Raw genomic sequence first — 56,303 nt, 5'->3', positions numbered from 1 at the left:
GGCCGCGGCGGCGGCCGGCTACCTGGCCACGCTCTGGCGCTGGCGCGCGGTCCTGTCGCTGCGCGAGCTGCCGCTGGTGCGCCGCCTGGAGCGGTGGGGACGGGCCCGCGGCTGAGGCGGCGCTGCGGCCGCCCGTGCGGCCAAACACCGGACACCCGGCCCCGAGCATGGCAATATGACCTTGTGTGATCGTGTGACTACACACAGCTGCGGCCTTGTCGCTCCACGCGAACCGCCGGTCCGGGCTCCGGCCGCCCGGACCGGCCCGCCGGGCACCCGCACCCGCGCGCCGCCGACGCCACGCCACCGAAAGGCCCCCGATGCCCGTCCACGCCCTGTTCGTCGCCTCCAGCGGCGGGCACCTCAGCCAGCTGCTCGCCCTGCGCCCCTGGTGGCGGGCGCGGCGACGCACCTGGGTGACCTTCCGGACCGCCGACGCGGTCTCCGCGCTGGCCGGCGAGACGGTGGTCTGGGCACACCACCCCACCACCCGCGACCTGCCCAACCTGCTCCGCAACACCGCCCTGGCCTGGCGCACCCTGCGCCGCGAGCGGCCCGACGTGGTGGTGACCACCGGCGCGGCCGTCGCCTTCCCGTTCTTCGTGCTGGCCCGGCTGCTGGGCGTCCCGACCGTCTACATCGAGGTCTACGACCGGATCGACGCGCCCACCCTCACCACCCGGCTGTGCGCCCCGTTCACCTCCCTGCACCTGGTGCAGTGGCCCGGCCAGCTCGACTTCCTGCCGCGCGCCGTCCACGTCGGGCCGCTGCTGTGAGCCCGCGCCCCCTGGTGCTGGTCACCGTCGGCACCGACTTCCACCCCTTCCGCCGGCTGGCCGCCTGGGCCGACCGGATCGCCGAGCGGCACCCCGGGATCGACGTCCTGGTGCAGCACGGCTCCGCGCCGCCGCCCCGGCACGCCCGGGGCCGCGCCTACCTCGACCACGCCGAGCTGCGCGCCGCCATGGAGCAGGCCGCCGCGGTGGTCTGCCACGGCGGGCCCGCCACCATCACCGAGGCGCGCCGGGCCGGGCGGCTGCCCATCGTCGTCCCCCGCGACCCCCGCCGCGGCGAGCACGTCGACGACCACCAGCTGCGCTTCGTCGCCCGGATGTCCGCCGAGGGCCTGGTGCACGCCTGCGACGGCGAGGAGGAGCTGCGGGCCGCCGTCGACAAGGCGCTCACCTCCCCCGCCGACTTCCGCGCCGAGCCGCCCGCGGCGGGCGCCGGGCCGCGGGACGCCGCCGAGCGCGCCGGACGGCTGATCGACACGCTGGTCGCCACCCGCAGGCCCGCGCCCCCGCCGGCAACCGCACCCGCCCCCGCCGCGCCGGCCGGGCGCCGGCCCGACGTGACCGTGGTGATCCCGACCCGCGACCGCCCCCGGCTGCTGCGCGACGCGCTGGACTCCGTCTGGGCGCAGGACTACCCCGGCGGGGTGCACTGCCTGGTCGTGCACGACCAGTGCGCCCCCGACCCCTCGCTGGCCGCACGCGGGGGATCGCCGCCGCGCAGCACCTCCGTGCTGGTCAACGCCAGGACACCCGGCCTGGCCGGGGCGCGCAACACCGGTCTGCTGGCCGCCGCCACCGAGCTGGTCGCCTTCTGCGACGACGACGACCTGTGGCTGCCCGGCAAACTGCGCCGCCAGGTCGGCGTACTGGCCGCCGACCCCGACGCGCAGCTGGTGTGCTGCGGGATCAGGATCCGCTACGGCGACACGACGGCCGAGCGCAGCCTGGACACCGCCCAGGTCACCCTGGCCGAGCTGCTGCGCTCCCGGCTCACCGAACTGCACCCCTCCACCTTCCTGCTGCGCACCTCGGCGGTGCGCGGCGGCGTCGGGCTGGTGGCCGAGGACATCCCGGGCAGCTACGCGGAGGACTACGAGTTCCTGCTGCGCGCCGCGCGGCAGGCCCCCGTGCGCAACGTGCCCGAGATCGGCGTGCAGGTGCGCTGGCACGCCCGCTCCTACTTCTCCGGACGCTGGGAGACCGTCTCCGGCGCGCTGCGCTGGCTGCTCGACCGCCATCCGGAGCTCCGGCTCCAGCGGCGCGGCCTGGCCCGCGTCACCGGGCAGATCGCCTTCGCCGAGGCGGCGCGCGGCGAGCGCCGCGAAGCGCTGCGCTGGGTCGGCCGCACCCTGCGCACCCGCCCGGCCGAGGCCCGCGCCCACCTCGCCCTGGCCGTGCTGTGCGGCCTCAGCCCCGACGCGGTGCTGCGCGCGCTGCACCGCCGCGGGCGGGGGGTGTAGCCGTGGACGGGCCCGCCGGATCCGCGCCGCCGCCGCTGGTGCTGTACGTGGGCGGCCTCGGCCGCAGCGGCAGCACCCTGCTGGAACGGCTGCTGGGCGAACTCCCCGGCTGCACACCGCTGGGCGAGCTCGTGCACATGTGGCGGCGCGCCCTGATCGACGACGAGCCCTGCGGCTGCGGCGACGCCTTCTCGGCCTGCCCGTTCTGGACCAAGGTCGGCGAGCTGGCCTTCGGCGGCTGGCACCGCCTGGACGCCGACGCCGTGCTCGACCTCAAGGACGAGGTCGACCGCACCCGCCGGCTGCCCGGCCTGCTGCGCGCCCGCCCCCCGGCGGCCCGCGCCGCCCGGCTGCGCGCCTACACCGACCTCTACCGGCGCCTGTACCTGGCCGCCGCCGAGGTCAGCGGCGCCGACCTGCTCATCGACTCCAGCAAGCACGCCTCCCTCGCCGCCTGCCTTCGGCTGGACCCCGGCATCCGGCTCCGCGTCCTGCACGTGGTGCGCGACCCGCGCGCCGCCGCGCACGCCTGGGGCAAGTCGGTGCGGCGGCCCGACGCCCGCCCGAGCAGCCCCGAGCAGTTCATGGCCCGCCGCTCCCCGGCCGCCACCGCGCTGCACTGGTGCGTGCAGAACCTCGCCTTCGAGTGCCTGGCCGCCTCCGGACGCCTCCCCGTCCCGGTGCTGCGGATCCGCTACGAGGACTTCGCCGCCGCCCCCGCCGACACCCTGGCACGGGTGGCCGCATGGGTCGGATATCGTGGCCAGCCGGATCTGTTCGAGGGGAAGTCCCGCGACAGCGCCTGCCTGTCCAGCACCCATACCGTGTCCGGCAACCCGCTGCGGTTCACCGCGGGCCGGGTGGACGTGCGCCCGGACGCCGAATGGCGCCACCGCCTCGATCCGGGCGACCGCGTGACGGTGTCCGCACTCACCTTCGCCCTGCGCCGGTACTACGGCTACGGGCGTTAGGACGGCCGCGCAGCGGGAAAGCTTAACGAGGTCCCGCCCGCCGGGACGGTCAGCCGAAGAGAGAATCATGCGACTCCCGCAGCACACCCTGGTGTTCGTGGGCGGACTGCACCACAGCGGCGCCTGCCAGCTGTCCGATGCGCTCGCCGCCCACCCCGACGTCAGCGTCCTGGCCGGCACCCCCGACGCCGAGGACTCCACCGAGCACCGCCAGAGCGTCTACCCGCCCGACACCGTCTACGGCGGCGCCGGCCGGTTCTGCTTCGACGCCGAGGCGCACCTCACCGAGTCCAGCCCGCTGGTCAGGCGGTCCGCCGCGCAGCGCCTCCTGCACGACTGGGGCCGCTACTGGGACCTGTCCAAGCGGGTGCTGGTGGAGACCGCCCCGCCCAACCTGGTGATGACCCGCTTCCTCCAGCGGCTCTACCCCGACGCCGTGTTCGTGCTGATGGTCCGGCACCCCGTCGCCGTCTCCGTCGAGACCCGGCACAGCCGCTGGACCGCGTCGATGCAGTCGCTGCTGGAGCACTGGCTGACCGCCCACGAGCTGTTCCTGTCCGACGCCCCGCACGTGCGGCGCTATGAGGTGGTCCGCTACGAGGACCTGCTCGCCGAACCCGAGCGGGTCCTCAGCGGGCTGTGCGCCCGGCTGCGGCTCGGCGGGCACCCCCTCGGCGGCGCCGCGCGCCGCATCGTGCCCTCCGGCCCCGACGCGGGCGCGCTGGAGCGGCGCTGGCCGGTGAGCGGCCGCACCATGGACCGGCTGCGGGAGCGCTTCGACGCCACCGCCGGCGCCTTCGGCTACCGGATCGACTCCGCCGAACTGGCCGAGCCGCGCACCACTATGTCACAATCCGTCACCTCCATGGCCTCCTGACCGGAACGGCCGCACCGCGGCCGCCGCGACCCGCCAGCAGCATGCAGGTGCAGCGCACAAGGGCGGTTAGCGCCGAAACTGGACGCAGGTACCCACACATCCCGAGACCGCCTCGGGACCGGAGGTGACTCTGCGTCATGGTTCGGGACGGACACCGACTCGGCAGGAGCGCCCGGGACCGCGTGCGCCGCCGGTACCGGCGGCTGCTCGCCTGCGGCGGCGCCCTGTCGATCGCGCTCGCCACCGCCTGCGGGGAGACCGGGCCGGACGCCCCGCCGCCGGCCCCGCCCGTCCCGGCGGAGCCCTCCGCCGCCCCGCCGACCGGCACCGCGGCCGCGCCCGCCGCCGCGCCCAGCCCCTCCCCGCACACCGAGTGCGCCGTCAACGACATCCTCGAACCGTCCTGCGGCGCCTGGTGGGGCGCGAGCCCCTACCGCGACGACGTCGGGCCGCTGGAGGAGGCGATGGGCCGCCGGCTGGACATCGTCTACTACTGGCACGGCGTGGACCAGGCCGCGCTGCCCGCCGAGCACGAGCGGCAGGCGGCCCTCGACGGCCGCATCATCCACCTCAACATCGAGGCGCGCCGCTTCCGCCAGTCCGGCCACCCGGCGGTGCGCTACCGGCAGATCATCGACGGCGAGTTCGACGAGTCGCTGCGCGCGCAGGCCCGCAACTTCGCCGACCTCGGCCTGCCCGCCTTCGTCACCTTCGACCACGAGGCCGACGCCGACCAGCGCTACAACCGGCGCGGCACCCCCCGCGAGTTCACCCTCGCCTGGCGGCACATCGTGGACCTGTACCGGGAGGAGGGCGCCGACGAGGTCGTGTGGGTGTGGAACGTGACGGGCTGGCCGGACAACTTCGACCGGCTGCCCCGCCTGTGGCCCGGCAACGGCTACGTGGACTGGCTGAGCTGGGAGGGCTACAACATGACCGGCTGCGACCAGCAGCCCCAGTGGGACCACGTGCAGAGCTTCGCCGACTCCGTGCTGCCGCTGTACGAGTGGATGCACGCCCACGGCGAGCGGCACGGGATCGACGCCGGGAAGCCGATCATGATCGGCGAGATGGGCACCACCCCGCTGCCGGGCGGACCGGAGGCGACCGCCGACTGGTACCGCGCGATCCCGTCCGTGCTGGAGCGCTATCCGCAGTTCAAGGCGGTCAAGCTCTGGGAGAACGAACTGGGCCGCGGCTGCGACTTCCGCGTGCTCAACGACGAGCGCGTCACCCGCGGCTTCGTCGAGGCCGCCCGCGCGCCGCACGTCAACCTGCCCCGGGTGGAACTGCTGCTGGACCACCTCGGCTTCGTCGACCTGGCGGAGGCCGAGGGGGCGCGGGACTGAGCGCGCGGCCGTCCGGACCGCCTGTGATATAGGGCGGAGAGCACCAAAGATCAACAAAATAGGGCACCGGCAGCGGAACGCACCGGGGCCGGTCCGCGTCGATAATGTCACCGCAAGCCGGAAAGGCGTAGGTGATCATGGCGGCGTCCCTCCCCCGCGGGCTGCGGCTGGCCCGAGTCCTGCTCTTCGTGTTCGCCGGTCTCACCTTCCTGATGTCGTTCGGCGCGCTGCTGGCCGACTTCAGCGGGGAGACCCTCGGCTACCTGCTGTGGGTGATGCTGCCCGGGGTCCTCGCGCTCGTCTTCGGCCTCCGGCTCGCCGCCGGAGGCCGCACCCTGTTCTGGCTGATCATCGGCTGGTCGGCCTGGCAGCTGCTCACCGCGCTGAGCACCCTCGACGAGGGTGAGGGGCAGGCCGTCACCCAGCTGCTGCTGCCGGGCCTCGTCCTGGTACTGGTGCTGCTGCGCCGCTCCCGTGCCCACCTGTCGGGGCGCGCCCGCCCGGTGCGGCGCCGCCCCGGCCTGCTCCAGCGGCTGCACGACCCCCAGCGCGGCGCCAGCGTCATCGAGTACGCCGCCGTGATCGTGCTGGCGGGCGCGCTGATCGTCGGGCTCGCCGCCGCGTTCCCCGTCGTCCAGCCCCAGGTCACCGAGGCCGTGGACCAGCTGTTCAACGGCGGGGAGGAGGGCGGCGACCTCGCGAACGCCCCCGATGGGGGCCAGGATTCCGACGACCCGGGCGGGGACGGAGAAGGCGACGGGGACGGCGGAGACGGTGACGGCGGGGACGACGGCGGCGGGGACGACGGCGGCAACTGGTTCACCGACGGACTCGACCAGGTCGGCGGCTTCTTCGGCGGCCTGGGCGGCGCCATCGCCGACGAGGCCGTCGGCCTGTGGGAGACCGGCGAGCAGATCATCACCGACCCCGGCGGCTTCGTCGAGGACACCGTCGGCGGCATCGTCGACCTCGGCGAGGCGCTGTGGAACGACCCCGTCGGCACCCTGACCACGATGGTCTGGGACGAGGAGTCCGCGGAAGCCTGGGCCAACGGCGACTACGGCGAGGCCATCGGCCGCACCGTGTGGAACGTCGGCTCCTGGTTCATCCCGGGCACCCAGGCCACCAAGATCCCGCGCGTCCTCAACAACCTGCCCGATGGCAATAACCGCAACGACTCCGACTCGGACCAGGACGACGACCAGGACCAGGACCAGGAGGAGGAGCCCGACGACAGCCTCGCCTGCCCGCTCCCCAACAGCTTCCTGCCCGGCACCCCCGTCCTGCTCGCCGACGGCACCCACGCCCCCATCGAGGACATCGCGGTAGGCGACCTCGTCTGGGCCGCCGACCCCCTCACCGGCCAGGAGGGCGCCCGCCAGGTCACCGACCTCATCACCGGCACCGGCGAGAAGGACCTCGTCACCGTCACCGTCCAGACCGACGACGGCGCCGACACCCTCACCGCCACGGCGGGCCACCCCTTCTGGCTCCCCGGGGCCGCCGAGTGGACCGACGCCGCCGACCTGCGGCCCGGCGCCCGGCTCCAGACCTCGTCCGGCACCTGGGCCCAGATCACCGCCGTCGACCACTGGACCGCCGACCGGACCGTCCACAACCTCACCGTCGCCGACCTGCACACCTACCATGTCGGCACCGGCGCGGACGCCCTGCTGGTGCACAACACCAACGCCGACGGCGACGACTGCTACCGGCCCCCGGCGCCCGGCACGCCCGAGTACGAGCAGCGGATCCAGGAGCTGATGGAAGACCCGGCGGGCGGCGACACCCGCCGGACCCCGCGGGTCGAGGCCGCGGCCCGTAGGGAGGCCGAGGTCGCCCTCGCCGCCGAGAACCAGGGCGTGGCCCCGGGGCCGCTCGAGCGGGCCGAACTGGACAACTCCGATCCCGCGTTCCAGCGTGACCAGGGTGACTTCGTCGACGCGAACGGGCAGCCATGGGACGTGAAGGGGCCCCGGGACCTGTTCCCGACCGACGCTCCGCGCGTCGGCGGGCAGCCGATGCCGCCGAACCAGCGGGGCCGGTACGATCGCGAGACCTTCATGAACGAGGTCAACGACGAACTCGCCAACGGCGAGAACGTGATGATCGACCCGCGCGGCCTGTCTCCGGAGGCCCGCCAGGACGTCGAGGAGTTGCTGAGCGAGAACCCGGACTGGGAGGGAAGGGTCGTGATCGTGGATGTCTGAGCCCGGAGCGGCCGCCGTGGTCGAGCCGCGGCGCTGGCCGGCCGACGCGGACGGCGCCGACGCGCTCCGCGCGCACCTGGAATGGCGGACGAGCGGCGGCCGCACGGGTCGCGAACTCGTCGGCCATCCTGAGCTGGTGCTCCGCGACGCCGACCTCAGCGGTATGGACCTGGCCTGGCTGCGCCTGTGGCACACCGACCTCACCGGCGTCCGGATGGCCCACACCGACCTCACCAAGACGGAGCTGACCGGAGCACTGCTCGACGGAGCGGACCTCACCGGGGCGCGGCTGGTCAAGACCGAGGCGCGGGACTGCTCGGCCCGGTCCGCCGTGTTCGCCCGGGCCGACCTCCTGGGCGCGCGGATGGGCGGCTCCGACCTCCGCGGCGCCGACCTGCGCCGCGCACGGCTCAACGGGGCGCACCTGTCCCGCTGCGACCTGCGCGGCGCCGACCTGCGCGACGCCGGCTTCGGTCCTCCGGGCGGCGGCGGCCGAACCGTCCTGTCCCGCGCCCGGCTGGCCGGATCCCGCCTCGACGGAGCCCGGGGCCACATCCTCGGCCCGGTCGACATCGGCGAGAACGACGAGGACGGCCCGCAACTCCTGGAGGGCGACCGGCTGGCGGACTGGTTCCGCGACCGGGGCGCCCCAGAGGTGCACGTCGAGCGGTGACCGCCGGACAGAACCGGCGAAGCGGTCGACGGGTCGAATCCACGGCAGGGTCCCGGACTCCACATGAGGATGCCCCATGAGCACGAGCAGCACCGCGGTCGACGAGCTGATGGACGTGCTGGTCGCGGGAGGCCTGATCAGCGCCGAGGGAGTACGCGGCTGCACGGGTGATGAGGTGGCTCGGATGCTCGCCACCAATCCGTCCGTCGATCCGCCCCAGGAGTACATCGACTTCCTGCGGCGGCCTGGACGCGGGGCCGGACGCGTCTTGCGCGGCACGAGCATCTTCTATCCGGAGTCTCTGGAAGCACATGACGGCGCGATCGAACTCGCCGAGGTGGACGTTCCGGACTTCCGGGTGCGCGACCGCTTCTTCATCGGCCACCACCAGGGCGACATCCACCACTTCTTCGAGAAGGACGATCCCCGCCCTTGGGCCTATGTGGAGGGCAAGGACCGGTCCGTGGTCGAGTCGGACTCCATGAGCGGCCTGCTGCGGATGGACGTGGAGTCCCTCCGGGAGAGGGAACGCGCGGCCCGGGATCGCCGGCGGTCATAGCACGTGGGTTTCGCCATCGCGCTGCGGCCGCCGTCCCAGTGGCCCGAGCCGCCGACGGTCGTGCCACCGGAGGACGCCGATTTCGCCACAGCCGTGATGCGGTACTGCGAACTGCTGGCGGAGACCGACTGCGCTTTCCACGTCGGCGGCTTCGGGGAACCGCACTGGCCGGTCGATGTGGCCTACGACTTGTCGGCCGTGATCGAGCAGCTTCCCGATCTGCTCTCGTCCTTGCGCGAGCGACGTGCCGGCTCGCTCGACTTCTACGGCCAGGGCATCGAGCGCACGCTGGAGTTCACACCGAACGGTGACACGACCCTGATCCGCTGCGGGTCGAGGACGGCGTGGCGGCCCGACCCCGAGGTCGAGACCGCTCACGGCAGCGAGCTGGAGGACATGCTCACCGCGCTCGCCCACGACTTCGCCGTCTCCGCCGCCCGGCTCCACCCTCCGGCCGCGCTCGTGCCGCAACTCGCCGACTGGCTGGGCCGGAGCGGTCGCATACAACCGGAATGACGCTGTGGGTACGGGACGACCACCGCATCCGGCCGGTAACGGCGACGAAGGCATGGGGCGCGCGACATCCTGGCGAAGCGTGACCACCGCTCGGCGGCGGGAACCGGCGGAAGGGCCGACGGGTCCCAACCACGGCAGAAGTGTCCGGATCTCCCAGTGAGGACGACCCGCATGGGCGGCAGCGGTACCGAGATCGACGCGCTCTTCGACGCGCTGATCGGCGAGGGCCTGATCAAGGCCGAGGGCGTGCGCGGCTGCACGGACGACGAGGTGGCGGCGGTGCTCGCCACCGAGCCCTCGGTCAGCCCGCCCCCGGACTACGCCGACTTCCTGCGGCGGGCCGGGCGCGGCGCCGACCGGGTCTTCCGCGGATCGGACCTGTTCTACCCGGTCTGCCTGGAGGCCCAGGAGGCGGCGCGGGAGGCGGCCGAGACCGACATGCCGGAACTCAGGACCGAGGGCCGCTTCTTCATCGGCCACCACCAGGGCTACGTCTTCTACTTCTTCGAGGCCGGCGACCCCCGCGTGTGGATCCACACCGAGGGCGACCCGGCGCCCGTCGCCGACGCCGCCACAATGGCCGACCTGCTCCGACGTGACGCCGAGGTGCTACGCGAACTCGACCGCCGCGCCCGCGCCCGCCGGGGCGGCTGAGCGCCGGGCCCCGCCCGGCCGCGGACGGGGCCCGGGCCCGCCGCTAGCCGGTGCGGGTGATCATCCCCGCGCCGACGGTGGCGTGCGTCGCCTCGTCGATGAGGATGAAGCCGCCGGTGAGCCGGTTGCGCTTGTACTCGTCGGCGAAGAGGGGCTGGGTGACGCGCAGGGTGACGCGGCCGATCTCGTTCAGGCCGAGGCGGTCGGCGGCCTCGTCGCGGTGCAGGGTGTTGACGTCGATGCGGTAGTGCAGCTCGCGGACCATCGCCTTGGCGGTGCGGGTGGTGTGCTTGACCAGCAGACGGCTGCGGGGGGTGAGCGGGCGGGCGTCGGTCATCCAGCACACCATCGCGTCGAGGTCCTGGGTGGTGGCCGGCTGGTTGTTGGGACGGCAGATCATGTCGCCGCGGGAGATGTCGATCTCGTCCTCCAGCAGCAGGGTGACCGACATCGGCGGGAAGGCCTGCGCCACCGGGCCGTCGGCGGTCAGCACCTTCGCGATCCGGGTGGTCAGCCCGGACGGCAGGTGCAGGACCTCGTCGCCCGGCTTGAGCACGCCGCCGGCCACCTGCCCGGCGTAGCCGCGGTAGTCGTGGAACTCCGGGTCGGTCGCCCGCTGCGGCCGGATGACGTACTGGACCGGGAAGCGCACGTCGATCAGGTTGCGGTCGGAGGCGATGTGCACGTTCTCCAGGTGGTGCAGCAGCGACGCGCCCTCGTACCAGGGCATGTTCACCGAGCGCTCCACGACGTTGTCGCCGTGCAGCGCCGAGATCGGCACGAACGCGAGGTCGCGGGTGTCGAGCTTGGCGGCGAAGGCGGCGAACTCCGCCTTGATCCGCTCGAACACGGCCGGGTCGTAGTCGACCAGGTCCATCTTGTTCACCGCGAGCACCAGGTGCGGCACCTGCAGCAGGGTCGTCAGGAAGGCGTGCCGCAGGCTCTGCTCCTGCAGCCCCTTGCGCGCGTCCACCAGGATGATCGCCAGGTCGGCGGTGGAGGCGCCGGTGACCATGTTCCGGGTGTACTGGATGTGGCCGGGGGTGTCGGCGATGATGAACTTGCGCTTGGGGGTGGCGAAGTAGCGGTACGCCACGTCGATGGTGATGCCCTGCTCCCGCTCGGCGCGCAGGCCGTCGGTGAGCAGCGCCAGGTTCGTCTCCTCGCCCCGGTCCCTGCTGGTGCGCTCCACCGCCTCCAACTGGTCCTCGAAGATCGACTTGGAGTCGTAGAGCAGCCGCCCGATCAGGGTGCTCTTGCCGTCGTCCACCGAACCCGCGGTGGCGAAGCGCAGGATGTCCATGCCGTCGCCCACCACGGAGCCGAATCGTTCGCTGTCCACTGCTAGAAGTACCCCTCGCGCTTGCGGTCCTCCATGGCGGCCTCGCTGGCCCGGTCGTCGGCACGGGTCTGCCCGCGCTCGGTGATCCGGGTCGCGGCGATCTCCGCCATCACCTCGTCGATCGTGACCGCCGCCGACTTCACCGCGCCGGTGCAGCTCATATCGCCGACCGTGCGGTAGCGCACCGTGGCGGCGAACAGCGCCTCGTCGTCGTCGCGGTGCACGAACGGGCTGTCGGCCAGCAGGATGCCGTCCCGCTCGAACACGGTGCGCTCGTGCGCGAAGTAGATGGACGGGATCTCCAGGCCCTCGCGCCGGATGTAGTCCCACACGTCCAGCTCGGTCCAGTTCGACAGCGGGAAGACCCGGATGTGCTCGCCCCGCCCGATCCTGGTGTTGTACAGGTTCCACAGCTCGGGCCGCTGGTTCTTGGGGTCCCACTGGCCGAACTCGTCGCGGAAGGAGAACATCCGCTCCTTCGCCCGCGCCTTCTCCTCGTCGCGCCGCGCACCGCCGAAGGCCGCGTCGAAGCGGTGCTCCTCGATCGCGTCCAGCAGCGCGGGCGTCTGGATCTGGTTGCGGCTGGCCCAGCGGCCCGTCGGCTCGGTGACGCGCCCGGCGTCGATCTGCTCCTGCACCGACGCCACCACCAGCCGCACCCCCAGCTCGGCGACGCGGCGGTCGCGGAACTCGATCACCTCGGGGAAGTTGTGGCCGGTGTCGACGTGCATCACCGGGAAGGGGATGCGGGCCGGCCAGAAGGCCTTCTCGGCCAGCCGCAGCATCACGATGGAGTCCTTGCCGCCGGAGAACAGCAGGACGGGCCGCTCGAACTCCGCGGCCACCTCGCGCATGACGTGGATCGCCTCGCTCTCCAGCACGTCGAGCTGGGAGAGCTGGTAGTCACTTCGGATCATCGGATCGCGTCCCGGGTCTCGGTCGGACGGGGGGCAGGGGCGCCGGCGACCGCCTGAAGCAGCGGACCGGCGAGCTCCGGCCGACACACCAGGATATCGGGCAGCCGCACATCGGCCTGGTTGTAGGTCAGCTCGGAGCCGTCGATCCGCGAGCAGTGCAGCCCCGCGGCCCGCGCGACGGCGACCGGCGCGGCGCTGTCCCACTCGTACTGCCCGCCCGCGTGCAGGTAGGCGTCCACACTGCCACGCACCACCGCGGCGATCTTGGCTCCGGCCGAGCCGATCGGCACCGCGACCGCGCCCAGCTCCCGGCAGACGGCGTCCACCAGCGCCGGCGGCCGGCTGCGGCTCACCGCGATCCGGACCGGTGCCCCCGCAGGGCCCGACGGAGGCGGCGGGGCGCCGGCGGTGAGGGTCACGCCCTGCGCGGGCAGCGCCACCGCGCCCGCCGACAGCGCGCCGCGCTCCCACAGCGCCACGTGCACCGCCCAGTCCTCGCGCCCCTCCTCCCCGTACTCGCGGGTGCCGTCCAGCGGGTCCACGATCCAGACCCGCTCGGCCCGCAGCCGGGCGGGGTCGTCGGTCCCCTCCTCCGACAGCACCGCGTCGCCGGGGCGCAGCCGCGCCAGCTCCCCGGTGATGAACAGGTGCGAGCGCCGGTCGCCCGCGTCGCGCAGCGCCGCCGCGTCGCCGTGGCCCAGCTCGGCGCGCAGCGCCAGCAGCAGCTCTCCCGCCCGCTCGGCCAGCTCCCCGGCCACCCGGTCGTCCGAGGGCCCTCCGTCGACACCGGCCGCCGGGGCGACCGCGCCCTCCGCGCCTTCCGCCATCCGTGCTCCATCCCAAGCGCCGAGGCGCCGCATCGTGTCGGTGCGGACCGGACGGGCCGGCGCCGCGGTCAGTAGGCGCCCGAGCCGCGGGCCACCGCCGACCAGGTCTTCCACAGGATCTGCAGATCGAGGGTGAGGGACCAGTTCTCGACGTAACGCAGGTCCAGCCGCACCGATTCCTCCCACGACAGGTCCGAGCGGCCGCTCACCTGCCACAGCCCGGTCAGCCCCGGCTTCACCACCAACCTGCGCCGCACGTCGTCGCCGTAGCGGGCCACCTCCTCCGGCAGCGGCGGACGCGGGCCGACCAGCGACATGTGGCCGAGTGCGACATTGCACAGCTGAGGAAGCTCGTCCAGCGAGTAGCGGCGCAGCCAGCCGCCGACCGGGGTGATCCGCGGGTCCCGCCTGATCTTGAAGAGCACGCCGTCGTGCTCGTTGCGCTGAGCCAGCTCGGCTTTGAGCGTCTCCGCGCCGACCACCATCGTACGGAACTTCACCAGTGTGAAAAGTCGGCCGTCCTTGCCCACCCGCACCTGCCGGAAGAACGCCGGCCCCGGACTCCCGGCCCGCACCAGCACCGCGATCACCGCGAACAGCGGCGCCAGCAGCGCCAGCGCCGCCACCGCGGCGATCCGGTCCACCACCTCCTTGACCAGCTTGCGCGCCCCCGCCAACTCCGGATGCTCCACGTGCAGCAGCGGCAGCCCCGCCACCGGGCGGATCGTGGTGCGCGGCCCGGCCACCTCCATCAGCGCCGGAGCCACGCACAGCTCGGTACCCGTCCGCTCCAGCCGCCAGGTGAGCCGGCGCAGCGCGGTCCCGTCCAGCTCCGGGCAGGCCAGCACCGCGACGGTGTCGGCACCGGCCCGGCGCACCGCCTCCGTCACCATGCCGAAATCACCCAGCACCGGGCAGCCGTCGATATCGCCGACCTCCGGATTGGCCTGCCCGGCCGGCAGGCAGGCCGCCACCACCTGCATGCCGTGGTGGCGCTCGCGCCGGAACTGCCGCAGCAGCGCCCGCACCGCGTCGCGGTGCCCCACCGCCACCACCCGCCGCATGCAGCGGCCCGACCGGCGCAGCCGGTGCAGCCGCTTGCGCAGCGCGAACCGGGCCGCCAGCGTCAGCAGCGTCATCCCCGGCAGCGCCACGGCGACGTACCCGCGCGCCAGATCCGTCTTGGTGGCATAGGCGAGGATCGCCACCGCCGTCGTCAGCAGCAGCCCCGCGCTGAACACCCGCCGGAACTCCTCCGAGCCCAGCCCGAGGAAGCGCGGCTCGTAGCAGCGCGCCAGCGCGGCCGCCGACACCCACACGAAGGGCAGCGCCACCGTGATCAGCAGATACGGCAGCACGAACGGCGCCAGCAGGTCCGCAAAGCGCAGATCCAGCGCGAACACCCCGGCCACCGCGCCGCAGCAGAAGTCCGCGGCCACCAGCCGGCGGACGTACCCGCGCATCCAGTCGCGGCGCGGCCCCGGCGGCGCCGGTGCGCCGGCACGGCGCTGCTCGATGACGGCCACGGCTCTCCCGGTCGGTCGGCTCCCCGGCCCGGCGGCCGCTGCCGCCGGGCGGTCTCCGCGGCCGGCGCCCTCCGGATCCGGGCACGGACCAGCGGGCTCCCCGCGCGTAGGCGCGGAGAACCGGGATCCGGCGACGAAGAATGGGAGGCGGCGGGACCGGCCGCTCGACAGGCCCGATCCTAACCGAGGAATCCGGACGGTAGCGAGAGAATCACCGTCAGCGACCAAACGATCCGGGTGGCGGCCGCCGCCCGCACACGGCGGCCCCACCCCGCGGCCACCGGCTCAGCCCTTGCGGCGCTCCCGCACCGCCTCGGCCAGCCCCGACAGCACCCCGACGGTCGTCTCCCAGCTCATGCACGCGTCCGTCACACTCTGCCCGTAGGTCAGCGAAGCCGGATCCGACAGCTCCTGGCGGCCCGCCTCGATGAAGCTCTCCAGCATCACCCCGACGATGCCCGCCTGCCCCGCCGCCACCTGCGCGCCGATCTCACCCGCCACCACCGCCTGCCGCACATGGTCCTTGCCGCTGTTGCCGTGGCTCGCGTCGATCATCACCCGCCGCGGCAGCCCGCCCCGCTCGATCGCGCCCAGCGCCGCCGCCACATGCTCCGCACCGTAGTTCGGACCCGGACGGCCCCCCCGCAGGATCACATGGCAGTCCGCATTGCCCTCCGTGGTGACCACCGCGGCGCGGCCGTCCCCCGTCACACCGAAGAAGGTGTGGCTGGCCGCCGCCGCGTGGCAGGCGTCCACCGCCACCTCCACCCCGCCGTCGGTACCGTTCTTGAAACCCACCGGCATCGACAGACCGCTGGTCAGCTGGCGGTGCACCTGGCTCTCGGTGGTACGCGCGCCGATCGCCCCCCACGCCACCGTGTCCGAGATGTACTGCGGCGTGATCGGGTCCAGGAACTCGCAGCCCACCGGCAGGCCCAGCGCCGTGATGTCCAGCAGCAGCTTGCGCGCCGTGCGCAGCCCCCGGTGCACGTCATGGCTACCGTCCAGGCCCGGATCGTTGATCAGGCCCTTCCAGCCCACCCGGGTGCGCGGCTTCTCGAAGTACACCCGCATCACGACCGCCAGATCGCCGCTCAGCTCCGGCACCAGCCCCGCCAGCCGCTGCGCGTACTCCAGCCCCGCCTCCGGATCGTGCACCGAGCACGGCCCCACCACCACCAGCAGGCGGTCGTCGGAACCGTCCAGCACCCCGAGCACCTCGGCGCGCGCCCGGCGCACCGTCTCGGCCTCCCGCGTATCGAGCGGCAGCTCGGCGAGGAGCGCGTCCGGCGCCACCAGCGGCTGGTAGCCCCGCACCCGCAGATTGTTCGTCGACCTGTCCGTGGACTCCGGCATGCCAATCCTTCCTTCGGCAGGCCGTCCCCACGAGGCGGGCCCGCCCGTCGCACAACAAAAAGACAGAGGCGGGTCGCCTCTGTCCGGCCTGGCCCTGGGGGAGTCGTCGTTACACGCGCACGCGACGGGCTCCACCCAGAGCCCGGCTAAAGCGCGTATAGCAACGAATCATGACGCGATTGTACCGTGCACCCGCACGGCGCACGGCCCGTACAGCCACCTACGGGCGCGAGACGCGGCTCAAGCCGCGTGGTAGAGGTTCTGCGCGGCCTCCAGGCCCTTCGCGATGATCGTCTCCACCGCGTCGGCGGCCCGCTCCACGTGCACGCCCAACTCCTTGCGCTCCACCGACGAGAAATCGGTCAGCACGAAATCCGCGGCGTCCTGCCGCCCCGGCGGCCGGCCGATCCCGAAGCGCACCCGCACGTACTCCGGCGTGCCCAGCGAGGCCGACACCGACCGCAGCCCGTTGTGCCCGCCCGCACCGCCGCCCCGCTTGCAGCGCAGCACCCCGAACGGGATGTCCAGCTCGTCGTGGACCACCACGATCCGCGCCGGATCCACCTTGAAGTAGTTCGCCACACCCGCCACCGGTCCACCCGACAGGTTCATGTACGAACGCGGCTTGACCAGCGCCACCGGAGTGCCCACCAGCCGCCCCTCGGCCAGCTCCGCCCGCGAGCGGTGCGAGGAGAAACGCGCGCCCATCCGGGCCGCCAGCGACTCCACCACCATGAACCCGGCATTGTGCCGGTTCCCCGCGTACTTCGGACCGGGATTGCCCAGCCCCACCACCAGCCAGCGGTCCGCCCCGCTCATCGCGCCTCCGTCAGGGATCGTCTCGGGCACCGGCGCACGACGGCCCCCCAACCGCCCCAGCAGGCGGGACAGGGGGCCGTCGGCCGGCACGGCGCGGCGGGCCCTACTCGGCGTCCCGCTCGGCGGGAGCCTCGGCCTCGGCGGCCGGAGCGGGCTCGGACGGCTGCGCCTCCGACTCCAGCGCGGCCTCCAGCTGCTCAGCGGTCTTCTCGGCGGTCACCTGCAGCACCAGCGCCTCGCCATCGGTCACCAGCTCGGTGCCGGCCGGCAGCCTCAGCTCACCGGCGGTGACCTGGGTACCGACCGCCATGCCCTCGACGTCGACCTCGACCGACTCCGGGATCCGGGTGGCCTCGGCCTCCACCGACACCTGCACCAGCGGCTGCTCCAGCACACCGCCGGGCGCGATCTCACCGGTGGTGACCACGGCGATGTCGACGGAGACCTTCTCGCCCCGCCGCACCAGCAGCAGGTCGACATGCTCAAGGAAGCCCTTGATCGGGTCGCGCTGGACGCTCTTGGGGATCGCCAGCTCCGAGCCGCCCTCGACACCGTCGACGCGCAGCAGCACGTTCGGGGTCTTCAGGGCCAGCATCAGATCGTGGCCGGGCAGGTTGATGTGGCGCGGGTCGGTGCCGTGGCCGTAGAGGACAGCCGGCACCTTACCCGCGCGACGGGTGCGGCGCGCCGCACCCTTACCGAACTCGGTGCGCGGTTCGGCGGCGATGCGTACCTCAGACACGGCAATACTCCTCGTGCAGCTTGCTTGTCGCAGATTCGGCGTTCGGGGCGACGATCAGGCGTGACCCCGGGATGCGGGATGCGTTGGGGGGACGGGCCGGGAACACACCCGCGGCCCAACCGTACGTCGCCGGTTTCCGGGTACGCGCAACGCGATTCACGTGCCCGTAGCTATCGCAGTCTAGCGGACTCCGCGCCCCCCGATGACAGCGCGTTCGCCCCGCCCGCCCCGCCGGCCACGGCATCCCCGCGGCGCGTCCCCGGGCTAGCTGTCGCCCTCGAACAGGCTCGTCACCGAGCCGTCGGTGAACACCTCCGACACCGCCCGCGCGATCAGCGGCGCGATCGACAGCACCGTCAGCTTGTCGAACCGCCGCTCCTCCGGAATCGGCAGCGTGTTCGTCAGGATCACCTCGGAGATCCGCGAGTTCTTCAAGCGGTCCACCGCCGGACCCGACAGCACACCGTGCGTCGCCGTCGCCAGCACCCGCGACGCCCCCTGCTCGAACAGCGCCTCCGCCGCCTTCACGATCGTGCCACCGGTGTCGATCATGTCGTCGACCAGCACGCACGTGCGGCCCCTGACATGCCCCACCACCTCGAACACCTTCACCTGGTTGGCCACCTCAGGATCGCGGCGCTTGTGGATGATCGCCAGCGGAGCGCCCAGCCGGTCCGTCCACCGCTCCGCCGTACGCACCCGCCCCGCGTCCGGCGCCACCACCGTGACCTCCGACAGATCCAGCTTCCGCGCCACGTACTCCGCCAGGATCGGCAGCGCGAACAGATGGTCCACCGGCCCGTCGAAGAAACCCTGGATCTGCGCCGTGTGCAGATCCACCGCCATCAAGCGGTCCGCCCCCGCCGTACGGAACAGATCCGCCATCAGCCGCGCCGAGATCGGCTCTCTCCCCCGGTGCTTCTTGTCCTGGCGCGCGTAGCCGAAGAACGGGGCTACCACCGTGATCCGCTTCGCGGACGCGCGCTTCAGCGCGTCCACCATGATCAACTGCTCCATGATCTGGTCGTTCACCGGCGCCGTGTGGCTCTGCAGCACGAACGCGTCGCTCCCGCGCACCGACTCCAGGTAGCGCACGAAGATCTCGCCGTTCGCGAAGTCGTACAGCGCCGCCGGAGTCGTCTCGATGTCCAGGCAGTCGGCCACCTCGGTGGCCAGCTCCGGATAGCCCCGCCCCGAGAAGAGCATCAGCTTCTTCTCGCCCGTCGCCTTGATACCGGTCACCTTGGCTGATCCCCCTACCAGATCGGGACTACTCGGGTTTGTTCGACATCTCGGGCAGCTCGGCCGCCGCGTCCTCACGCGCCGCCCGCGCCGCCTCCGCCGCCGCGGTACCGGGCCGCTTGCGCTCCACCCAGCCCTCGATGACACGCTGCCCGCCCGCGGACACCGCCAGCGAACCCGGCGGCACGTTCTCACGCACAACGGTGCCCGCACCCGTGTAAGCGCCGTCGCCCACCTCCACCGGCGCCACGAAAGTGTTGTCGCTGCCGGTGCGGACGTGGTCGCCGATCGTGGTGCGGTGCTTGCCCACACCGTCGTAGTTCACGAACACCGAAGAAGCACCGATATTGGAGCCGCGACCGATCTCCGCGTCGCCCACATAGGTCAGATGCGGCACCTTCGAGCCCTCGCCCACCACGGCGTTCTTCATCTCCACGAAGGTGCCCGCCTTCGCCCGGTCGCCCAGCACCGTGCCCGGCCGCAGATAGCTGAACGGGCCCACCAGCGCGCCCGCGCCGATCCGCGCACCATGCGCCACCGTGTTGCTCACCACCGCGCCCGCGCCCACCACCGTGTCGCGCAGCACCGTGCCCGGCCCCACATGGGCGTCCTCCCCCACCGAAGTGGCGCCCTGCAACTGGGTCTGCGGCTCGATCACCGCGTCGCGACCGATCGACACGCCCGCGTCCAGCCAGGTCGTCGCCGGATCCACGATCGTCGCGCCCGCGCGCATCGCGTCCTCCAGCAGCCGGTCGTTCAGCAGCCGGCGCGCCTGCGCCAGCTGCACCCGGTCGTTCACACCCTGGATTTCCACCCAGTCGCGCGCCAGCGCCGCGCCCACCCGGTGGCCGTCGCCCCGCAGGATCGCCACCGCGTCGGTGATGTATTCCTCGCCCTTGGCGTTGTCGGTCGACAGCCGGTGCACCACCTCCGACAGCAGCGCGCCGTCGAAGGCGTACATACCGGAGTTGATCTCGTCGACCGCCAACTGCTCGGGGGCGGCGTCGGCGTGCTCCACGATCCCGGTGAAGGCGCCCTCGGCATCGCGCACGATCCGGCCGTAGCCGTGCGGATCGGGCACCCGCGCCGACAGCACCGTGACGGCGTTGCCCGCCTCCTCGTGCCCGGCCACCAGATCGGTGAGGGTGCGCCCGCGCAGCAGCGGGGTGTCGCCGTAGACCAGCACCACCGTGCCCGAGACCGGGCCCAGCTGCTCGATCACCATGCGCACGGCGTGGCCGGTGCCCTTCTGCTCGGCCTGCACCGCCGTCTCGGCCTTGGGCGCCGCCTCGGCCAGATGCGCGCCGACCTGCTCGCGGCCGTGGCCGACCACCACCACCACCCGCTGCGGCGCCACCTCCTCGGCGGCGGCCAGCACGTGGCCGAGCATGCTCCGGCCGCACATCTCGTGCAGCACCTTGGGGAGACGGGACTTCATTCGGGTGCCCTCGCCAGCCGCGAGGACGATTACGGCGGCCGGACGGCTCACGCTCACGGGCGGAGACTCCTCGCACATATCGTTTGGTGGAAGGCTGCGCAGGGCCGCCAGCCGACGGCGGCGGCCTCGCGCTGGCACCGTACCCGTCGATCGCTCACATAGCCCCGGTCGGGCCCCGCGCCACGCGGATCACCACGCTGACCAGCCGCTTCGCGCACCGGCCCACACGCCCGACACCGGCAGGATACCGCCCGGCAACCTGGGGGCGGGACAGCGGGTGTTACCGAAGCCGGGCACATGAAAAAGCTGCTTGAGGGCGCGCATTCGCTCGATCCGCAGCAAGCAGCTATTTCCTATATTTCCTAGCTCCGGGGCAGGGATTCGAACCCTGACTAATAACCGACTTCAAAGGACGGCGTGCTGCCTGTTACACTACCCCGGATCTCGCCCCCCGTCAAGGGGTATCGCGGAACTTTCTTGTCTACTGCGCGTCCATAGTAGTAGGCGCACGGGACTCAGAGCCAACAGGTTCTACAGTCTCGTCCACTGGCACAAGGCCGCCGACCGGTGCTGATGCGCCCCTCGACGCCTGCATGACTCCACGCGCCCACCCCTCGATCCGCCGGTACAGGGCGGCTCCTCGGCGTACGCGGAGGAACAGGCATCCGTGGTAACCGGGTCCGCCTCCACTCCAATCGGTCCGGGGCGCATGCCGCTTGATCGCGGCCTTCTGGAAGGACGAGCGCGGCAAGCCGGTGATCTCCGCCCAGAACTTCTCCGCCGCTGGAACGTCCGCGCTCTCGTGGATCGAGATACAGACGACTATCTGATCCCTGTCGATTCCGCACATCTCCAAGAAACGCAGGAAGAAGATGATCATATCGGGATCGCTGTTTGCGAATACCATCTGGTGGCTCCGTCGCCATGGCTTGCTCTTCGCCCCCTCACACCAATAGGCGATCGCACCGGCGATGCGGATCTCGCGCTCATTCAGATCACCGATCGACCGGGCTGCGGCAAGCCGCTGCCTGCGCCGCGCCAACAGCCGGGCGGCCCGACCGTACCACCACCCCTTCACGTCGGCACGGTCGGGATAGAGCAGGTCAGACTCATGTCGCCATTCATCTGGGATCGCCCCCATGACTCCTTTGGCCGAGCCCTCGATCTTCCGATAGAGCTCGCTACTGCGCAGAACGCGCACGGACATGCATCCGGTGTAGCCGGTGCCAACATTCTTGCGCCGGGTCTCGGGATTTCCGGTCTTGAACGTGGTCGGCAGAAAGTCGGCATGCGAAACACCGACGGCGTCGCTCCAGAACGAGTACGCGCGTTCGAGTTGGGCGTCCTTGTGGATCTGCAACCGGAATCCGATGCGATCCGCAGATATATCACACACGCTCAGGAACCGCAGGAAAAGCGCGATCAGGCCAGGGTCGTTATTGCTGAAATGAACCGTGACCGAGTTCTTCGGCCGCGCCTTCGCCCCCTCGCACCAGTAGGCGATCGCTCCGGCGATCAGGATCTCCCGGTCGCTCAGCGGTCCGATCTCGGCGGCGGCGTCCTCGATCTCCTGGTCGAGCGGTACACGCTTCTTCCGGAAGGTCTCGCGTCGCCCGGCCTGCTGCCGCTCGGCCGCCCTGGCGCGACGCGGGGCGACCTTGTCCGGGTCGAGCGCTTCGGTGGGCAGGTCCCGCAGCCACAGCGACAGGGTCGACTTCGACACCTGGACGTGCTCGCGGATCTCGTTGTAGGAGGCGCCCTGGAGCCGGAGTGCGCGTGCGGTCTCCCTGGCGGCGTCCTTGGCCTGGGTGCGCAGGGACTCGATGGGTTTCTCGCGGTCGAAGAGCTTGGTGAGCTGCCAGGCGGTGAGGCCGAGGGCGCGCTGGATGGCCGGGCGGCTCATGCCCTCGTCGCGCAGCCGTCGGGCCTGGGCGGCGAGGTCGTCGGGAACGGTCGGGGTGCCTGTCTCCCGGGCACCGCGGGTGTCCGAACTCATGCTCGAATCATTCACTACCCACCGTGATCACTCAACCGATTTCCGTAACCAGACCGACCCGATAGCCGCAATCCGCCATGACGCAGATCACACCGACTGCGTCGACACCTCTTCACCTGCGGATCAGGCATACCTAAGCAGTCCGGAGACGGAACCCGAGCGACCTGCGGCGATCCGCGTGTGGCCTCTCAACCTACGATGGCGTAGGTTACGGTTACGTAGGTGAAAGTTAGCGCCCGAAGCGAAGGTGATGAGACATGACCCCACCGGACACGGCCGTACTGGCCCCGCCCACCGAGCCCGTCAGGCGCGGGCCCGAGCCCGACCTCGACCCTGAGGGCAACAGCCTGAGCGACCGCATCGTGGTGATGACGTTCGTGATCGGGCCGTTCCTCGCTCTGGTGCTGCTGGCGGTGCCGATGGCGCTGTCCGGCTGGCTGAGCTGGCGCGATCTCGTGATCGCGGTGCCGTTCTACCTGGTGGCGGGGCTGGGCATCACGGTCGGCTTCCACCGGCACTTCACCCACGGCTCGTTCAAGGCCGCGCGCCCGCTGCGGGTGGCGCTCGCGATCGCCGGGAGCATGGCGATCGAGGGTCCGATCATCAAGTGGGTGGCCGACCACCGCCGGCACCACAAGTACGCCGACGCCGAGGGCGACCCGCACTCGCCGTGGCGCTTCGGCACCGGTTTCTGGGCGATCACCAAGGGCTTCGTCTGGGCGCACATGGGCTGGATGGGCGGCCAGGAGAAGACGAACGTGCGCCGCTTCGCCCCCGACCTGATCCGCGACCGCGACATCCACCGGGTCGACCGCCTGTTCGTGCCGATCGTCGTCGCCTCGCTGCTGGCGCCGGCGCTGATCGGCGGCCTGTGGACGATGTCGTGGCAGGGCGCGCTGACCGCGTTCTTCTGGGGCAGCATCGTGCGCACCGCCCTGCTGCACCAGGTGACCTGGTCGATCAATTCGGTGTGCCACATGATCGGCGACGAGAAGTTCGAGGTGCGCGACAAGTCGCGCAACGTGTGGTGGCTGGCGATCCCGTCCTTCGGCGAGTCCTGGCACAACCTGCACCACGCCGACCCGACCTGCGCCCGGCACGGTGTGCTCAAGGGGCAGATCGACATCAGCGCGCGGATCATCTGGTTCTTCGAGAAGTGGGGCTGGGCGAGCAATGTCCGGTGGCCGAACGAGGAACGCCTTGCTGCGAAGCGGGTGAGCTGACGGCCATCATGGGAGCCGTGAGCGAGCAGTCACCCCGGTCCCGCCGAAAGCGCATGACCGGACAGGAACGCCGGGAGCAGCTTCTGGACATCGGCCGGAGGCTGTTCGCCGAGCGGGGCTTCGACGGCGCGTCGGTCGAGGAGATCGCCTCCCGGGCGGGTGTGTCCAAGCCGGTCGTGTACGAGCACTTCGGCGGGAAGGAGGGCATCTACGCGGTCGTGGTGGACCGCGAGATGCAGCGGCTGCTGGACATGGTCGCCGAGTCGCTGGTCGACGACCATCCCCGGGTGAAGCTGGAGCGTGCGGCGCTGGCGCTGCTGCGCTACATCGAGGAGAGCAGCGAGGGTTTCCACATCCTGGCGCGCGACTCCCACGCCGCCTCGGGCACCGGGAGTTTCGCGAGTCTGATCAGCGATATCGCCACTCAGGTGGAGCACATCCTGGCGGAGGAGTTCACCGTCCGGGGCTATGACCCCAAGCTGGCGCCGATGTACGCGCAGTCGCTGGTGGGGATGGTGGCGCTGACCGGCCAGTGGTGGCTGGAGGTGCGCCGGCCGAAGCGGGAGGTGGTGGCGGCGCATCTGGTGAACCTGGCGTGGAACGGTCTGGGCAGTATGGATCCGAAGCCGGGGCTGGTCTCGGTGGAGTTGGACCGTGAGCGCTCGCGGGCGGAGCGCGCCCGTGAGAAGGAGCAGCAGCGCGAGGCCAGGGAGCAGCAGAAGGCGCAGCGCCAGGCCGAGCGGCAGGCGGTTCGGGCCGAGCGTGCGGGGGCCGCCCGGCCTGAGCCGCGGATCGGTTCGGAGGGTGAGGCGCCGTCGCCTGGCTGAGGCCGTTCGCCCCCGGGGCCGGTGTCCGCGGTCTCCCGGGGGTTCGCCTGTCCGGGCTCGGGCGCGCCGGTGCGGGGCGGGGGGCTTGGCTAGGCTGGCGGGGTCCTCGGCGCCCCCTCGTTTTATCTCGATGTCAAGAGATATACTTCCGCCATGCGGGATGAGGTGGACCGGCTGGTCGACGCGTGGCGGGGCGAGCGCCCCGACCTCGACGTCGCGCCGCTGCACGTCCTCAGCCGCGTGTCGCGGCTGGCCCGGCACCTCGACCGCGCCCGCAGGGCCGCGTTCAGCCGGCACGACCTGGAGAACTGGGAGTTCGACGTCCTGACGGCGCTGCGCCGCGCGGGCGCCCCCTACCGGCTGACTCCGGGCCGGCTGCTGCGGGCCACTCTGGTCACCTCGGGCACCATGACCAACCGCATCGACCGGCTGGCCGGCCGCGGCCTGGTGCGGCGGCTGCCCGATCCGGCCGACCGCAGGGGCGTGCTGGTGGAGCTGACCCCGGAGGGGCGGGCGAGGGTGGACGCCGCCTTCGTCGACCTGCTGCGCCGCGAGCGCGAGCTGCTGGCCGGGCTGTCAGGCGGCGACCAGCGCGAACTCGCCCGCTTGCTGCGCACGATCCTCGGTCCGATGGACGAGGCCGCGCCCTGAGGCGGGCGGCCCCCGTGGTCGCGGGGCGCGCCGGGAACTAGCATGGGCCGCCACAAGGAGGTGCCCCCGTGCCCGTGCGCCCGCCGTCCGGCCGTCCGACGCTCCCCTCCGGCGCGCGGTGGCGCGCCCTGGCCGCCGCGACGGCGGCGGCCGCGCTGCTGGCGGGCTGCTCGGGCGGCCCGCCGGAGCCGGAGGTGCGCCACATCCTGGCGCTCGGCGACTCCCTCGCGGTGGGGGTGCAGCCCGACGAGAACGGCACCCCGGAGGAGACCCCGCGCGGCTACGCCGACGTGATCCACCGGGAGCTGTACGACACCGACTCCACGCTGCGGCTGGTGAAGCTGGGCTGCGGCGGCGAGGACACCGGCACGATGCTGGACGGCGGCCGCTGCGACTACGTGGAAGAGCACGGCGCGGACTCCCAGATCGCCGCGGCCGAGGCCTTCCTGGCGGAGAACGCCGGCGCGGTGGAGCTGGTGGTGCTCGACATCGGCGCCAACAACCTGGTGCCGTGCGCGGTGCGCGACGGCGAGCTGGTGGCCGAGCTGGACTCCGAGTGCGTGGACGAGGGCCTGGCGGTGGCGGCGGACGACGTCGAGGAGATCGCCGGGCGGCTGCGGGAGGCGGCCGGGCCCGATGTGCGGATCGTCGGGATGACCTACTACAACCCGTTCCTGGCGGGCTGGCTGCTGGGCGGCGAGGAGCGGGAGCTGGCCGAGGAGTCGGCCGAGCTGCTGCCGGAGCTGAACGAGGCGCTGGTGGCGGCGTACCAGCGGCACGGCGTCGAGGTGGCGGACGTGGCCGCCGCCTTCGACAGCGAGGACTTCGAGCCCGCTCCGGCGGCGGACGCCGAGGGCGTCGCGGCGGCGGCCGAGGGCACTCCGCGCAATGTGGCGCGGATCTGCTCGTGGACGTGGATGTGCGCGGCCGCGCCGCAGGGCCCCGACATCCACGCCAATGACGAGGGCTACCGGCGGATCGCGGACGTGTTCCTGGAGGTCATCGGCTGAGGGCGCGGGCGGCCCGCTCGCGGCGGCGGGCGGTGCGCAGCGCGGCGGCGGTCAGCACCGCGGCGGCGGCGATGAGGGCGGCGCCGGCCGCCGACGCCGTGGCGACGCCGCCGGTGTAGGCGGCGGCCGCGGTGTCGAGCAGGGCTGAGGCGGCGGGTTCGGGCAGGTCCGCGGCTTGGGCGGCGGCGCCGGCGATGCTCTCGGCGGCGGGTCCGCCCTGCGCGGGCCCGGCCATGGCGATCCGGTAGGCGGCGCTCGCGGCGGTGCCGAGCAGGGCGATGCCCAGGGCGCCGCCGAGTTCGGTGCTGGTCTCGGCGATGCCCGACGCCGCTCCGGCGCGTTCGGGCGGCGCGGTGGCCAGCACGGTGGCGTTGGCGGCCGTTGCGGCGGCGCCGATGCCGAAGGCCAGCACCGTGTAGCCGCCGATGAAGGACCACACACCGCCGTGCGGCGCGGCCGCGGCGACGGTGGCGAGGCCGGCCGCGGCCGCGATGAGTCCGCCGACCAGCGGCGCGGCCGCGGGCAGCCGGGCGGTGAGCGCGCCGGCGGCGGTGGCGCCCGCCGCGGTGCCGGCGAAGGTGGGCAGGGCGTGCAGCGCGGACTCCAGCGGGCTGAGCCCGTGCACGCTCTGCAGGTAGGTGAAGGCGAGGGCGCCCAGGCCGACGGTGCCGATGGTGACGGCGATGTTGGCGCCGATGGCGGCGGAGAAGGCGGGGGTCCGGAACAGGGAGAGGTCGATCAGCGGGTGCGCCACCCGGCGCTGCCGGCGGGCGAACAGGGCGCCGGCCACGATGGCGCAGCCGGCCGACGCGGCACCGACCGCGTCGGCGCCGTGCTCGGCGGTGTGCTTGACGGCGAAGACGGCGGCCAGCACCGCGACGAGTGAGGCGGCGGCGCCCAGGAGGTCGAAGGGCGCGCCGGCGGGGTCGCGCGACTCGGGGAGCAGCAGCGGGCCGGCCGCCAGCAGCAGCACCATGACCGGGATGTTGATGATGAAGACGGCTCCCCACCAGAAGTGCTCAAGCAGCAGGCCGCCGATGACGGGGCCGGCCACCGAGCCGCCGGTGAAGGCGATGGTCCAGGCGCCGACCGCGGCGCCGCGCTGCCGCTCGTCGGCGAACATGTTGCGGATGAGGGCGAGGGTGGAGGGCGCGAGGGTGGCGCCGGCGACGGCCAGCAGCGCGCGGCCGGCGATCAGCAGTTCGGGTGTTGGCGCGTAGGCGAGGGCGAGCGAGGCGGCGCCGAACAGGGCGGCGCCGAGCAGCAGCAGCCGTCTGCGGCCGATGCGGTCGCCGAGGCCGCCCATGGCGATGAGCAGTCCGGCCATGACGAAGCCGTAGATGTCCATCGCCCACAGCCACTGGCCGGCGGTCGGCTGGAGCGCCTGGGTGATGGCCGGGGCCGCGACGAACAGCACGGAGATGTCCATCGAGATCAGCAGGGCGGGGAGCAGCAGTACCGCGAGGCCGGTCCAGGTGCGGGCGGTGGCGCGGGGCGGGCGGTCGTGGCGGAGGAAGCTCATGGCCCTGGATCGTACGTACGTACAAATGATGCTGTCAATCGTACGTACGTCCAACTGCTAGGCTGCCGCCATGAGCCAACGCGACGACCTGATCGCCGGAGCGAAGAAGTGCCTCGTCGAGAAGGGGTACTCCCGCACCACCGCCCGCGACATCGCCGCCGCCTCGGGAGCGCACCTCGCCTCGATCGGCTACCACTTCGGGTCGAAGGACGCCCTGATGAACCTGGCCGCGCTCCAGATGCAGGACGAGTGGGGCGAGATGATCGCCGAGGTGGTGCGGTCCGCGGAGGCGGATGGCCCGCCGCACCGGCTGCGCATCGCGCTGGACGAGCTGCTGGCCGCGCTCCCCCGCCAGCGCGAGCTGATCGTGGCCGCGACGCAGGCCTACGCGCAGGTGGAGTTCGCCGACGACATCCGCGGCACGATGACCGAGGCGAGCCGGGAGGCGCGCAGGGAGCTGGCCGCGCTCGTCCTGGGCATCGACCCCGCCCGGGCCGGCGCCGACACCGCCCGGGCCACGGGTTCGGTGGTGTACGCGCTGGTCGTCGGCTTCGCGGTGCAGTCGCTGCTGGACCCTGATTCGCTGCCCACCGGCGCCCAGGCCGCCGACGCCCTGCGCACCCTCGCCGGCCGGTCCGGCGGCGGCGCCTAGCCCGGCGCGCGAAAGGAGGTCCGCCCGTGCCGGAGCGGCAGATGGTGATCGTCACCGGGCAGGAGGGCGCCGGGAAGTCCACGCTGGTCCGCGCGCTGCTGCCGCACACCCCGCGCGGAGCGCGGATCGACGCCGAGGACCTCGGCCAGGTGAACCCCTGGGTCATGGACGACGCCTTCGGCGAACTACTGCGCGCCAATGTCGCCGCGCTCGCCGAGAACTTCTGGCGGGCGGGGTACCGCACCGTCCTCGCCGGCAGCTTCCTGGACGATCATGCCGAGTACCTGCGCTTCCGCCCGCTGGTCGACACGGACGCACACATGTACGTGGTGCAACTGTGCGCCGCCAAGCCGGTGCGGGATTTGCGGCGCGTCCGCCGGTCCAAGCCGAGCAGCCCGCAGTGGCGCGACCGGGTGGACCTGGCCTGCCCCGAGGACGCCTCGCTCGCCGCCGCGCCGGGCGCCGACTACCGCTACCTGCGGATCGACAACGACGCCGAGACGGTGGCGGAGTCGGTGCGCCGGATCGCGGCCGCCTTCCCGGAGGTCTTCTCCGGCTGACGGCGGGCCGCGGCGCCCGCTACTCCCCCGCCCCCTCGGCGGCGCTCAGCCACTCCTCCTCCAGCTGCTCCTTCTCGGCCAGCAGCGCCTTGAGCTCAGCGTCCAGCTCGGCCAGCCTGGCGTAGTCGGCGGCGCTGGCGGCCAGCTGCTCGTGCAGCTCGGACTCGCGGGAGCCCAGCCGCTCCAGGCGGCGCTCCACCCGCTGCATCTCCTTGCGGGCGGCGCGCACCTCGGCCGCCGAGGGGCCCGCCGCGGCGGGCCGCGGCGTCTCGGCCGCCCGCTGCTCGGCCTCGCGGCGCCCGGGGATCTGCGCCACCGCGCCGCCGCTGCGGCGCCGCTCCAGGTACTCCTCGACGCCGCCGGGCAGCATCGCGAGCCCGCCGTCGCCGAGCAGGGCCAGCACCCGGTCGGTGATCCGCTCCAGGAAGTAGCGGTCGTGGCTGACCAGCACCAGCGAGCCGGGCCAGCCGTCGAGGAGGTCCTCCAGCTCGTTGAGGGTGTCGATGTCGAGGTCGTTGGTGGGCTCGTCGAGCAGGATCACGTTGGGCTCGTCCATCAGCAGCCGCAGCAGCTGCAGCCGGCGCCGCTCGCCGCCGGAGAGGTCGCCGATCGGGGTCCACTGCCGGTCGGCGCGGAAGCCGAAGCGCTCCAGCATCTGCCCGGCGGTGAACTCGCGCTTGCCGAGCCGCACGTGCTGGCGGATCTCCTCGACGGACTCCAGCACCCGCCGCGCCGGGTCGAGTTCGGCCAGTTCCTGGGAGAGGTGGCCCAGCCGCACGGTCTTGCCGCGCACCACCCGGCCGGCCTCCGGCGCGACCTCCCCGGCCAGCAGCCGCAGCAGGGTGGTCTTGCCTGCGCCGTTCACCCCGACCAGGCCGATGCGGTCGCCCGGCCCCAGCTGCCAGGTGAGGTGGTCGAAGATGGGGGGCTGGCCGCTGTCGAGCCGGACGGTGACGTCGAGGACGTCGTAGACGGTCTTGCCGAGCCGGGTGGCGGCGAAGGTGACCAGTTCGACGGTGTCGCGCACCGGCGGCTCGTCGGCGATCAGCGCGTTGGCCGCGTCGATGCGGAACTTCGGCTTGGAGGTGCGGGCGGGCGGGCCGCGCCGCAGCCAGGCCAGCTCCTTGCGGATGAGGTTCTGCCGCCGCTCCTCGGCCGCCGCGGCCTGGCGCTGCCGCTCGGCCTTGGCCAGGACGTAGGCGGCGTAGCCGCCCTCGTAGCGGTGCACCTGGCCGTCGGAGACCTCCCAGGTGCGGGTGGTGACGGCGTCCAGGAACCAGCGGTCGTGGGTGACGACGACGAGGGCGCCGCGCCGCTCGCGCAGGTGGCGGGCGAGCCAGTCGATGGCCTCGATGTCGAGGTGGTTGGTGGGCTCGTCCAGGATCACCAGGTCGTGCTCGCCGATGAGCAGCCGCGCCAGCGCCACCCGGCGCCGCTCGCCGCCGGAGCGCTCGGCCAGCGGGACGTCGAGGTCCCAGCCGGGCAGCAGCCCGGTGAGCACGTCGCGGATCCGGGGGTCGCCGGCCCAGTCGTGCTCGGCGCGGTCGCCGAGGACCACGCCGCGCACGGTGGCGCCCGCGGGGAACTCGTCGCGCTGGAGCAGCTGCCCCAGGCGCAGGGCGCGGGTGTGGGTGACGCGGCCGGAGTCGGGTTCGACGCGGCCGGACACCACCCCCATCAGGGTGGACTTGCCGCCGCCGTTGCGGCCGACGACGCCGACGCGGTCGGTGTCGTCGAGGCCGAGCGACACGGAGTCGAGCAGGACGTTGGGGCCGTAGGCGAGGCTGACGTTCTCCAGATTGACCAGGTTCATCGCCTCCCATTATCGGGGCTCCCCGGTACGCCCGGCGCCGCCCGGGCGCCCCGGGGCGGCGGAGGCTCAGCCGGGACCGGGGACGACGGCGGCGCCGGGCACCGGCCCGCGGGCGGTGACGGTGCCGCGGCAGGCGGCCGAGGCGCGCAGCCCGGCCGCGATGTCGTCGGCGTGCTCGGGCGACTCGGCCAGGAAGGCGCAGGTGGGGCCGGAGCCGGACACCAGCGCGCCCAGCGCGGCGCGCTCGCGGCCCGCGGCGAGGACGCCCGCCAGTTCGGGCCGCAGCGACAGGGCGGCGTCCTGCAGGTCGTTGGCGAGGCGGGTGCCGACGGCGGCGGCGTCGCCCTCGCGCAGCGCGGCCATCAGCTTGTCGTCGTGCGCGGGCGGGCCGGGCCGGTGCCCGGCCTCCTCGCGCAGCCGGTCGCACTCGGCGTACACGGCCGGGGTGGACAGGCCGCCGTGGGCGAGGGCGAAGACCCAGTGGTAGCCGCCGTTGACCTGCGCGGGGGTGAGCAGTTCGCCGCGCCCGGCGCCCACGGCGGTACCGCCGAGCAGGGAGAAGGGCACGTCGCTGCCGAGTTCGGCGGCGATGGGCATCAGTTCGGCGCGGCTCAGGCCCGCGCCCCACAGTTCGGCGCAGGCGAGCAGGGCGGCGGCGGCGTCGGCGCTGCCCCCGGCCATCCCGCCGGCCACGGGTATCCGCTTGCGGATCCGGATGGCGGCGCCGCCGGGCACCCCGAGGCGGCGCGCCAGCCGCTCGGCGGCCATCGCGGCGAGATTCCGGCCGTCGGTGGGAACCGCGTCGGCGCCGGGGCCGTCTATGCGGATGGTGGTCCGTCCCGCGGCGGTGACGGTCACCTCGTCGAAAAGGGACACGGCGTGGAACACGTTGACGAGATCGTGGTATCCGTCAGGTCGGGGCGGCCCCACCGCCAGGCGAAGGTTGACCTTGGCGGGCGCGCTCACGGTAACGGCGGTCACGATCTGCAGATCGTAGCCGGTCCCGCCCTCCGTACCGCGCCGAACGGGCCCGCCGGCCCTGACGGCCCCGGCTGAAGGCGGTGTGAAGCCGGGTACATTTGACCAGCGCGCCCGCCGGAGCTACCTCGGCGGACCCGGTCGGTCCCGGGACGCGGCAGCGCCCAGGGGTCCGAAATCGAGTCTGTTGTGGGTATCTGGGGCGGGAGCCCGATACTTTGGGTCCGAGACCTTGCAATGGACAGCATGGACACCGCCGTGGAGGGTGGCTTGCGGTCGGACGAGCTCCCAGAGAACGTGGAGCCGCTAGCCGCCGGGGATCCGGCGGCGATCGGCTCTTACGTGCTGGCCGGAAAGCTCGGCTCCGGCGGTATGGGCACGGTGTACCTGGCCAAGCTGCCCGATTCCGGCCAGCTCGCGGCGATCAAGGTGATCCGGCCCGAGCTGGCCCATGACGAGGCGACCCGGGCCCGGTTCCGCGACGAGATGCAGAACGCCCAGCGGGTGGCGTCCTTCTGCACCGCGAAGGTGCTCGACTTCGGCACCTTCGAGAGCCGCCCGTACATGGTCACCGAGTACATCTCGGGCACGGCCCTGTCGGACCAGGTGGCGCAGCGGGGCCCGCTGGACTCCGGCACCCTGCACGGCTTCGCGCTGGGCGTGGCGGCGGCGCTGGCCGCGATCCACGGCGCCGGGCTGGTGCACCGCGACCTCAAGCCGGCCAATGTGCTGCTGTCCCTGTCGGGGCCCCGCGTCATCGACTTCGGCATCGCCCGCGCGCTGCACGGCGCCAACGACCACACCCGGGCCGGCATCGTGATGGGCAGCCCGGGCTGGATGGCGCCCGAGCAGCTGATGGAGGAGCAGGTCACCCCGAAGGCCGACGTCTTCGCCTGGGGCTGCCTGGTCGCCTTCGCCGGCACCGGCAAGCACCCGTTCGGCAATGGCGACGCCATGACCCTGGGCAAGCGGGTGCTGTTCACCGAGCCCGACATCAGCGGCCTGTCGGCGCCGCTGGACCGCCTGGTGGCGCGGGCGCTGAACAAGGACCCCAACCAGCGCCCGTCGGCGCAGGACCTGCTGCTGGAACTGGTGGGCGGCGGTTCGGCGCCGCAGGATCCCAACGCCGTGGTGAGCGAGGCGCTGAACCACTCCTGGCGGCCGCCGCCGCTGCCGCCGGGCATGGGGGCGCCGCCGATGCCGCCGCAGCAGCAGTTCCGGCCGCCCCCGCCGCATCCGGGCCCGCCGCCGCAGGGCCCGCACACCGGCCGGATGCCGCCGGTGCCGCACGGTCCCGCGCCGCAGGGCGGCCCGATGGCGTCGGGGCGGATGCCGGCCGGACCGCTGACCAGCGGCCCCGTCTCGCTGGGTCCCCGTCCGGCCGGTCCGCCGCCGGGCGGCCCGGTCACCGGCGACATCCCGCGGGTCGGCTACCAGGGCGCCACCGGTCCGGCGGGCGAGATGGCGACGGGCGCGCGCCCGTACGTGCCGCCGGTGCCGCCGCGCCCGCACACCTCCATCTCGCAGCCGCGCCGCCGCTCCGGCCTGGTGATCGCGCTGATCATCGCCGTGATCGTGCTGCTGCTGCTGGCGGCGGGCGCCATCACCCTCAGCTCGGCCCTCACCCAGGGCAATGGCGGCGGCGCCGAGGCGCCCGCGCCCGGGGCCGACGCGCAGCAGCCGGCCGGCACCCAGTTCACCCCCCGCTACATCGACTGCGTGCCCTCCGGCGCGGTGCAGCGCCCGCCGCGGGAGCCCGCCGCGCCCGCCACCGACTGGCCCGGGGGGCCCGGGATGTGCTGGGTGGTGGTGGACGTCGCCAACGACGGCCAGGACCTGGTGTCGCTGATCGCCCCCGACCAGCAGCTGACGACCGCGGGCCCCATGCGCACCGACGGCGAGACGCTGCTGCTGATCTCGGAGGGGGCGTCGAGCCCCGAGGTGCTGGTCCAGGCCGGAGACGAACTGCAGGTGGCGGTCGCCTTCCCGCTGAACACGATCGATCCGCTGTGCGAGGTGTCGCTGCGCACCGACGGCAGCGATGAGGCGCAGCGCTTCGACGTCGCCCGCTTCAACCTGGACGACCTCGCCACACCCGTCGAGTGCCAGGGCGTTGACGGGCCGCAGGACCCCGTGGAGGGCCAGGAGGCTGGCACCATGAGGGGGTGACCCCCTCTGAGGACGCCCCCGCCGCCCGGCTGCTCGGGCCGGCCGAGATCCGCGCGCTGGCCGACCGGCTGGGCGTGCGCCCCACCAAGACGCTCGGGCAGAACTTCGTCATCGACCAGGGCACGGTTCGCCGTATCGTGCGCACCGCCGGGGTCGGCCCCGGCGACGTGGTGGTGGAGGTCGGGCCGGGTCTGGGCTCGCTGACGCTGGCGCTGCTGGCGGCGGCGCGGCGGGTGGTGGCGGTGGAGGTGGACCCGGTGCTGGCCGCCGCGCTGCCGGGCACGGTCGCCGAGCGCGCCCCGGGGCTGCGCGAGCGGCTCGAGGTGGTGGCCGCCGACGCGCTGCGGATCGGCGGCGTGCCCGGGCCGCCGCCCACGGCGCTGGTCGCGAACCTGCCCTACAACGTGGCGGTGCCGGTGGTGCTGCACCTGCTGGAGGTGCTGCCCTCGCTGCGGCGCGGCCTGGTGATGGTGCAGGCGGAGGTGGCCGAGCGGCTGGCCGCGGGCCCGGGCGGCAAGGTGTACGGGGTGCCGTCGGTGAAGGCGGCCTGGTACGCGCGGGTGCGCCGCGCGGGCTCGGTGGGCCGCACCGTGTTCTGGCCGGTGCCGGGGGTCGACTCGGGCCTGGTGGCGCTGGAGCGGCGGGAGCCGCCCAGCACCCCGGCCCGCCGGGACGAGGTCTTCGCCGTGGTCGACGCGGCCTTCGCGCAGCGCCGCAAGACGCTGCGGGCGGCGCTGGCGGGCTGGGCGGGCTCTGCCGCGGCGGCCGAGGCGGCGCTGCGCGCCGCCGGAGTGGACCCGTCGGCGCGCGGCGAGGCGGTGCGGATCGAGGACTTCGCCCGGATCGCCGAGCACCGCCCGGCCGGCGCGCCCGCCCGGTCCTGAGACCGGGCGGGGCGGGGGCCCGGCCGGGGCCTAGTCGAACAGGTGCACTCCGCAGTGCGGCCACTGGCTCTGCCAGTTGCCGCCGACCGCGTTGTAGAGCATCTTCGCGCGCATGGTCTGCTCGTCGGGGCTGGCCTCGCTGGGCAGGCCGCTGCCGCCGACCGACGCCCAGGTGCTGGTGGAGAACTGGTAGAGGCCGTAGTAGCCGGCCGGGTTGACGGCGGTGGGGTTCCCGCCGGACTCGCACTCCGCCAGGCCGGCCCAGTTCAGGCTGTCGGCGTCGCCGCCCACGTTGGGGTCGATCTCCGGCTCCTCGGGCTCCATGGTGCCGATCTCGGTGATGCCGTTGACGGGCTCGCGGACGACCTCCTCGGAGATGACGCGGCGGGTGCGCTCGCCCTCCTCCATCACGTAGCCGTAGGTGATCTCGCGCAGGCCGGGCTCGGGTTCGCGGACGACGTTCTCGGTGCCCTGCTCCAGTTCGGCGTTCTCGCGCTCCTCGATCTCGGCCGGGATCTCCTCCTCCTCGGTGACCGGCTCCTCCAGCAGCTGCCAGACGCGGACCACCATGCCGGTCTCGGGCGCCTCGTCCAGGCCCGGCTCGACGAAGTCGTGCTCGCCGACGGGGATCTCGTACTCGGCGAGGAGGTCGCGGACGGTGGGCGCGGTGGTGGCGGCCACGATGCGGGTCTGGTCGAGCAGGATGGCCAGCCGCTGGGCGCTGCGCATGTCCACTTCGAGGCCGTCGGGGGGCAGCGGGGTGGCGGGGTCGACGGAGAGTTCGGCGGCGGCGTCGGCCAGCTCCAGCCGCTCCAGTGCCTCGCCGACGGTGAGCGCCGCGACGGTGTGGGTCTGGGTCTCGCCGTCGAGGGTGAGGGTGAGCGGCCGGGCGTGCAGCACCTCGATCCGGGCGCCTCCGGCCAGGGCGGTGGCGGGGGCGGGCGCGACGAGGTCGCCTTCGGCGACCGGCACGCCGTTGTCGGCGAGCACCTCCTGCACGGTGCCGGCCAGGGTGAACACGCTGCGGCTCTCGCCGTTGACGACGAGGGTGACCCGCTGGTTCACCACCGCGAAGCCGCCCAGCACGACGGCGACTGCGGCGACGGCGGCCGCGATGATCTGCACGGTGCGCGAGCGCAGGAAGCCGGGCAGCGGCAGGGCCGGCAGGCGGGGCGGGCGCAGCCGGCCCGCGGCTGCGGTCACCGCGCCGAGTCCCGGCACGGTGAGACGGGTTCTGCGGCCACGACGTCGCGAACGAGACACAGCGCCCCCTGTGGGGTGAGGAACGGCGGGAACTCTCCGGCGGGCTCGGCGCCGGAGGAAGCGGCGGGCGCGGAGTGGTCCCGTGGATCGACACTCCGGCTACGAAACCTGGACCCTAACGGAGCCCGCCGGTGCCGCTCAACCGGATCTGTCAATCCGTGTCCGGTTCGCGTCCTGCCCCGGGGCCCGGCCGGGAGCGGGCCGCGGCGCCGGGTGGTGCCGCCCGCCGCCGGGTGGTGTCCTGGTGGCGGGCGGCGGGCCGGTCGGCGGCGCGGCGCCGGGCGGCGCGACAATGGGCGGGGACGCGCACCGCGAGGGAGAGGATGGTTCGCAGGTGGGGCCACTCGACGGTATACGGGTGCTGGAGTTCGCGGGGATCGGCCCCGGGCCGATGGCCGCGATGCTGCTGGCCGACCTCGGGGCGGACGTGCTGCGGGTGGACCGTCCGGAGGCGCCGGGCGCCGACGGCGGCCCGGCCGCGCGCACCGAGCGCCCGCAGATGAGCCACGGCCGGCCCGTGCTGGGCCTGGACCTGAAGTCCCCGGCCGGCCGGGACCGCGCGCTGCGGCTGGCGGGCGCGGCCGACGTGCTGGTGGAGGGCTTCCGGCCCGGGGTGATGGAGCGTCTGGGGCTGGGTCCCGACGACTGCTGGGCGGTGAACCCGGGGCTGGTGTTCGGGCGGATGACCGGCTGGGGCCAGGACGGCCCGCTGGCGCGGCGGGTCGGGCACGACCTGAACTACATCTCGCTCAACGGCGCGCTGCACGGTTTCCGCCGGGCCGGCTCCGCGCCGGTGCCGCCGGCGAACCTGGTGGGCGACTTCGGCGGCGGCGCGCTGTTCCTGGTGACGGGGGTGCTGGCCGCGCTGATCGAGCGCGGCTCCTCGGGGCGCGGCCAGGTGGTGGACGCCGCCATGGTGGACGGCAGCGCCTTCCTCACCGCGATGATCCACGACGACCTTGAACGGGGCCTGTGGACGCGGGAGCCGGGCACCAACTACCTGGACACCGGCGCCCCCTGGTACGACGTGTACGAGTGCGCGGACGGCGGCCACGTGTCGGTGGGCGCGATCGAGGACCGCTTCTACGCGGCGCTGCTGGCCGGGCTGGAGCTGGATCCGGCCGGGCTGCCCGCGCAGTGGGACCGGGAGGGGTGGCCCCGGCTGCGGGCGGTGCTGGCCGAGCGCTTCCGCGCCCGCTCCCGCGACGACTGGGCGCGGCTGTTCGAGGGCACCGAGGCGTGCGTGCAGCCGGTGCTGTCGCCGTCGGAGGCGCCCGGCCATCCGCACATCGCCGCACGCGGCTCGGTGCTGCGGCGCGGCGGCGCCACCTTCCCGGGGGCCGCCCCGCGCTTCAGCCGCACCCCGGGCCGGGTCACCCGCGACCCGGCCGAGCCGACCCCGTCGCTGCCCGACACCCTGCGCGCCTGGGGCCTGGAGGACGTGTGAGGGGGCCGGGGCTCACCCGACCGGGCCGGGCAGCGCGAAGGCGCGGGCGGTGTTGGCGCCGATGGCGGCGGCGAGTTCGTCGGGGTCCATGTCCTTGGCCTCGGCGAGTGCGCGCAGGGTGAGCGGGATCAGGTAGGGGGCGTTGGGGCGGCCGCGGTGCGGCCTGGGGGTGAGGAAGGGCGCGTCGGTCTCGACCAGCATCAGCTCGGCTGGGGCGACGGCGGCGGCCTCGCGCAGGTTCTGCGCGCTGGCGAAGGTGACGTTGCCGGCGAAGCTCATGTAGTAGCCGGCGTCCGCGCAGCGGCGCGCCATGGCGGCGTCGCCGGAGAAGCAGTGGAAGACGGTGCGGTCCGGGGCGCCCTCCTCGTCGAGCAGCCGGAACACGTCGTCGTGGGCGTCGCGGTCATGGATCATCAGGGCGAGGCCGTGCCGCTTGGCGATGGCGATGTGGGCGCGGAAGGACTCCTGCTGGGCGGCGACGCCCTCGGGGCCGGTCCTGAAGTAGTCGAGGCCGGTCTCGCCGACCCCGACGACCTGGGGCAGCGCGGCGAGCGCGTCGATCTCGGCCAGGGCGGCGCTCAGGGCGGCCTCGCCGCCGGGCGGGCGGGCGCGGCCGGCCCAGTCGGTGCCGTCGGCCTCGACGCCGGGGTGGCCGTCGCCGTGCCAGATGCGGGGGGCCTCGTTGGGGTGCAGCGCGACCGTGGCCCAGACGCGGTCGTGGGCGGCGGCGGTCTCGGCGCCCCAGCGCGAGGAGGCGGTGTCGACGCCCACCTGGATCAGGGTGGTGACGTTCACGGCCTGGGCGGCGGCGACGATCTCGGCGACGTCGGGGGTCTGCATGTCCATGTGGGTGTGGCTGTCGGCGACCGGCGCGCCGAGCGGCGCGGGAGCGGGCGGCGGTTCGGCCGCGTTGCGCTCGCGGACCGCCTGGCCGCCGCGGCTGCGCTTGCCCACGGTGCCCCTCCCCCTCGTCGACCTCGTGCCCGGACGCGGGCGGCCCGGGCCGCTGACCTGCCGACGGGCGCGTCCGCCCGTGCGCGAGCCTACCCCGGCGGCGCGGGCGGCCGTGCCACAGCCGCCACCCCTGAACCACCCATCCCGCCTATATCCGACATGGTAGGTTCTGCCATCAATCGCGGGGCCACCCGCATCCGGTAGGGCGAAGGGGTCGGGATGGCGCCACAGGCGGCCGAGGCGGCGGCGGGACCGCGCCGCCGCGCGCGCCCCCGGCGCGGCTGGGCGCTCGCCGCGGCGGCGGCCCTCCTGTGCTGGCCGGCGGCCGCGGCCGGCGCCGCGCCCGCCCTGGCCGACGGCGCCCGGCCGCAGGCCGCCGCCGACACCGGGAGCGACGGCGGCGGCGAAGACGACTGGTGGGACTGGCTGGTCCCGGATCAGCGGCCGACCCCCGAGCCGTCCCAGGAGCCCGGCGACGGCGAGACCGGCGGCGCGGAGGAACCGGCCGAGCCGCAGCAGACCCGCGGCGACGGCGGGGATTCGGAGCCGGAGCGCCCGCCGGCCACCGGCTCCGCGCCCGCCCCCAGCCCCTCGGCGCGGCCGAGCGAGGCGTCGGCGGAGCCCAGTCCCAGCCCGAGCCCGTCCCGCTCGCCCAGCGCGTCGCCCTCGGCCGAGCCGCTCCTTCCGTCGCCCTCGGTCCAGGCGTCGCCGCCCGCCGCGGCGCCGGCGGCCGGGGAGCCGGCCGCGGGCCTCAGCCCGCAGCTCATCGCCGGCGTGGCGCTGGTGGTCGCGGCCTGCGTGGTGGTGGCGGGCGGAATGCTGTTCTGGCGGCTCAGCGGCTGAGCGGCGCGGGGACGTCCCCGGCGACCGCGGCGACCAGCTCGTCGGCGGCCGCGTAGGGGTCGGTACCGCCGCCGGCCACCCGCTCGGCAAGCTCGTCCAGCAGCCGGTGGTCGCGGACCGAACCGATCCTGGCCCGCAGCGCCTCCAGCGCGATCGCCTCGACCTCGGCCCTGGCCCGCGCCCGCCGCCGCCGGCGCAGCTCACCGGACTCCTCCAGCCAGCGCTCGTGCTGGTCGAGCTGGCGCAGCAGCTCGTCGACGCCCTCGGCACGCGCGGCCGACACCGCCACCACCGGCGGCTTCCAGCCGCCGGGCTCCGAGGGTGCCAGGCCCACCATGGTGCGCAGGTCGCGCACGGTGGCCTGCGCGCCCTCGCGGTCGGCCTTGTTCACCACCAGGATGTCGGCGATCTCCAGCACCCCCGCCTTGGCCGCCTGCACGGAGTCGCCCATGCCGGGGGCGGCCAGCACCAGGGTGGTGTCGGCGTGCCCGGCGATCTCCACCTCGGCCTGGCCGACGCCGACCGTCTCGACCAGGATGACCTCGCAGCCGGCCGCGTCCAGCACCCGCAGCGCGTGCGGGGCCGCCCACGACAGGCCGCCGAGCCGCCCGCGGCTGGCCATGGAGCGGATGAAGACGCCGGGGTCGGTGGCGTGGTCCTGCATGCGCACCCGGTCGCCCAGCAGCGCCCCGCCGGTGAACGGCGAGGAGGGGTCGACCGCCAGCACGCCGACCCGCCGCCCCCGCGCCCGCAGCCCGGCCACCAGCGCGCTGGTGGTGGTGGACTTGCCGACGCCGGGGGCGCCGGTGAGGCCGACCACCCGGGCCCGGCCGCCGCGCCCGGCCAGCGCGGCCATCACCGCGCGCAGTTGCGGCGCGTCGTTCTCGACCAGGCTGATCAGCCGGGCCACCGCGCGGGGCTCGCCCTTGGCGGCCCGCTCGACGAGCTCGGCGGGATCGGTGCGGCGCGCCGGCATCCTCACGCCCCGGGGACGCGTAGCAGGAGGGCGTCGCCCTGGCCGCCGCCGCCGCACAGCGCGGCGCCGCCGAGGCCGCCGCCCCTGCGGCGCAGCTCGTACACCAGGTGCAGCGCGAGCCGGGCGCCCGAGGCGCCGATCGGGTGGCCCAGCGCGATGGCGCCGCCGTCGGCGTTCACCCGCTCCTCGTCCAGGCCGAGTTCGCGGGTGGACTGGATGGCGACGCTGGCGAAGGCCTCGTTGATCTCGACCAGGTCCAGGTCGCCCGGGCGCAGGCCCTCGCGCTCCAGCGCGCGGGCCAGCGCCCTGGCGGGCTGGGACTGCAGCGAGTTGTCGGGTCCGGCGACGTTGCCGTGCGCGCCGATCTCGGCCAGCACCGGCAGGCCGAGCCGTTCGGCGGCCTCGCGGCCGGCCACCACCACGGCGGCGGCGCCGTCGGAGATCGGCGAGGACGAGCCGGCCGTGATGGTGCCGCCCTCGGCGAACGCGGGCCGCAGCCGGGCCAGGCTCTCGGGGGTGCTGTCGGCGCGGACGCCCTCGTCGGTGTCGACCGTGACGGGCTCGCCGCGGCGCTGGGGCACCTGTACGGGCACGATCTCCTCGGCCAGGCGCCCGGCCGCGATGGCGGCGGCGGCGCGCTGGTGGGAGCGGGCGGCGTAGGCGTCCTGCTCCTCGCGGGTGATGCCGAGCTTGGCGTTGTGCCGCTCGGTGCTGGCGCCCATCGACTCGCCGTCGAAGGCGTCGGTGAGGCCGTCGTGCGCCATGGCGTCCAGCACCTCGATGGAGCCGTAGCCGTGGCCCTTGCGCGAGCCGGGCAGCAGGTGGGGGGCGTTGGTCATCGACTCCATGCCGCCCGCGACCACCACCTCGAACTCGCCCGCGGTGATGAGCTGGTCGGCCAGCGCGATCGCGTCCAGCCCGGACAGGCACACCTTGTTGACGGTGATGGACGGGACGGTCATCGGGATGCCGGCCTTCACCGCCGCCTGCCTGGACGGGATCTGCCCCGCCCCGGCCTGGAGCACCTGGCCGAGGATCACGTAGTCGACGCGGTCGCCGGGCAGTCCGGCCCGCCGCAGCGCCTCGCGGATCGCGGCGGCGCCGAGGTCGACGGCGGGCAGGGCGGCGAGCGAGCCGAGCAGCCGGCCGGTCGGGGTGCGCGCCCCTGCGGCGATGACGGATCCGGGCATGGTCTCCTCCAGGGTCGCGGGGGCGCCTGCCCTGCCACGATACCCAGGGCCCGGCCCCGTGCCCGCGCGCCGGGCGGGGTATCGGTACCCTCCCAAGCGCGGGCGCCGCCCGCACCCCGACCACCACGCCGCACCGGCCGGCAGCGGAGGGCGCCACGTGTTCACCCGGATCGACCACATCGGCATCGCCTGCCGCGACCTGGACGCCACCGCCGCGTTCTACCGGCGCGTCTACGGCTTCGAGATCGCCCACGAGGAGGTCAACGAGGAGCAGGGCGTCCGCGAGGCGATGCTGGAGGTGAACGGCACCTCCGACGGCCACCGCACCTGCATCCAGCTGCTGGAGCCGATCCGCGCCGACTCCCCCGTCGCGAAGTTCCTGGACAGCCGGGGCGAGGGCGTGCACCACATCGCCTTCGGCACCCCGGACGTGCGCGGCGCCTCGGCGGATGTGCGCGAGGCGGGCGTGCGGGTGCTCGACGCCGAGCCGCGCCGCGGCACCTCGGGCTCGGCCATCGCCTTCCTGCACCCCAAGGACTGCGGCGGCGTGCTCACCGAACTCGTCCAGGCGCCCGAGGCCGCCGACCCTACGTGACCGGACCGTGACGCAAAGCACCCAAGTCACCGAGAAAACCCCGGGATACCGCTGTCGTGTCGGCTCCGGCTTGCTAAAGTCGGCTTTCTGCCGGGTCGTCGCACGTTGACACGGCAAGCCCCTGGCCTGTGTTCGTCTCTGTCACCGTTTCCCAGCTCTGCCCTACCTTGCACCGCCTCCCTTCTTAACTGCGAGTCGCCGTCCGAGTACCGCGGATCCGCCGGGAATCCCCGTCGCATCGGCCGTTCCGGTCCCGTTGGGTCCGGGTCGGCAGTAACCTCCCAGTAGGACCCGCCAGGTCTCGACCTAGCCCCACACCAAGGGTGGGGGTGATCCCCCGTACCACCACGCTTCAGGATTGAGCCTCATGCAGTCCGATATCGACGCCCAGCTCAGCAACTTCTTCGAGGAAACCCCGCCGCGCGAGTTCGACGTAGTGCTGCGCGGCTACGACCGCCACCAGGTCGACTCCTACATCAAGCAGCTCGACACCGACCTGCGCCAGTCGCGCGAGCAGCTCCAGTCCTCCCAGCGCGAGACCGCCGACGTCCAGCGGCAGCTCCAGGAGCAGGAGCGCCCCACCTACTCCGGTCTGGGCGCCCGCATCGAGCAGCTGCTGCGGCTGGCCGAGGAGCAGGCCACCGAGCTCGTCCAGGCCGCCCGCTCCGAGGCCAACGAGATCAAGGCCGCCGCCCAGGTCGACGCCGCCGAACTGCGCGCCAGCGTCGAGAACGAGGTCGCGGAGCTGCGCGCCAACGTCAACCGCGAGGCCGACGACCTCCGCGGCCAGGCCGAGCGCGAGGCCGAGGAGATCCGCACCACCGCCCGCCGCGAGAGCGACGAGCTGACCAGCACCACCGAGCGCGAGGTCTCCAAGAAGCGGGCCACCGCCGACCACGAGATCGCCGAGAAGCGCGCCGGGGTCGAGCGCGAGATCGCCAAGCTCCGCACCACCACCGAGCGCGAGGTCGCCCAGCTGCGCGCCTCCACCAAGCGCGAGCGCGACGAGATCCTGACCACCGCCAAGCGACAGGCCGACGAGATGCGCGCGCAGGCGCAGCGCATCCTCGAAGAGGGCGAGGCCCAGCGGGCCCAGGCCGAGGCGGAGTTCGAGATCCAGCTGGCCAACCGGCGCGAGGAGACCGAGCGCCAGGACGCCGAGCGACTGGCTGCGGCGCAGGCCGCCACCCAGAAGCTGGTGGCCGAGGCCGAGCAGCGGGCCGCCTCCGCCGAGCAGCGCGCCACCAAGGCGAGCGCCCAGGCCGAGCAGACCCGGCGCGAGGCCGAGAGCCACTCCAAGCAGCTGGTGGCCACCGCCCGCAAGAACGCCGACCAGATCGTGTCCGAGGCGAAGTCGCAGGCCGAGCACCTGCTGTCCGACACCAAGTCCGAGGCCGAGCGCGTGCGCACCGCCGCCCAGCGCCAGGTCGACGAGCTCACCCGCCAGCGCGACAGCATCCAGTCGCACCTCAACCAGCTGCGCCAGCTGCTGGGCGGGGGCGGCGGCGGTTTCGGCAGCGAGATCTCGGCGCCTCCGGCCGCCGAGACCCCGGCCATCTCCGCCGCTCCGGCCGAGTCGGCCACCCAGCCGGTGCCCGCCGAGACCCGCAAGCCGGTGGCGGCCAAGGCGAAGGCGAACGGCGCCGGAGCCAAGAAGGACGAGGACGACGACAGCTGGTGGCAGGAGTAGCCGCCCAGGTCCGTCCGTGCGGTGCGCGCGCTGCCCGGTCCCCTCGCGAGGGGGCCGGGCAGCGCCGTCTCCGCCCGCTCCACCGGGCGCGGAGCGCCGCGGATCCGATAGCGTCCTTTCCGTGAGCTTTCTGGATGAGGTGAGCCGTGGCCGCTGACAAGGACGCCCCCGACGCCCGCACCACCCCCGGCGGAGGCGGCGCTTCCGCCGGGCAGGAGGCGGCCCCCGAGTCCTCCGGATCGAGCGGTTTCACGCCGGGCGGGTCGGCGACCGGCGGGTTCCCGAGCAGCAGCGGGTTCGCGCCGGGCGGGTCCGTCCCGGAAGGGTCGAGCGGCGCGGGCGCGGCGCGCGGCGGCGGCGACGGCACCGCTGTCGTCGACCCCAAGACCGGGCTGCCCTTCGCCGACCGCAGACCGGGCCGGCCGAACTTCTTCGTGATGGGCTTCACCGGCACCCTCGGGGTGGCCACCGCCTGGCTGCTGATCCAGGCGGCCATCAACGCCCAGGCCGTGCTGCTGTGGATCCTGATCGCGCTCTTCCTCGCGGTGGGGCTGAGCCCGCTGGTGGAGTTCCTGCGGCGGCACGGCCTCCCGCGCTGGGCCGCGATTCTCGCGGTGTTCCTCGCGATGGTGGCCGTCTTCGCCGGCTTCGGCGTGGCGATCGTGCCGCCGCTCACCGAGCAGACGGCCGCGTTCATCTCCCGGCTGCCCGACTACGTGGACCAGCTGCAGAACAACCAGACCCTCGCCGACCTCGACGCCCAGTACGGCGTGCTGGAGCAGGCCAGGGAGTACATCAGCAATCTGGACTACGCCGCGCTGGGCCAGCAGGCCTTCGGCGGGCTGCTCGGCGTCGGCCAGGCGGTGGCCAACACCCTGGTCGCCACCTTCACCGTGCTGATCCTGACCCTCTACTTCCTCGCGGCGCTGCCCAGCATCAAGGAGCTGTTCTACCGGCTGGTGCCGCGCTCGCGGCGGCCGGGCTTCCAGGAGCTGGGCGACGAGATCCTGACCCGCGTCGGCGGCTACATCGGCGGCCAGGTCACCCTGGCCACCATCGCGGGCGCCTTCGGCTTCATCTACCTGACCGCGCTGTACCTGTTCGGCGTCCTGGAGGTCAACTACGCGCTGCCGCTGGCGCTGATCATGCTGTTCACCGGCCTGATCCCGCTGGTCGGCGCCACCATCGGCGCGGTGGTGGTCTCGCTGATCGTGGCGGCGCTCAACCCGTGGGCCGGGCTGGCCACCATCGGCGTGATCATCGGCTACCAGCAGTTCGAGAACTACGTCATCCAGCCGAAGATCATGCAGCGCTCGGTGGACGTCGCCCCGGCCGTCACCATCACCGCGGCGCTGATCGGCGGCGCGCTGCTCGGCCTGCTCGGCGCCCTGATCGCGATCCCGACGGCGGCGGCCATCGCGCTGATCCTCAAGCGGGTGGTGATCCCGCTCCAGGAGCGGAGCTGACCGCTTCCGCTCGGACGGCCGGACCCGCCCCGGTGGCGGTCCGGCCTTCGGCGCGTCAGGCGTCTCAGTCGAAGGCGCTGTCCGTCTCGTAGGGGCCGTCCCACTCGGTGGGCAGCGGGTGGGCGGCGGGCGCCACCCGGCGCACGATCTCGTTCAGCACGGTGCGCACCGAGCTTTCGCCGACCCACAGGTGCTTGGCGCCCTCGACGCCCAGCACCTCGGCCTGCGGTACCCGGGCGAAGCGCTCGCGCGCCTCCGGCGGCCGCAGGTAGTCGTCGAACTCCGGCACCAGCGCCACCAGCGGGCGGCCGAACTCCGCCCAGGCGTCCAGGTCGGCGTCGCCGGCTCTTCGCAGCGGCGGCGAGAGCAGCACGGCGCCCTCCACCAGCGGGTCGGCGCCCCAGCGCAGCGCCAGTTCGGTGCCGAAGGACCAGCCCACCAGCCAGGGGTGCGGCAGCTCGGCGAACTCGGCATACTCGATCGCGGCGGCCACGTCGTAGCGCTCGGTCTCGCCGTCGCCGAACCCGCCCTCGCTGGTGCCCTGGCGCGAGGAGGTGCCCCGGGTGTTGAAGCGCAGCACGGCCACCCCGGCCAGCGCGGGCAGCCGGTAGGCGGCCTTGCGGTAGACGTGGCTGTCCATCATGCCGCCGTGGGTCGGCAGCGGATGCAGGGTGAGCAGCGTCGCGACCGGCTCGCGGCCGGCGGGGCGGGCCAGCTCGCCCACCAGCCGCAGCCCGTCTGCGGTCTGCAGCGTGATCGGCTCGCGCTCGGCGGGCAGCACCGTACTCGCGCGGATCTGCACGGGGGCTCCTCGGTGTGTCAGGGGTCAGTAGCGGGGCGCGTCGCGGCTCCGCCGCACCCGGGGGCCTCGGTTGAGCCGGTTGGTCCAGCAGCTGGTGTGCCAGTGCCTGCGGTTCTCGGCGCCGCGGTCGCCCGACGGCCACGCCACCGTGTGCGGGACGCCGGCGCCGATGCGCTGCTCGCAGCCGGGGCAGACATAGGTCTTGTCGGCCGCCGCGCCGGTGACGGCCCGCACCACCCAGTCGCCGTCGGGTCCCGACTCCGCCCGCGGGATGCCGCCGATGCGGCCGGTGGGCGGCGGCTCGTCGCGGCGGCGTGCGTTGCGGCGCGGGCTCATACCGACAAGGGTAGGAGACGCCCGGCCGGCCGCGGACGCGTGCCCGCTCAGCCCACCGAGGCGCGCAGGCTGGTCGCGCCCTGGTCCACCAGGTGGCGCAGCAGCGCGGTGGGCAGGAAGCCGGAGTTCCTGGTGGTCTGGTGGCACACCTCCAGGCCCTTGAGCACATTGTCCAGGCCCATGCCGTCGAGCAGTTCGAGCGGTCCGCGCGGGTAGCCGCAGCCCAGCCGCATCGCGGTCTCCACCTGGTCGGGGGTGGCGTAGCCGCACTGCACCATCCGGACCGCGTCGTTCATGTGGGCGAGCAGCAGCAGGGTGGTGACGGCGTTCGGGCCGCCCAGCACCTCGCCGAGCGGGCTCGCGGTGAACTCCGGCTCCTGCGCGCCGTCGTCGGCGTGCCGGTGGAAGCCGCGACCGGTCTTGCGGCCGAGCAGCCCCGCCGCGACCATCCGGCGCAGCAGCGGCGCGGCGGCGTAGCGGGGGTCGCGGAACTCCGCCCAGAGCACGTCGAGCACGGCCAGCGAGACATCCAGCCCGATCAGGTCGAGCAGGGCCAGCGGCCCCATCGGCAGGCCGATGCCGTCGCGGACGGCCGCGTCGATGTCGTCCCGGGAGGCGACCCGCTCCTCCAGCAGGACGACGGCGTGGTTGAGGAAGGGCAGCAGCAGCGCGTTGGCCACGAAGCCGGCCCGGTCGCCCACCGTGACGGGGGTCTTGCCGACCCGGGCGGCCAGCCCGGAGGCGAGGGCGGCGGCGGCGGGCTCGGTGCGCACGGTGGTGACCACCTCCACCAGCTCCATCACCGGCGCGGGGTTGAAGAAGTGCATGCCGACGACGCGCTCGGGCCTCGTGGTGCAGGCGGCGATCTCGGTGACCGCCAGCGAGGAGGTGTTGGTGGCCAGCACCGCGCCCTCGGGCACGATCCGGTCGAGTTCGGCGAAGACCTCGCGCTTGGCCTCGATCCGCTCGGGCACCACCTCGACCACCAGGTCGGCGGCGGCCAGCGCCGCCCGCTCGGTGTACAGGGCGATCCGTCCGACGATCCCGTCGCGGTCCTCGTCGCTGAGCCGGCCGCGCTGCACCGCCCGCGCCAGCGAGGCGTCCAGCCGCCGCCGCCCCGCGTCCAGCGCCGCCGCGTCCGCCTCGACCCCCACCACGTCCAGACCGGCCCGGGCGAACACCTCGGCGATCCCGGCCCCCATGGTGCCGAGCCCGACCACCCCCACGGTCCGCACCGCCGCGGCCCCTTCCGCGGTGTCGGCCGCCGCTTCCGTCCCGGTTCGCGCGCCGTCCGCGCCCATGTCGTCGGTCATGGGCCGATCCTAGGGTGCGATCGCTCCGGTGCCCGTGCCCGCCGCCCCGCCGAGGGTCATGCGGCGTGAACTCAGTCGCCTGCGGGGAACTCGTCCGTGGCCAGGTCCAGCCCGAAGGGCTCGGGCAGCGGGATCGGCTTGCCGAAGGGCACCCGCACCATGCTTCGGTACCTGCCGCTGGACGGCTCGGAGTACAGGGTCACGGAGGGGCCGTCCGCGCTCCACCGGTCGACCAGCAGGTACAGCGGGACGGGCGCGTGTGCGTAGCCCCACAGCTTCGTCTTGCGGTCGGTGTCGGCATTGCCCTTCGAAGTCACCTCAACGACCAGCAGCGCCGCGTCGGCCGGATAGGGGTCCTCCCCGTCGTCCAGCAGGTCGACGGGCATCACGACCAGATCCGGCACATAGAGCTGGTCGAGCATGCCGATCCAGATCCCTAGCGTCTGGTAGATACCACAGTCACTGGCGAGTACCCGGTACAGCTGCCGCTGTATCAGGTCCGCGATGCGGTTGTGCTTGCCTTTCGGCGGCGGCATCAGGGAGATTCCCTCTCCGATGATCTCGGCCCGCCAACCGTCGGGCACGTCCAGCTCTCGCCAGGCGCGCAGTAGCCCGTTCGTACTGGATTCGGGTTCGATCGCAGCCACGCTCATCTCTGCGTCACCTCCTGGTACGGAATGCAACCAGAAGGAACTGTCACTCGTCGCCGTTTCTCGGTACTGGCGAGAATAGGCGAGACCTTGTAGAGACGCCCGTGCGCGCCCGGCGCGTCGCCGGGCGCGCACGGGCGGGGGTTCAGCAGTCGACCAGCTCGGGCGACTGGTTCAGCAGCTGGGCGCGCGGGGTGACGAAGGCTCGGTACTCGTCGTGCGCGGCGGGCTGGAAGAGGGCCACCTTGTGGCAGTTCTGGAAGGCGATACGGAACCCGAAGTGGCGCTCCAAGGCGCCGCGCATGGCGTCGCTGGCGAGGGCGCGCAGCAGCTGGCCCCTGGCCTGCTCGTCCGGGGGCGGCACCTCGTTGGCCTCGTAGGCGGCCCCGGTGTCCTGCACCCGCTCGGCGAGGCCGCTGATCACCTCCCAGGCGTAGGGAAGCGAGGTGCGGACGCAGGCGAGGAAATCGGCGTCGTCGACTTCGCCGGACTGTGCCTGCTGCAGGAGTTCGGTCGAGACGGTGAGCGACATGAAGATCCTTTCGAACGGGCAAGGGTGTCCGCCTCGGCCTCAAGCGGCGCGACCCGGCCAGCGGACAACGTTTCGACGCTAAACCCCATCGGACGGGCATCGCACGTCAGATCTGGCTACCCTGGAGGTCACACATGCGTACCCGCCGGGCCCGTTGACAAGGGCGCGGGAACCGTTCTCGTTCTCAAGTCCCGTGGCCGGTTTCCGGCCACCCTCGGTACGGATTGCTAGTAACGTGCGTTTCCGTGCGTCTCGTCATCGCCCGTTGCAGCGTCGACTATGTCGGCCGGCTCACCGCCCACCTGCCCATGGCCCCGCGGCTGATCCTGATCAAGGCCGACGGCTCGGTGTCGATCCACGCCGACGACCGCGCGTTCAAACCGCTGAACTGGATGAATCCGCCATGCACCCTACGTGAGGAGCCCGGTGGGGAGGGTGAGGCGGCCGTCTGGACGGTCACCCACGGCAAGTCCGGCGAGAAGCTGATCCTGCGCATCGAGGAGGTCGTGCACGACTTCGCGCACGAACTCGGCGCCGATCCCGGCCTGCGCAAGGACGGTGTGGAGGCGCACCTCCAGGAGCTGCTGGCCGAGCACATCACCACCCTCGGGGCGGGCTGGAAGCTGATCCGCCGCGAGTACCCCACCGCGATCGGCCCGGTCGACATCCTGTGCCGCGACGCCGACGGCGGCACGGTGGCCACCGAGATCAAGCGGCGCGCCACCATCGACGCGGTGGAGCAGCTGACCCGCTACCTCGAACTGCTCAACCGCGACACCCTGCTCGCGCCGGTCCAGGGCATCCTGGCCGCGCAGAGCATCGCGCCGCAGGCCCGCACCCTGGCCGAGGACCGGGGGATCCGCTGCGTCGTCCTGGACTACGACGCGCTGCGCGGCACTGTGAGCGACGAGCTGCGGCTGTTCTAGACAGGCGGGCGGCGGGCCTCCGGTGCGTCCTGAATTCGCGTGCCGAGGCAGATCAACGAAATCAGGGAAACCGGACCGCCCGCCGTTCCGACCGAATTCGCGTGCGGCGTCCGCGCTCTCCCGCCGATGGCGCGCGGGTGCGCATTCGCCGTTCCGCGTCTTTGTCAGGAGCGTCCCTTGTCCTGCTTCCAGGAGAGGGGCCCGGGCAGGTCGACCCGGTGCCGGCGCGCTCGGGAGTTCCACGACCAGCGGCCGATCCTGAGGCTCCACGAAGAGAAACCGTTCTCGGTGAAATGGAGGATCACCGGGCCGATCCTCTTCCGCTTGCGGAACATCACGCCCATGGCGGGGCTCCTTCCTTGTTCGCCTTCCGGCGTTGGGCCCCGTGTGCCCGGCGGGCTCCGGCACAAACGCCGCCGGCCGCCGCCCTGCCCGGCCTGCGGCCGGTTCCGGCGCCGTGACGTGGCATGACGGAGAAGGCGCGCCGGACAAAACTGATTCGCGCCATTCGCACCGGAATGCGAGGGTCGCGCCGTGCGGTGACTCCGGCCGCCGCACCCGCACACCGGGCGGCCGCGCGCCCTCGCCCACCGAAGGCCGCGCCCGGTGCACCGTCCCCGCAAACCGAAAGTTTTCGGGACGAAACACCTCTGCCATCGCCCGGTTACTCATGTTAAGTTCACGGCACATCTCTGGGAGCGCTCCCACGTCTGCCCATCCGGAATGGCCCCCGCGATCCGGAAACGCATTCGAAGGGAACAGTTGACGTGCCTGACAACCGCAACCGCACCGACGGGCCGGGCCGCTTGGCGCGCCTCGCCCGCCGACTCGCCGTCCCCCTCCTCGCCGTGCTGTGCGCCCTCGGCGTCGCGCTGCCCGCACAGGCCGACATCGACGGGAGCCTGCGCGACCTGCCCGGTGCCCAGGGCTTCCGGATCGGTACCGCCGTCGATCCGAACCGGCTGAACAACGAGGCCGACTACCGCAACACCACCATCGAGCAGTTCAACTCCATCACGGCCGAGAACGTGATGAAGTGGGAGACGATCCAGCCCTCGCGCGGCCAGTTCAACTGGAGCGGCGCGGACCAGGTGGTGAACTTCGCGCAGGCGAACGACCAGATCGTCTACGGCCACACCATGATCTGGCACAGCCAGCTGCCCAGCTGGGTGCGTGACGGCGGCATGAGCGCCACGCAGCTGCGCACCGTCATGCAGGAGCACATCGCGGCGCTCGGCGGCCGCTACCGGGGCGAGATCTACGCCTGGGACGTGGTCAACGAGGCGTTCAACGAGGACGGCACCTTCCGCGACTCCGTCTTCTACCGGACCCTCGGCGAGAGCTACATCGCCGACGCGCTGCGCTGGGCCGACCAGGCCGACCCCAACGCCCGGCTCTACATCAACGACTACAACGTCGAGGGCATCAACGCCAAGAGCGACGGCCTGTACAACCTGGCCCGGCGGCTGCTGCAGCAGGGCGTGCCGCTGGACGGCATCGGCATGCAGGCCCACCTGATCGGCGGCCAGGTGCCCAGCACCATGCAGCAGAACATCCAGCGCTTCGCCGACCTCGGCCTGGAGGTCACCATCACCGAGCTGGACATCCGCGTGCCGACGCCCGCCAGCAACGCCAGCATCCAGCAGCAGGGCAACGACTACCGCGCCGTCATGAACGCCTGCCTGAACGTCTCGGCCTGCACCGGCGTGACGGTCTGGGGCGTCACCGACCGCTACTCCTGGGTCCCCGACACCTTCCCGGGCCAGGGCGCGGCCCTGCCCATCGACGAGAACTACAACGCCAAGCCGGCCTACTGGGCGATGTACGAGGCGCTCGGCGGCGAGGACCCGGGCCCCGGCCCCGGCCCCGACCCGGTGGGCGGCTGCACCGTCACCTACGCCACCACATCGAGCTGGAACAACGGCGCCACCGCCAATGTGACGGTCCGCAACAACGGCACCGCGCCGATCAACGGCTGGTCGGTCGTCTGGAGCTTCCCCAGCGGCCAGCGCGTCACCAGCGCCTGGAACGCCAGCGCCACCCAGAACGGCACACAGGTCACCGCGACCAACGCGTCGTGGAACCAGACCATCGCCGCCGGGTCGAGCGTCTCCTTCGGCTTCCAGCTCAGCCACTCCGGCACCAACACCGCACCGAGCGCCTTCACCCTCAACGGCACCGCCTGCACGACCTAGCGGCGCCCTGGCGCTCCGTCCCGGCAGGGCCGCACCGGCGAACCGGTGCGGCCCTGCCCCCTCTCCAGTCGCGAATTCGCGGCGACCAAGCCGGGAAAATCCGGCATTCTGCCGCAAAGGGAAGGCGGGTTCCCAGCCCGGTGGCCGGAAGTGGCAATACGACTACTTTCCACGCGCGCTTCCCTTGCTTGCCGCGACGATATGGTGACAGGCTGCGCAGATCCACCGGAGTGTGAACGCGCCCGACCCGTCCGCCCGGCGCGCCCGAAAGACCCGGTGGTGCTCCTTACACCTCTCCTTGACGCAGGAGGAACCTGTGCGCAAGATCGCCACCGGGGCCGCGCTGGCCGTCGTCGCGAGTCTCGTGATGGCCCCAACGGCACAGGCCGAGCCCGCGGACGCGGGCCGGCTGCCGAGGCTGGTCAACGTCAACCGCATCGAGGGCCACCTCGACAATCTCGCCACCATCGCCGACTACAACGGCGGCAACCGCGCCACCGGAACGCCCGGCTACCAGGTCGCCGCCCAGTACGTGATCGACCAGCTGGAGCGGGCCGGCTACGAACCCGAGGTGCACGAGTACGACTACGAGTCGTGGAGCGAGGTCAGCCCCTCCGAGATCGAGCAGGTCGCTCCCGAGCAGGTCGCCTACGAGTACGGCACCGACTTCCTGACCTTCACCTACTCGGTCGCCGGCGAGGTCACCGCCCCGGTCGTGCCGGTGAACACCGGCGCCGCCGACAGCGGCTGCACGGCCGAGCAGTTCGCCGGCTTCCCCGAGGGCGCCATCGCCCTGATCCGCAGAGGCAGCTGCACCTTCCAGATCAAGACCGACCTCGCCGCCCAGGCCGGCGCCAGTGCGGCGATCATCTTCAACAGCGGCGGCGCCCCCGAGTTCGAGCAGCCGGTGCTGGGCACCGTCGGCGGCCTCTCGGAGATCCCGGTGGTGGGCACCAGCAACGACCTCGGCGAGGCCCTGGCGGCCACCGAGGGCCTGGAGCTGCGCGTGGCCGTGGACTCCGTGGTCGAGACCCGCAGCTCCTTCAACGTGGTCGCCGAGACAGAGACCGGCCGCCACGACAACGTCGTGGTGGTCGGCGCGCACCTGGACAGCGTGCGCGAGGGCGCCGGCATCAACGACAACGGCAGCGGCGTCGCCACGGTGCTGGAGATCGCCCGCCAGCTGCCGCGGCTGAACGAGAACCGCCTCAACAACGCGGTGCGCTTCGCCTTCTGGGGCACCGAGGAGGAGGGCCTGATCGGCTCGACCGAGTACGTGCAGTCCCTCAGCGAGGAGCAGATCGACGACATCGCGCTGTACCTGAACTTCGACATGGTGGGCTCGCCCAACTACGCGCGCTTCGTGCTGGACGGCGACGACTCCCTGGGCGGCTCCATCACCCCGCCGCCGGCCGGCTCCGGGGCGATCGAGACCCTGTTCCACCGCTACTTCGACGCCCAGGGCATGGTCAGCGAGGACTCCGAGTTCAACGGCCGCTCCGACTACTCCGGCTTCATCAACGCCGGCATCCCGTCCGGCGGGCTGTTCTCCGGCGCCGAGGGCGTCAAGACCGAGGAGCAGGTCGAGTGGTACGGCGGCACCGCCGGTGAGTCCTACGACCCGAACTACCACACCGCCGCCGACGACCTCGACAACATCAACCGCCAGAGCCTGGACGAGCTGTCCGACGCCGCCGCCTACGCGGTGGAGACCTACGCCCGCAGCACCCTGCCGGTGAACGGCGTGCTGCGCACCGCGCAGGCCACCGCCCCCGCGCAGTTCGAGCGGCAGGGCGACCTCTTCCTGCGCTGACGGGCACGACCGCCCCGGCCCCGCCGCTCGGCGGCCGCACGGCACGGCGGAGCCCCGCGACCCTTGATGGGTCGCGGGGCTCCGTCACGTTGAACAGCTCCCGGCGGGCCCCCGAGATCCGCCGGGAGCTGTTATCGCGCATCGCGTTCGGCGGTGATGTGCCGTTCCGGACGCGGCCTCCGGCAGGGTCATGGCCGGTTCGGCGGCGTCCGCGCGATGGCGTTCCCACGGCCGGACCTCGATCCGGGCGTGGGGGCGGGCGGTGATTGCTGCCGCGATCGAGCCGATCCGCCGCGAACGCCGACGTCTCCCCCAAGATCGTCGGCGACGGCGACTGCCTACCCCCATAACCAGTCGCCATGCGCGGCTCGCTGTCGGCTCTTCCCGGGAACGCCTACCCGTCATAGCCTGCGTGGGACGGGTGGCGACTCGGTACCGGTTTCGCGGTCCACCGCCTGTGTTGTCAATGGGCCTTCGTATGGGCCTCTACCTGTGAAGACGCGGATTCTATCCAGCCAGTTGCCCATGAGACGGAAAAATCTCCGGCGTCATGACCGGCCTTGATTACGGTCAGTGATGTAAAGATGCCACATCGTAGCGATCTTGTGAATACCCCAAGCGGGCGTTCTTCCTGGGCGCCACTGACGGATACACGGCGAGGTAAAGGGTGTCGCCGCAGGTCAGAGCGGCAGACCGGCCGCAGCGGCGACGACGCGGAGCGGAGCGGTCAAAGCTCCGTGACGAGATCGTTACCCTGTGTTACCGCGCTCGCGACCGCGCCGGCGGCCGGATCCGGTGCCGCGCTCCGGCCGCGCCGGCGGCGCGGCCGGGCCGTAGGGTGGGGCCATGGCCCGCAGACGCGACGACCAGCCCGTGGTGCTGTCCACCATCTACACCCGAACCGGCGACGACGGCACCACCGCGCTCGGCGACGGCAGCCGCACCGGCAAGACCGACCCCAGGCTCATCGCCTACGCCGACGTGGAGGAGGCCAATGCCGCCATCGGCGCCGCCCTCTCCCTGGGCGGGGCCGACATCGCGCCCGACATCGCGCGGCTGCTGTCCCGGGTGCAGAACGAACTCTTCGACGTCGGCGCCGACCTCTGCGCGCCCGTGGTGCCCGATCCGCCCTACCCGCCGCTGCGGGTGGAGCAGGAGTACGTCGACCGGCTCGAGGAGTCCTGCGACCACTACAACGCCGATCTGCCCAAGCTGCGCAGCTTCGTGCTGCCCGGTGGCGCGCCGGGCACGGCGCTGCTGCACGTGGCGCGCACGGTGGTCCGCCGCGCTGAGCGCTCGGCCTGGGCCGCGGTGCACGAGCACGGCGACTCGGTGAGCACGCTGCCGGCGCGGTACCTCAACCGGCTGTCGGACCTGCTGTTCATCCTGGCCAGGCGGACGGCGGGCGACGCGGGCGAGCTGCTGTGGAAGCCGGGCGGCGAGCGCTAGCCGCCCGGCGGCGGCCTCAGGGGTTCAGCAGCTCCTCGACCCGGTCGACCTTGGCGGTCATCGCGTCGGTCACCCCGGCCCGGATGTCGGCCTTCAGCACCAGGCTGACCCGCTCGGCGCCCTCACCGGCCGCCTCGGTGGCGCGGCGGACGACGTCCATGACCTCGTCCCACTCGCCCTCGACCGTGGTGAACATGGCGTCGGTGCGGTTGGGCAGCCCGCTCTCGCGGACCACCTGGACCGCCCTGGCCACGGCCGGGGCGACGGACGGGCCGCTGCCCATCGGGCTGACAGAGAAGGCGACCAGCATGGCGTGCTCTCCTGGTGAGGGGTGGGTCAGTACTTCTCGAAGTGGGTGCCGGGCGGGGAGGACTCCAGCCAGGACAGGAAACCGGTGACGGCCGCCTCCGACATGGCCAGCTCGGCCACCGGCTCGGTGCCGGGCCCGGTCTCCCTGACCAGGGCGGCGCAGGCCACCACCACCGAGTCGGGGGTGAGGTCGACCAGTTCGGCCTCGGTGGGGCGGCGCCGGCTGTCGACGATCAGGCCGCGGCGCGACAGCACCACCGAGGGCCACGGCCACAATGCGAAAACCCGGTACCAGCGCAGATCGTCCACGTGGTACCGGGCGAAACCCAGCCGCCATTTGCCGCCTGGATCCTGGCGGAGGCTGCACTCCACCGTGCCGCCGCCCCGCTCCAGCAGGTAGCGCCGGACCGTGACGAGCAGGAGTCCGGCCAGCACCACCACGACCGCGGCGGTCACCACGGTCAGGATCGCTGCGCCGGTCTCCATGGCGTCCTCGGTCTCCGCGCTGCCTGCTCAGTCTCCGCTCGCGCCGGCTCAGGACTCCCGGCCGGCGGCGCGCAGCCGCGCCCGGGCTCGGGCGATCTCGGCGCGCACCTCCTCGTCGGCGGTGTCGCCGCTCTGCGCGCGCTCCAGCGCCTGCTCGGCGCGGGCCACGTCGATCTCGTCGCTCATCTCGGCCACCTCGGCCAGGATGGAGATCTTGTCGTCGGCCACCGAGATGAAGCCGCCGTGCACCGCGGCCGACACCGTTCCGTCGCCGGTGTGCACCGCGACGACGCCGCCCGGCTCCAGCACGCCCAGCACCGGGACGTGTCCCGGCATGACGCCGATCGACCCCTCAAGGGTCTTGGCGACCACCATGTCGGCACTGCCCGACCAGAGCTCGCGCTCCGGCGAGACCAGCTCGACCTGCAGCTTAGCCACTCATTCCTCCGGTTGTCCGCGCACCTGGACGGGCCGTGTCGCGGCGGGCGCCGTGTGGCGCCCGCCGCGGCGG

Annotated in this window: 53 protein-coding genes, 1 tRNA gene and 1 pseudogene (1 of these 55 running past the window's edge); 28 read left to right on the top strand and 27 right to left on the bottom strand. The window is 73.3% G+C overall.

Annotated features, from left to right (window positions below; genetic code table 11):
- The 11 genes from CLV72_RS02165 to CLV72_RS02115 all read left to right on the top strand — a co-directional run.
- A protein-coding gene (locus tag CLV72_RS02165) for a lipopolysaccharide biosynthesis protein (protein WP_245929815.1) crosses the window boundary here: on the top strand, positions 1 to 115 show its 3' end. The gene continues 1,424 nt to the left of window position 1, outside the view; the window shows 115 of its 1,539 coding nt (coding positions 1,425–1,539); its start codon lies beyond the left edge, outside the window; the stop codon is at positions 113 to 115.
- Between the two features lie 205 nt (positions 116 to 320).
- Entirely contained in the window at positions 321 to 776 is a 456-nt protein-coding gene (locus CLV72_RS02160; RefSeq protein ID WP_106238258.1) for a glycosyltransferase family protein, read from the top strand.
- Positions 773 to 2,254, top strand: a complete 1,482-nt coding sequence (locus CLV72_RS02155) for a glycosyltransferase (RefSeq protein WP_106238255.1) — start codon at positions 773 to 775, stop codon at positions 2,252 to 2,254. The genes CLV72_RS02160 and CLV72_RS02155 overlap by 4 nt, the downstream gene beginning before the upstream one ends.
- A 41-nt stretch (positions 2,255 to 2,295) precedes the next feature.
- Positions 2,296 to 3,225, top strand: coding sequence for a sulfotransferase family protein (locus CLV72_RS02150; protein WP_106241086.1), 930 nt, complete (start codon positions 2,296 to 2,298; stop codon positions 3,223 to 3,225).
- Positions 3,226 to 3,292: 67 nt separating this feature from the next.
- Positions 3,293 to 4,102 carry a sulfotransferase family protein gene (locus CLV72_RS02145; protein ID WP_106238251.1) on the top strand — a complete coding sequence of 270 codons (810 nt, stop codon included), beginning with the start codon at positions 3,293 to 3,295 and terminating at the stop codon, positions 4,100 to 4,102.
- 182 nt (positions 4,103 to 4,284) lie between these two features.
- Positions 4,285 to 5,451, top strand: coding sequence for a glycoside hydrolase family 26 protein (locus CLV72_RS02140; RefSeq protein WP_245929814.1), 1,167 nt, complete (start codon positions 4,285 to 4,287; stop codon positions 5,449 to 5,451).
- A 137-nt stretch (positions 5,452 to 5,588) separates the two neighbouring features.
- Complete coding sequence (locus CLV72_RS02135; protein WP_146159315.1) at positions 5,589 to 7,661, top strand: polymorphic toxin-type HINT domain-containing protein; 2,073 nt, start codon at positions 5,589 to 5,591, stop codon at positions 7,659 to 7,661.
- Positions 7,654 to 8,334: a pentapeptide repeat-containing protein gene (locus CLV72_RS02130; RefSeq protein ID WP_106238245.1), complete on the top strand. Its 681-nt coding sequence runs from the start codon at positions 7,654 to 7,656 to the stop codon at positions 8,332 to 8,334. The genes CLV72_RS02135 and CLV72_RS02130 overlap by 8 nt, the downstream gene beginning before the upstream one ends.
- 76 nt (positions 8,335 to 8,410) lie before the next feature.
- Complete coding sequence (locus CLV72_RS02125; protein WP_106238241.1) at positions 8,411 to 8,893, top strand: SMI1/KNR4 family protein; 483 nt, start codon at positions 8,411 to 8,413, stop codon at positions 8,891 to 8,893.
- Between the two features lie 3 nt (positions 8,894 to 8,896).
- On the top strand, positions 8,897 to 9,409 hold the full coding sequence (locus tag CLV72_RS02120; protein WP_106238238.1) for a hypothetical protein: 513 nt from the start codon (positions 8,897 to 8,899) through the stop codon (positions 9,407 to 9,409).
- Between the two features lie 171 nt (positions 9,410 to 9,580).
- Positions 9,581 to 10,063, top strand: coding sequence for an SMI1/KNR4 family protein (locus CLV72_RS02115; protein WP_106238235.1), 483 nt, complete (start codon positions 9,581 to 9,583; stop codon positions 10,061 to 10,063).
- Between the two features lie 43 nt (positions 10,064 to 10,106).
- Here CLV72_RS02115 and CLV72_RS02110 read toward each other — a convergent pair whose 3' ends face one another.
- From CLV72_RS02110 to CLV72_RS02060, 11 genes are all read right to left on the bottom strand, one after another.
- Entirely contained in the window at positions 10,107 to 11,366 is a 1,260-nt protein-coding gene (locus CLV72_RS02110; protein ID WP_106241080.1) for a sulfate adenylyltransferase subunit 1, read from the bottom strand.
- A 41-nt stretch (positions 11,367 to 11,407) separates the two neighbouring features.
- Positions 11,408 to 12,322, bottom strand: coding sequence for a sulfate adenylyltransferase subunit CysD (cysD, locus tag CLV72_RS02105; RefSeq protein ID WP_106238232.1), 915 nt, complete (start codon positions 12,320 to 12,322; stop codon positions 11,408 to 11,410).
- Complete coding sequence (locus CLV72_RS02100) at positions 12,319 to 13,149, bottom strand: 3'(2'),5'-bisphosphate nucleotidase CysQ (protein ID WP_106238228.1); 831 nt, start codon at positions 13,147 to 13,149, stop codon at positions 12,319 to 12,321. Before CLV72_RS02100 ends, cysD begins: the two co-directional genes overlap by 4 nt.
- A 68-nt stretch (positions 13,150 to 13,217) precedes the next feature.
- A complete protein-coding gene (locus CLV72_RS02095; RefSeq protein WP_106241077.1) occupies positions 13,218 to 14,612 on the bottom strand; it encodes a sugar transferase in 1,395 nt (464 codons plus the stop codon).
- A 348-nt stretch (positions 14,613 to 14,960) separates the two neighbouring features.
- Complete coding sequence (locus CLV72_RS02090) at positions 14,961 to 16,031, bottom strand: 3-deoxy-7-phosphoheptulonate synthase (RefSeq protein WP_106238224.1); 1,071 nt, start codon at positions 16,029 to 16,031, stop codon at positions 14,961 to 14,963.
- Positions 16,032 to 16,271: 240 nt separating this feature from the next.
- Positions 16,272 to 16,850 (bottom strand): aminoacyl-tRNA hydrolase, encoded by a 579-nt coding sequence (pth, locus tag CLV72_RS02085; protein WP_106238220.1) that lies wholly within the window; start codon positions 16,848 to 16,850, stop codon positions 16,272 to 16,274.
- A 103-nt stretch (positions 16,851 to 16,953) separates the two neighbouring features.
- Positions 16,954 to 17,592: a 50S ribosomal protein L25/general stress protein Ctc gene (locus CLV72_RS02080; RefSeq protein ID WP_106238217.1), complete on the bottom strand. Its 639-nt coding sequence runs from the start codon at positions 17,590 to 17,592 to the stop codon at positions 16,954 to 16,956.
- 264 nt (positions 17,593 to 17,856) lie between these two features.
- Positions 17,857 to 18,834, bottom strand: a complete 978-nt coding sequence (locus CLV72_RS02075) for a ribose-phosphate diphosphokinase (RefSeq protein WP_106238214.1) — start codon at positions 18,832 to 18,834, stop codon at positions 17,857 to 17,859.
- A 28-nt stretch (positions 18,835 to 18,862) separates the two neighbouring features.
- Positions 18,863 to 20,329, bottom strand: coding sequence for a bifunctional UDP-N-acetylglucosamine diphosphorylase/glucosamine-1-phosphate N-acetyltransferase GlmU (glmU, locus tag CLV72_RS02070; protein WP_106238211.1), 1,467 nt, complete (start codon positions 20,327 to 20,329; stop codon positions 18,863 to 18,865).
- A gap of 309 nt (positions 20,330 to 20,638) precedes the next feature.
- Positions 20,639 to 20,714: transfer RNA gene (locus CLV72_RS02065), tRNA-Gln, on the bottom strand.
- Positions 20,715 to 20,753: 39 nt separating this feature from the next.
- Complete coding sequence (locus tag CLV72_RS02060; RefSeq protein ID WP_106238207.1) at positions 20,754 to 22,268, bottom strand: hypothetical protein; 1,515 nt, start codon at positions 22,266 to 22,268, stop codon at positions 20,754 to 20,756.
- 257 nt (positions 22,269 to 22,525) lie between these two features.
- Between CLV72_RS02060 and CLV72_RS02055 the strand changes: the two genes are divergently transcribed.
- The 4 genes and pseudogenes from CLV72_RS02055 (at position 22,526) to CLV72_RS02040 (ending at position 25,979) form a co-directional block, all read left to right on the top strand.
- Positions 22,526 to 23,491 carry an acyl-CoA desaturase gene (locus CLV72_RS02055; protein WP_106238203.1) on the top strand — a complete coding sequence of 322 codons (966 nt, stop codon included), beginning with the start codon at positions 22,526 to 22,528 and terminating at the stop codon, positions 23,489 to 23,491.
- Positions 23,492 to 23,499: 8 nt separating this feature from the next.
- A pseudogene (locus CLV72_RS02050) lies at positions 23,500 to 24,159 on the top strand (TetR/AcrR family transcriptional regulator); the annotation flags it as partial.
- A 312-nt stretch (positions 24,160 to 24,471) separates the two neighbouring features.
- Positions 24,472 to 24,969, top strand: coding sequence for a MarR family winged helix-turn-helix transcriptional regulator (locus CLV72_RS02045; RefSeq protein ID WP_106238196.1), 498 nt, complete (start codon positions 24,472 to 24,474; stop codon positions 24,967 to 24,969).
- A gap of 68 nt (positions 24,970 to 25,037) precedes the next feature.
- On the top strand, positions 25,038 to 25,979 hold the full coding sequence (locus CLV72_RS02040) for an SGNH/GDSL hydrolase family protein (protein ID WP_245929812.1): 942 nt from the start codon (positions 25,038 to 25,040) through the stop codon (positions 25,977 to 25,979).
- Here the strand turns inward: CLV72_RS02040 and CLV72_RS02035 are convergent.
- Entirely contained in the window at positions 25,969 to 27,501 is a 1,533-nt protein-coding gene (locus CLV72_RS02035; protein ID WP_106238192.1) for an MFS transporter, read from the bottom strand. The genes CLV72_RS02040 and CLV72_RS02035 overlap by 11 nt on opposite strands.
- A 70-nt stretch (positions 27,502 to 27,571) precedes the next feature.
- Here CLV72_RS02035 and CLV72_RS02030 point away from each other — a divergent pair, with 70 nt between their 5' ends.
- Positions 27,572 to 28,153 (top strand): TetR/AcrR family transcriptional regulator, encoded by a 582-nt coding sequence (locus CLV72_RS02030; protein WP_106238188.1) that lies wholly within the window; start codon positions 27,572 to 27,574, stop codon positions 28,151 to 28,153.
- A gap of 26 nt (positions 28,154 to 28,179) precedes the next feature.
- Positions 28,180 to 28,713, top strand: coding sequence for a hypothetical protein (locus tag CLV72_RS02025; RefSeq protein WP_106238185.1), 534 nt, complete (start codon positions 28,180 to 28,182; stop codon positions 28,711 to 28,713).
- A gap of 19 nt (positions 28,714 to 28,732) precedes the next feature.
- Here CLV72_RS02025 and CLV72_RS02020 read toward each other — a convergent pair whose 3' ends face one another.
- The gene (locus CLV72_RS02020) at positions 28,733 to 30,526 is read right to left on the bottom strand and encodes an ABC-F family ATP-binding cassette domain-containing protein (protein WP_106238182.1); all 1,794 of its coding nucleotides are present in this window, start codon (positions 30,524 to 30,526) and stop codon (positions 28,733 to 28,735) included.
- Positions 30,527 to 30,592: 66 nt separating this feature from the next.
- On the bottom strand, positions 30,593 to 31,507 hold the full coding sequence (locus CLV72_RS02015; RefSeq protein ID WP_425428006.1) for a 4-(cytidine 5'-diphospho)-2-C-methyl-D-erythritol kinase: 915 nt from the start codon (positions 31,505 to 31,507) through the stop codon (positions 30,593 to 30,595).
- A gap of 243 nt (positions 31,508 to 31,750) precedes the next feature.
- Here CLV72_RS02015 and CLV72_RS02010 point away from each other — a divergent pair, with 243 nt between their 5' ends.
- Both CLV72_RS02010 and rsmA read left to right on the top strand, forming a co-directional pair.
- The gene (locus CLV72_RS02010; protein WP_425428005.1) at positions 31,751 to 33,673 is read left to right on the top strand and encodes a serine/threonine-protein kinase; all 1,923 of its coding nucleotides are present in this window, start codon (positions 31,751 to 31,753) and stop codon (positions 33,671 to 33,673) included.
- Positions 33,670 to 34,557: a 16S rRNA (adenine(1518)-N(6)/adenine(1519)-N(6))-dimethyltransferase RsmA gene (gene rsmA / locus CLV72_RS02005; RefSeq protein WP_106238175.1), complete on the top strand. Its 888-nt coding sequence runs from the start codon at positions 33,670 to 33,672 to the stop codon at positions 34,555 to 34,557. Before CLV72_RS02010 ends, rsmA begins: the two co-directional genes overlap by 4 nt.
- Before the next feature lie 30 nt (positions 34,558 to 34,587).
- Here the strand turns inward: rsmA and CLV72_RS33540 are convergent, their stop codons facing one another.
- Positions 34,588 to 35,760 (bottom strand): resuscitation-promoting factor, encoded by a 1,173-nt coding sequence (locus CLV72_RS33540; protein WP_281262385.1) that lies wholly within the window; start codon positions 35,758 to 35,760, stop codon positions 34,588 to 34,590.
- Positions 35,761 to 36,154: 394 nt separating this feature from the next.
- Here CLV72_RS33540 and CLV72_RS01995 point away from each other — a divergent pair, with 394 nt between their 5' ends.
- Positions 36,155 to 37,267: a CaiB/BaiF CoA transferase family protein gene (locus tag CLV72_RS01995; protein WP_106238172.1), complete on the top strand. Its 1,113-nt coding sequence runs from the start codon at positions 36,155 to 36,157 to the stop codon at positions 37,265 to 37,267.
- A 12-nt stretch (positions 37,268 to 37,279) separates the two neighbouring features.
- On the opposite strand, the gene CLV72_RS01990 is transcribed toward CLV72_RS01995, so the two are convergent.
- Positions 37,280 to 38,221 (bottom strand): TatD family hydrolase, encoded by a 942-nt coding sequence (locus tag CLV72_RS01990; RefSeq protein WP_106238170.1) that lies wholly within the window; start codon positions 38,219 to 38,221, stop codon positions 37,280 to 37,282.
- Positions 38,222 to 38,440: 219 nt separating this feature from the next.
- On the opposite strand from CLV72_RS01990, the gene CLV72_RS01985 reads away from it, so the two are divergent.
- The gene (locus tag CLV72_RS01985; protein WP_106238167.1) at positions 38,441 to 39,064 is read left to right on the top strand and encodes a hypothetical protein; all 624 of its coding nucleotides are present in this window, start codon (positions 38,441 to 38,443) and stop codon (positions 39,062 to 39,064) included.
- On the opposite strand, the gene meaB is transcribed toward CLV72_RS01985, so the two are convergent.
- Both meaB and CLV72_RS01975 read right to left on the bottom strand, forming a co-directional pair.
- Positions 39,054 to 40,040 carry a methylmalonyl Co-A mutase-associated GTPase MeaB gene (gene meaB, locus CLV72_RS01980; protein WP_106238164.1) on the bottom strand — a complete coding sequence of 329 codons (987 nt, stop codon included), beginning with the start codon at positions 40,038 to 40,040 and terminating at the stop codon, positions 39,054 to 39,056. The genes CLV72_RS01985 and meaB overlap by 11 nt on opposite strands.
- A 2-nt stretch (positions 40,041 to 40,042) precedes the next feature.
- Entirely contained in the window at positions 40,043 to 41,230 is a 1,188-nt protein-coding gene (locus tag CLV72_RS01975; RefSeq protein ID WP_106238160.1) for an acetyl-CoA C-acetyltransferase, read from the bottom strand.
- Positions 41,231 to 41,387: 157 nt separating this feature from the next.
- On the opposite strand from CLV72_RS01975, the gene mce reads away from it, so the two are divergent.
- The 3 genes from mce to CLV72_RS01960 all read left to right on the top strand — a co-directional run bounded on the left by mce (position 41,388) and on the right by CLV72_RS01960 (position 44,981).
- Positions 41,388 to 41,825 carry a methylmalonyl-CoA epimerase gene (gene mce, locus CLV72_RS01970; protein WP_170140843.1) on the top strand — a complete coding sequence of 146 codons (438 nt, stop codon included), beginning with the start codon at positions 41,388 to 41,390 and terminating at the stop codon, positions 41,823 to 41,825.
- Between the two features lie 367 nt (positions 41,826 to 42,192).
- Entirely contained in the window at positions 42,193 to 43,515 is a 1,323-nt protein-coding gene (locus CLV72_RS01965; RefSeq protein ID WP_106238154.1) for a DivIVA domain-containing protein, read from the top strand.
- A gap of 146 nt (positions 43,516 to 43,661) precedes the next feature.
- Positions 43,662 to 44,981, top strand: a complete 1,320-nt coding sequence (locus CLV72_RS01960) for an AI-2E family transporter (RefSeq protein ID WP_106238150.1) — start codon at positions 43,662 to 43,664, stop codon at positions 44,979 to 44,981.
- A gap of 64 nt (positions 44,982 to 45,045) precedes the next feature.
- Here CLV72_RS01960 and CLV72_RS01955 read toward each other — a convergent pair whose 3' ends face one another.
- The 5 genes from CLV72_RS01955 to CLV72_RS01935 all read right to left on the bottom strand — a co-directional run bounded on the left by CLV72_RS01955 (position 45,046) and on the right by CLV72_RS01935 (position 48,614).
- A complete protein-coding gene (locus CLV72_RS01955) occupies positions 45,046 to 45,783 on the bottom strand; it encodes an alpha/beta hydrolase (RefSeq protein ID WP_106238146.1) in 738 nt (245 codons plus the stop codon).
- Positions 45,784 to 45,807: 24 nt separating this feature from the next.
- On the bottom strand, positions 45,808 to 46,119 hold the full coding sequence (locus CLV72_RS01950) for a hypothetical protein (protein WP_106238143.1): 312 nt from the start codon (positions 46,117 to 46,119) through the stop codon (positions 45,808 to 45,810).
- A gap of 47 nt (positions 46,120 to 46,166) precedes the next feature.
- Entirely contained in the window at positions 46,167 to 47,432 is a 1,266-nt protein-coding gene (locus CLV72_RS01945; protein ID WP_281262384.1) for a 3-hydroxyacyl-CoA dehydrogenase, read from the bottom strand.
- Between the two features lie 71 nt (positions 47,433 to 47,503).
- Positions 47,504 to 48,085, bottom strand: a complete 582-nt coding sequence (locus tag CLV72_RS01940; RefSeq protein WP_106238139.1) for a Uma2 family endonuclease — start codon at positions 48,083 to 48,085, stop codon at positions 47,504 to 47,506.
- 142 nt (positions 48,086 to 48,227) lie between these two features.
- Positions 48,228 to 48,614, bottom strand: a complete 387-nt coding sequence (locus CLV72_RS01935) for an SCO5389 family protein (protein ID WP_106238136.1) — start codon at positions 48,612 to 48,614, stop codon at positions 48,228 to 48,230.
- A 245-nt stretch (positions 48,615 to 48,859) separates the two neighbouring features.
- Here CLV72_RS01935 and nucS point away from each other — a divergent pair, with 245 nt between their 5' ends.
- On the top strand, positions 48,860 to 49,540 hold the full coding sequence (gene nucS / locus CLV72_RS01930) for an endonuclease NucS (RefSeq protein ID WP_106238134.1): 681 nt from the start codon (positions 48,860 to 48,862) through the stop codon (positions 49,538 to 49,540).
- A 164-nt stretch (positions 49,541 to 49,704) separates the two neighbouring features.
- On the opposite strand, the gene CLV72_RS01925 is transcribed toward nucS, so the two are convergent.
- On the bottom strand, positions 49,705 to 49,884 hold the full coding sequence (locus CLV72_RS01925) for a DUF4236 domain-containing protein (protein WP_106238131.1): 180 nt from the start codon (positions 49,882 to 49,884) through the stop codon (positions 49,705 to 49,707).
- A gap of 423 nt (positions 49,885 to 50,307) precedes the next feature.
- On the opposite strand from CLV72_RS01925, the gene CLV72_RS01915 reads away from it, so the two are divergent.
- From CLV72_RS01915 to CLV72_RS01905, 3 genes are all read left to right on the top strand, one after another.
- Positions 50,308 to 51,735, top strand: a complete 1,428-nt coding sequence (locus tag CLV72_RS01915) for an endo-1,4-beta-xylanase (protein ID WP_106238128.1) — start codon at positions 50,308 to 50,310, stop codon at positions 51,733 to 51,735.
- Between the two features lie 367 nt (positions 51,736 to 52,102).
- Positions 52,103 to 53,548: a M28 family peptidase gene (locus CLV72_RS01910; RefSeq protein ID WP_211302742.1), complete on the top strand. Its 1,446-nt coding sequence runs from the start codon at positions 52,103 to 52,105 to the stop codon at positions 53,546 to 53,548.
- A gap of 846 nt (positions 53,549 to 54,394) precedes the next feature.
- On the top strand, positions 54,395 to 54,997 hold the full coding sequence (locus CLV72_RS01905; RefSeq protein ID WP_106238120.1) for a cob(I)yrinic acid a,c-diamide adenosyltransferase: 603 nt from the start codon (positions 54,395 to 54,397) through the stop codon (positions 54,995 to 54,997).
- A 16-nt stretch (positions 54,998 to 55,013) separates the two neighbouring features.
- Here CLV72_RS01905 and CLV72_RS01900 read toward each other — a convergent pair whose 3' ends face one another.
- From CLV72_RS01900 to CLV72_RS01890, 3 genes are read right to left on the bottom strand one after another with little or no spacing between them, the layout of a single operon-like run.
- Positions 55,014 to 55,307, bottom strand: coding sequence for an MTH1187 family thiamine-binding protein (locus CLV72_RS01900; protein ID WP_106238118.1), 294 nt, complete (start codon positions 55,305 to 55,307; stop codon positions 55,014 to 55,016).
- Between the two features lie 26 nt (positions 55,308 to 55,333).
- Positions 55,334 to 55,792 carry a DUF2550 domain-containing protein gene (locus CLV72_RS01895; protein WP_106238115.1) on the bottom strand — a complete coding sequence of 153 codons (459 nt, stop codon included), beginning with the start codon at positions 55,790 to 55,792 and terminating at the stop codon, positions 55,334 to 55,336.
- Positions 55,793 to 55,840: 48 nt separating this feature from the next.
- A complete protein-coding gene (locus CLV72_RS01890) occupies positions 55,841 to 56,230 on the bottom strand; it encodes a F0F1 ATP synthase subunit epsilon (protein WP_106238112.1) in 390 nt (129 codons plus the stop codon).
- Between the last annotated feature and the right edge of the window lie 73 nt (positions 56,231 to 56,303).

This window comes from Allonocardiopsis opalescens (assembly GCF_003002095.1).
Lineage (GTDB): Bacteria > Actinomycetota > Actinomycetes > Streptosporangiales > Streptosporangiaceae > Allonocardiopsis > Allonocardiopsis opalescens.
The sequence above is the reverse complement of the archived record's forward strand: the minus strand, read 5'-3'. Positions and strand labels throughout refer to the sequence as shown.

Excerpts from the sequence above, each read along its gene's own strand:
- CLV72_RS02160 (WP_106238258.1), top strand. The coding sequence starts at position 321 with ATGCCCGTCCACGCCCTGTTCGTCGCCTCCAGCGGCGGGCACCTCAGC.
- CLV72_RS02145 (WP_106238251.1), top strand. The coding sequence starts at position 3,293 with ATGCGACTCCCGCAGCACACCCTGGTGTTCGTGGGCGGACTGCACCAC.
- CLV72_RS02135 (WP_146159315.1), top strand. The coding sequence starts at position 5,589 with ATGGCGGCGTCCCTCCCCCGCGGGCTGCGGCTGGCCCGAGTCCTGCTC.
- CLV72_RS02130 (WP_106238245.1), top strand. The coding sequence starts at position 7,654 with ATGTCTGAGCCCGGAGCGGCCGCCGTGGTCGAGCCGCGGCGCTGGCCG.
- CLV72_RS02125 (WP_106238241.1), top strand. The coding sequence starts at position 8,411 with ATGAGCACGAGCAGCACCGCGGTCGACGAGCTGATGGACGTGCTGGTC.
- CLV72_RS02115 (WP_106238235.1), top strand. The coding sequence starts at position 9,581 with ATGGGCGGCAGCGGTACCGAGATCGACGCGCTCTTCGACGCGCTGATC.
- CLV72_RS02110 (WP_106241080.1), bottom strand. The coding sequence starts at position 11,366 with ATGGACATCCTGCGCTTCGCCACCGCGGGTTCGGTGGACGACGGCAAG.
- cysD (WP_106238232.1), bottom strand. The coding sequence starts at position 12,322 with ATGATCCGAAGTGACTACCAGCTCTCCCAGCTCGACGTGCTGGAGAGC.
- CLV72_RS02100 (WP_106238228.1), bottom strand. The coding sequence starts at position 13,149 with ATGGCGGAAGGCGCGGAGGGCGCGGTCGCCCCGGCGGCCGGTGTCGAC.
- CLV72_RS02095 (WP_106241077.1), bottom strand. The coding sequence starts at position 14,612 with ATGCGCGGGTACGTCCGCCGGCTGGTGGCCGCGGACTTCTGCTGCGGC.
- CLV72_RS02090 (WP_106238224.1), bottom strand. The coding sequence starts at position 16,031 with ATGCCGGAGTCCACGGACAGGTCGACGAACAATCTGCGGGTGCGGGGC.
- pth (WP_106238220.1), bottom strand. The coding sequence starts at position 16,850 with ATGAGCGGGGCGGACCGCTGGCTGGTGGTGGGGCTGGGCAATCCCGGT.
- CLV72_RS02060 (WP_106238207.1), bottom strand. The coding sequence starts at position 22,268 with ATGAGTTCGGACACCCGCGGTGCCCGGGAGACAGGCACCCCGACCGTT.
- CLV72_RS02055 (WP_106238203.1), top strand. The coding sequence starts at position 22,526 with ATGACCCCACCGGACACGGCCGTACTGGCCCCGCCCACCGAGCCCGTC.
- CLV72_RS02045 (WP_106238196.1), top strand. The coding sequence starts at position 24,472 with ATGCGGGATGAGGTGGACCGGCTGGTCGACGCGTGGCGGGGCGAGCGC.
- CLV72_RS02035 (WP_106238192.1), bottom strand. The coding sequence starts at position 27,501 with ATGAGCTTCCTCCGCCACGACCGCCCGCCCCGCGCCACCGCCCGCACC.
- CLV72_RS02030 (WP_106238188.1), top strand. The coding sequence starts at position 27,572 with ATGAGCCAACGCGACGACCTGATCGCCGGAGCGAAGAAGTGCCTCGTC.
- CLV72_RS02020 (WP_106238182.1), bottom strand. The coding sequence starts at position 30,526 with ATGAACCTGGTCAATCTGGAGAACGTCAGCCTCGCCTACGGCCCCAAC.
- CLV72_RS02010 (WP_425428005.1), top strand. The coding sequence starts at position 31,751 with ATGGACACCGCCGTGGAGGGTGGCTTGCGGTCGGACGAGCTCCCAGAG.
- CLV72_RS01985 (WP_106238167.1), top strand. The coding sequence starts at position 38,441 with ATGGCGCCACAGGCGGCCGAGGCGGCGGCGGGACCGCGCCGCCGCGCG.
- meaB (WP_106238164.1), bottom strand. The coding sequence starts at position 40,040 with ATGCCGGCGCGCCGCACCGATCCCGCCGAGCTCGTCGAGCGGGCCGCC.
- CLV72_RS01975 (WP_106238160.1), bottom strand. The coding sequence starts at position 41,230 with ATGCCCGGATCCGTCATCGCCGCAGGGGCGCGCACCCCGACCGGCCGG.
- CLV72_RS01965 (WP_106238154.1), top strand. The coding sequence starts at position 42,193 with ATGCAGTCCGATATCGACGCCCAGCTCAGCAACTTCTTCGAGGAAACC.
- CLV72_RS01950 (WP_106238143.1), bottom strand. The coding sequence starts at position 46,119 with ATGAGCCCGCGCCGCAACGCACGCCGCCGCGACGAGCCGCCGCCCACC.
- CLV72_RS01945 (WP_281262384.1), bottom strand. The coding sequence starts at position 47,432 with ATGACCGACGACATGGGCGCGGACGGCGCGCGAACCGGGACGGAAGCG.
- CLV72_RS01940 (WP_106238139.1), bottom strand. The coding sequence starts at position 48,085 with ATGAGCGTGGCTGCGATCGAACCCGAATCCAGTACGAACGGGCTACTG.
- CLV72_RS01935 (WP_106238136.1), bottom strand. The coding sequence starts at position 48,614 with ATGTCGCTCACCGTCTCGACCGAACTCCTGCAGCAGGCACAGTCCGGC.
- CLV72_RS01925 (WP_106238131.1), bottom strand. The coding sequence starts at position 49,884 with ATGGGCGTGATGTTCCGCAAGCGGAAGAGGATCGGCCCGGTGATCCTC.
- CLV72_RS01910 (WP_211302742.1), top strand. The coding sequence starts at position 52,103 with ATGGCCCCAACGGCACAGGCCGAGCCCGCGGACGCGGGCCGGCTGCCG.
- CLV72_RS01905 (WP_106238120.1), top strand. The coding sequence starts at position 54,395 with ATGGCCCGCAGACGCGACGACCAGCCCGTGGTGCTGTCCACCATCTAC.
- CLV72_RS01900 (WP_106238118.1), bottom strand. The coding sequence starts at position 55,307 with ATGCTGGTCGCCTTCTCTGTCAGCCCGATGGGCAGCGGCCCGTCCGTC.
- CLV72_RS01895 (WP_106238115.1), bottom strand. The coding sequence starts at position 55,792 with ATGGAGACCGGCGCAGCGATCCTGACCGTGGTGACCGCCGCGGTCGTG.